Annotated in this window: 39 protein-coding genes, 2 tRNA genes and 2 rRNA genes; 29 read left to right on the top strand and 14 right to left on the bottom strand. The window is 43.8% G+C overall.

Going from position 1 to position 42924, the window contains the following annotated elements; translation table 11 throughout:
* From L4C32_RS12340 to L4C32_RS12320, 5 genes are all read left to right on the top strand, one after another.
* Window positions 1-116 (top strand): 23S ribosomal RNA (locus L4C32_RS12340); the annotation flags it as partial.
* Window positions 117-229: 113 nt separating this feature from the next.
* Window positions 230-345, top strand: a 5S ribosomal RNA gene (gene rrf, locus L4C32_RS12335).
* Between the two features lie 31 nt (window positions 346-376).
* Window positions 377-453, top strand: a tRNA-Asp gene (locus L4C32_RS12330).
* A gap of 12 nt (window positions 454-465) precedes the next feature.
* Window positions 466-542 (top strand) — tRNA-Trp (locus L4C32_RS12325).
* Between the two features lie 327 nt (window positions 543-869).
* Complete coding sequence (locus L4C32_RS12320; protein WP_428197177.1) at window positions 870-2036, top strand: GGDEF domain-containing protein; 1167 nt, start codon at window positions 870-872, stop codon at window positions 2034-2036.
* A gap of 12 nt (window positions 2037-2048) precedes the next feature.
* On the opposite strand, the gene L4C32_RS12315 is transcribed toward L4C32_RS12320, so the two are convergent.
* The 3 genes from L4C32_RS12315 to rdgC form a co-directional block, all read right to left on the bottom strand.
* Entirely contained in the window at window positions 2049-2303 is a 255-nt protein-coding gene (locus L4C32_RS12315; RefSeq protein ID WP_428197176.1) for a YfhL family 4Fe-4S dicluster ferredoxin, read from the bottom strand.
* 3 nt (window positions 2304-2306) lie between these two features.
* Complete coding sequence (trhP, locus tag L4C32_RS12310) at window positions 2307-3689, bottom strand: prephenate-dependent tRNA uridine(34) hydroxylase TrhP (RefSeq protein WP_428197175.1); 1383 nt, start codon at window positions 3687-3689, stop codon at window positions 2307-2309.
* A gap of 168 nt (window positions 3690-3857) precedes the next feature.
* A complete protein-coding gene (rdgC, locus tag L4C32_RS12305) occupies window positions 3858-4775 on the bottom strand; it encodes a recombination-associated protein RdgC (protein ID WP_428197180.1) in 918 nt (305 codons plus the stop codon).
* Between the two features lie 213 nt (window positions 4776-4988).
* On the opposite strand from rdgC, the gene phoB reads away from it, so the two are divergent.
* The 14 genes from phoB to deoD all read left to right on the top strand — a co-directional run bounded on the left by phoB (window position 4989) and on the right by deoD (window position 20660).
* On the top strand, window positions 4989-5678 hold the full coding sequence (phoB, locus tag L4C32_RS12300) for a phosphate regulon transcriptional regulator PhoB (RefSeq protein WP_428197174.1): 690 nt from the start codon (window positions 4989-4991) through the stop codon (window positions 5676-5678).
* Window positions 5679-5710: 32 nt separating this feature from the next.
* Window positions 5711-7021 (top strand): phosphate regulon sensor histidine kinase PhoR, encoded by a 1311-nt coding sequence (gene phoR, locus L4C32_RS12295; RefSeq protein ID WP_428197173.1) that lies wholly within the window; start codon window positions 5711-5713, stop codon window positions 7019-7021.
* Entirely contained in the window at window positions 7018-8031 is a 1014-nt protein-coding gene (locus L4C32_RS12290) for a PstS family phosphate ABC transporter substrate-binding protein (protein WP_428197172.1), read from the top strand. Before phoR ends, L4C32_RS12290 begins: the two co-directional genes overlap by 4 nt.
* A gap of 14 nt (window positions 8032-8045) precedes the next feature.
* The gene (locus tag L4C32_RS12285; RefSeq protein ID WP_428197171.1) at window positions 8046-10286 is read left to right on the top strand and encodes an ABC transporter permease subunit; all 2241 of its coding nucleotides are present in this window, start codon (window positions 8046-8048) and stop codon (window positions 10284-10286) included.
* A 37-nt stretch (window positions 10287-10323) separates the two neighbouring features.
* Window positions 10324-11994 (top strand): phosphate ABC transporter permease PstA, encoded by a 1671-nt coding sequence (gene pstA / locus L4C32_RS12280; RefSeq protein ID WP_428197170.1) that lies wholly within the window; start codon window positions 10324-10326, stop codon window positions 11992-11994.
* A 23-nt stretch (window positions 11995-12017) separates the two neighbouring features.
* On the top strand, window positions 12018-12836 hold the full coding sequence (gene pstB, locus L4C32_RS12275) for a phosphate ABC transporter ATP-binding protein PstB (protein ID WP_428197169.1): 819 nt from the start codon (window positions 12018-12020) through the stop codon (window positions 12834-12836).
* 26 nt (window positions 12837-12862) lie between these two features.
* Complete coding sequence (phoU, locus tag L4C32_RS12270) at window positions 12863-13558, top strand: phosphate signaling complex protein PhoU (RefSeq protein WP_428197168.1); 696 nt, start codon at window positions 12863-12865, stop codon at window positions 13556-13558.
* A gap of 11 nt (window positions 13559-13569) precedes the next feature.
* On the top strand, window positions 13570-14346 hold the full coding sequence (locus L4C32_RS12265) for a TatD family hydrolase (RefSeq protein WP_428197179.1): 777 nt from the start codon (window positions 13570-13572) through the stop codon (window positions 14344-14346).
* Between the two features lie 210 nt (window positions 14347-14556).
* Entirely contained in the window at window positions 14557-15810 is a 1254-nt protein-coding gene (locus L4C32_RS12260) for a NupC/NupG family nucleoside CNT transporter (RefSeq protein WP_428197167.1), read from the top strand.
* Between the two features lie 189 nt (window positions 15811-15999).
* Complete coding sequence (locus tag L4C32_RS12255) at window positions 16000-16170, top strand: XapX domain-containing protein (RefSeq protein WP_428197166.1); 171 nt, start codon at window positions 16000-16002, stop codon at window positions 16168-16170.
* 265 nt (window positions 16171-16435) lie between these two features.
* Window positions 16436-17209 (top strand): deoxyribose-phosphate aldolase, encoded by a 774-nt coding sequence (deoC, locus tag L4C32_RS12250; RefSeq protein WP_428197165.1) that lies wholly within the window; start codon window positions 16436-16438, stop codon window positions 17207-17209.
* A 105-nt stretch (window positions 17210-17314) separates the two neighbouring features.
* Window positions 17315-18646 carry a thymidine phosphorylase gene (deoA, locus tag L4C32_RS12245; RefSeq protein ID WP_428197164.1) on the top strand — a complete coding sequence of 444 codons (1332 nt, stop codon included), beginning with the start codon at window positions 17315-17317 and terminating at the stop codon, window positions 18644-18646.
* A gap of 10 nt (window positions 18647-18656) precedes the next feature.
* Complete coding sequence (locus L4C32_RS12240; RefSeq protein ID WP_428197163.1) at window positions 18657-19877, top strand: phosphopentomutase; 1221 nt, start codon at window positions 18657-18659, stop codon at window positions 19875-19877.
* Between the two features lie 63 nt (window positions 19878-19940).
* The gene (gene deoD / locus L4C32_RS12235; RefSeq protein ID WP_428197162.1) at window positions 19941-20660 is read left to right on the top strand and encodes a purine-nucleoside phosphorylase; all 720 of its coding nucleotides are present in this window, start codon (window positions 19941-19943) and stop codon (window positions 20658-20660) included.
* Between the two features lie 53 nt (window positions 20661-20713).
* On the opposite strand, the gene L4C32_RS12230 is transcribed toward deoD, so the two are convergent.
* The gene (locus tag L4C32_RS12230) at window positions 20714-21310 is read right to left on the bottom strand and encodes a YtjB family periplasmic protein (protein WP_428197161.1); all 597 of its coding nucleotides are present in this window, start codon (window positions 21308-21310) and stop codon (window positions 20714-20716) included.
* 140 nt (window positions 21311-21450) lie between these two features.
* On the opposite strand from L4C32_RS12230, the gene serB reads away from it, so the two are divergent.
* The gene (gene serB, locus L4C32_RS12225; protein ID WP_428197160.1) at window positions 21451-22431 is read left to right on the top strand and encodes a phosphoserine phosphatase; all 981 of its coding nucleotides are present in this window, start codon (window positions 21451-21453) and stop codon (window positions 22429-22431) included.
* 21 nt (window positions 22432-22452) lie between these two features.
* Here the strand turns inward: serB and L4C32_RS12220 are convergent, their stop codons facing one another.
* Window positions 22453-24810: a PilZ domain-containing protein gene (locus tag L4C32_RS12220; protein WP_428197159.1), complete on the bottom strand. Its 2358-nt coding sequence runs from the start codon at window positions 24808-24810 to the stop codon at window positions 22453-22455.
* A 194-nt stretch (window positions 24811-25004) separates the two neighbouring features.
* Here L4C32_RS12220 and radA point away from each other — a divergent pair, with 194 nt between their 5' ends.
* The 3 genes from radA to L4C32_RS12205 all read left to right on the top strand — a co-directional run bounded on the left by radA (window position 25005) and on the right by L4C32_RS12205 (window position 27709).
* Complete coding sequence (radA, locus tag L4C32_RS12215; protein ID WP_428197158.1) at window positions 25005-26381, top strand: DNA repair protein RadA; 1377 nt, start codon at window positions 25005-25007, stop codon at window positions 26379-26381.
* Window positions 26382-26513: 132 nt separating this feature from the next.
* A complete protein-coding gene (locus tag L4C32_RS12210) occupies window positions 26514-27191 on the top strand; it encodes a phosphatase PAP2 family protein (RefSeq protein WP_428197178.1) in 678 nt (225 codons plus the stop codon).
* Window positions 27192-27247: 56 nt separating this feature from the next.
* Window positions 27248-27709, top strand: coding sequence for a methyltransferase family protein (locus L4C32_RS12205; protein WP_428197157.1), 462 nt, complete (start codon window positions 27248-27250; stop codon window positions 27707-27709).
* A 5-nt stretch (window positions 27710-27714) separates the two neighbouring features.
* Here L4C32_RS12205 and L4C32_RS12200 read toward each other — a convergent pair whose 3' ends face one another.
* A complete protein-coding gene (locus L4C32_RS12200; RefSeq protein WP_428197156.1) occupies window positions 27715-28659 on the bottom strand; it encodes a LysR substrate-binding domain-containing protein in 945 nt (314 codons plus the stop codon).
* Between the two features lie 112 nt (window positions 28660-28771).
* Between L4C32_RS12200 and L4C32_RS12195 the strand changes: the two genes are divergently transcribed.
* Together L4C32_RS12195 and fusA are read left to right on the top strand one after the other, a co-directional pair.
* On the top strand, window positions 28772-28981 hold the full coding sequence (locus tag L4C32_RS12195) for a DUF1127 domain-containing protein (RefSeq protein ID WP_428197155.1): 210 nt from the start codon (window positions 28772-28774) through the stop codon (window positions 28979-28981).
* 228 nt (window positions 28982-29209) lie between these two features.
* A complete protein-coding gene (gene fusA / locus L4C32_RS12190) occupies window positions 29210-31294 on the top strand; it encodes an elongation factor G (protein WP_428197154.1) in 2085 nt (694 codons plus the stop codon).
* A 91-nt stretch (window positions 31295-31385) separates the two neighbouring features.
* On the opposite strand, the gene L4C32_RS12185 is transcribed toward fusA, so the two are convergent.
* Genes L4C32_RS12185 through L4C32_RS12175 form a run of 3 tightly spaced genes read right to left on the bottom strand, consistent with a single transcriptional unit; the run spans window position 31386 to window position 32857 of the window.
* Window positions 31386-31772 (bottom strand): rhodanese-like domain-containing protein, encoded by a 387-nt coding sequence (locus tag L4C32_RS12185; RefSeq protein WP_428197153.1) that lies wholly within the window; start codon window positions 31770-31772, stop codon window positions 31386-31388.
* 49 nt (window positions 31773-31821) lie between these two features.
* Complete coding sequence (locus L4C32_RS12180) at window positions 31822-32499, bottom strand: helix-turn-helix transcriptional regulator (RefSeq protein WP_428197152.1); 678 nt, start codon at window positions 32497-32499, stop codon at window positions 31822-31824.
* A gap of 22 nt (window positions 32500-32521) precedes the next feature.
* Window positions 32522-32857 (bottom strand): hypothetical protein, encoded by a 336-nt coding sequence (locus L4C32_RS12175; protein ID WP_428197151.1) that lies wholly within the window; start codon window positions 32855-32857, stop codon window positions 32522-32524.
* Between the two features lie 301 nt (window positions 32858-33158).
* On the opposite strand from L4C32_RS12175, the gene L4C32_RS12170 reads away from it, so the two are divergent.
* The gene (locus L4C32_RS12170; protein WP_428197150.1) at window positions 33159-34487 is read left to right on the top strand and encodes an anaerobic C4-dicarboxylate transporter; all 1329 of its coding nucleotides are present in this window, start codon (window positions 33159-33161) and stop codon (window positions 34485-34487) included.
* A gap of 65 nt (window positions 34488-34552) precedes the next feature.
* Here the strand turns inward: L4C32_RS12170 and L4C32_RS12165 are convergent, their stop codons facing one another.
* The 3 genes from L4C32_RS12165 to L4C32_RS12155 all read right to left on the bottom strand — a co-directional run bounded on the left by L4C32_RS12165 (window position 34553) and on the right by L4C32_RS12155 (window position 37760).
* On the bottom strand, window positions 34553-35779 hold the full coding sequence (locus L4C32_RS12165; RefSeq protein WP_428197149.1) for a quaternary amine ABC transporter ATP-binding protein: 1227 nt from the start codon (window positions 35777-35779) through the stop codon (window positions 34553-34555).
* Complete coding sequence (locus tag L4C32_RS12160) at window positions 35772-36671, bottom strand: ABC transporter permease (protein WP_428197148.1); 900 nt, start codon at window positions 36669-36671, stop codon at window positions 35772-35774. The genes L4C32_RS12165 and L4C32_RS12160 overlap by 8 nt, the downstream gene beginning before the upstream one ends.
* Before the next feature lie 96 nt (window positions 36672-36767).
* Window positions 36768-37760, bottom strand: a complete 993-nt coding sequence (locus L4C32_RS12155) for an ABC transporter substrate-binding protein (RefSeq protein ID WP_428197147.1) — start codon at window positions 37758-37760, stop codon at window positions 36768-36770.
* Window positions 37761-38199: 439 nt separating this feature from the next.
* Between L4C32_RS12155 and L4C32_RS12150 the strand changes: the two genes are divergently transcribed.
* Together L4C32_RS12150 and L4C32_RS12145 are read left to right on the top strand one after the other, a co-directional pair.
* Window positions 38200-39972: an ABC-F family ATP-binding cassette domain-containing protein gene (locus L4C32_RS12150; protein WP_428197146.1), complete on the top strand. Its 1773-nt coding sequence runs from the start codon at window positions 38200-38202 to the stop codon at window positions 39970-39972.
* Complete coding sequence (locus tag L4C32_RS12145) at window positions 39973-40176, top strand: hypothetical protein (protein WP_428197145.1); 204 nt, start codon at window positions 39973-39975, stop codon at window positions 40174-40176. It begins immediately after the preceding gene.
* Here L4C32_RS12145 and L4C32_RS12140 read toward each other — a convergent pair.
* Both L4C32_RS12140 and L4C32_RS12135 read right to left on the bottom strand, forming a co-directional pair.
* Window positions 40173-41495, bottom strand: coding sequence for an ATP-binding protein (locus L4C32_RS12140; RefSeq protein ID WP_428197144.1), 1323 nt, complete (start codon window positions 41493-41495; stop codon window positions 40173-40175). The genes L4C32_RS12145 and L4C32_RS12140 overlap by 4 nt on opposite strands.
* A 242-nt stretch (window positions 41496-41737) precedes the next feature.
* A complete protein-coding gene (locus tag L4C32_RS12135) occupies window positions 41738-42334 on the bottom strand; it encodes a TetR/AcrR family transcriptional regulator (RefSeq protein WP_428197143.1) in 597 nt (198 codons plus the stop codon).
* Window positions 42335-42466: 132 nt separating this feature from the next.
* Here L4C32_RS12135 and L4C32_RS12130 point away from each other — a divergent pair, with 132 nt between their 5' ends.
* The gene (locus tag L4C32_RS12130; protein WP_428197142.1) at window positions 42467-42844 is read left to right on the top strand and encodes a hypothetical protein; all 378 of its coding nucleotides are present in this window, start codon (window positions 42467-42469) and stop codon (window positions 42842-42844) included.
* Window positions 42845-42924: the final 80 nt, after the last annotated feature.

Below are 42924 nucleotides of genomic sequence, written 5' to 3'. Positions count from 1 at the left end.
CTGACGCTTTAAGCGTCCTAAAGGGTTGTTGGAGACTACAACGTTGATAGGCCAGGTGTGTAAGTGCTGCGAGGCATTGAGCTAACTGGTACTAATTGCCCGTGAGGCTTAACCATACAACACCCAAGTGGTTTTGTTCGGATTCAAATAAGATGAGCGCTTAAGTGTGTTTTGAGAAACTTTAAGATTTAGTCAATTGCTAAGAAACTTTCCGAATTGTAAGAATTTGCTTGGCGACCTTAGCGCTGTGGACCCACCTGATTCCTTGCCGAACTCAGAAGTGAAACGCAGTAGCGCCGATGGTAGTGTGGGGTTTCCCCATGTGAGAGTAGGACATCGCCAGGCTTTAAATAGCATAATGCTGAATAGACACTGCGGAGTGGTAGTTCAGTTGGTTAGAATACCGGCCTGTCACGCCGGGGGTCGCGGGTTCGAGTCCCGTCCACTCCGCCATTAAATTGCAACAGGGGTGTAGCTCCAATTGGCAGAGCAGCGGATTCCAAATCCGCGTGTTGGGAGTTCGAATCTCTCCACCCCTGCCATATTTAAAAGACCTGAATCTAACGATTCAGGTTTTTTTTCGTCTGTGATAAAGTTAAGAACCATATTTAAAAGCCCTGAATCTCACGATTCAGGGCTTTTTCGCACATAGGGTATTCGGCTAGGTTAGAACACGAATAAACAGAGAGAATTAGCGTAATTATTAGCAAGGAAGTCGGGGTAACATGAGTATAAATAGTCAGCATATGAAGCCAATACAGTAATAGAATATTGGATTTTGACTGCTATAGAGAGCAAGATCACTTATAATAAGAAATGAATATAACGTGATCTTTGTTCCATTGTTTGATGTGTATTGGAGTGGTAATTTGAGTCGATTCTACAAGACGATTGAAACACGGAAACAGGTATTATCACCGATAATGAAAATGCGTTATCGGCATTTCTATATTCATCAAGTGATCTCCCCTTATTCAAACTATTTAATGTTAGCTGTTTTAGTCTATTTAGCTTTCTCGGTCGTCGATGCTGTTCATTTGGGAGAGTACACAACAGAAGCGATACTTATCCGTTTCACTGTCTCTTTAATTAGCTTGGTTATGTTATTTATAGTAAAGAAAAAGAGTGCTAAATATTTAGAACAGTGCGAATTAATTTTACTGCAATTGGTTAATATCTCGATCGTTTGGTTTGGCGTGCTTGCTATCAATAATGGGGATTATAACTATCAAAGTGGTGTGATCATTGTCATGGTGTATATCGCTGCCTTTTCAAGAATGTCGTTTCCTTTTTCACTCTTTACTTTGTTCGCGTGTTTAGCGGGATATCTGATATGGATCTATCCACCGTTGCTAGAGTTTGATCGTATGCGTGAACTGGATAGGGTGTCGATTATTGGCGGCGTATTTTTGATGAGTCTGTTTGCATGTGTGCGTAGAGAGAGGGAGTGTTTGTCAAACTTTGTCCATTTTGAAAAAGCAAGAAACCGACAATTGCGATTAAGAGCTAATTCAATTAATCTTCGAAATCAAAGTCAGACCGATGCGCTAACAGGACTAAAGAACCGTTATTTCCTCAGTGAATCTGCTATCGGATTTAATCAAGAGCTGAATAAAAATAGACATCCTCATGGCTTTTTAATGATTGATATCGATGACTTTAAAGCTATCAATGACACCTTTGGTCATCGAATGGGGGATCAGGTTATCATAGATGTTGCGACGGTGCTGAGCACTTATACGACTCACAAAGCTGATGTGGCAATTCGTTATGGCGGTGAAGAGTATTTGGTATTGATCAACAAAAGTGATCAGTGTGACTTAGCAAAGATAGCAGAAGAGATTCGTAGTGAGGTTTCAGGGCTTAGCTACCCAGGCTATAAACTGAGTGTGACAGTTTCTATTGGCTGCTACTTATCAACGGATAGAGACCGAGATATAGAGGTGTGTATAGATAATGCAGATGAGGCGTTGTATCAAGCGAAAGCGAGCGGAAAAAACTGTTCAATGCATTGGAAGGAGAAACAGCACCACTAAGGTGCTGCTGGTTTACGCTAGGTTCTGAAGGCGAACAAATTTATCCAGTAGCTGCTCTTCTGATTCAACATTACTCGGATCGGTAATGATGCAGTTATTAATAGGACAAACTGATTGGCAAGTTGGCACATCGTAATGGCCTACACACTCGGTGCATTTATCTGGATTGATCTCATAAATATCATCGCCCATGGTGATCGCCTCGTTAGGGCACTCGGGATCACACATGTCGCAATTAATACATTTAGAGTTAATCAGTAATGCCATCGTTTACTTACCTTGAGGATTGCGCGTATCTTGTCCTTGATGGAAGTTACGCATTAATAACCCGTAGCTTAGATCAACATCTTCTGGAACTGGAATAAATACAAAGTGACCATTACCTTTGGCATCGTCAATCACTTCACTTTTTCGGTTTTCCATCTGCTCTAACGTAAACGTGACATTACCATTAGGTGTCATCATCTCAAGGCTGTCACCCACCATGAACTTGTTCTTCACGTCGACCTCAGCAAGAGCACCACGTCGTTTTCCTGTAAACTCTCCAACAAACTGTTGCGTATCTGAAATAGAGTAGCCGTAATCGTAATTCTGATAGGCATCATGCGTGTGACGACGCAAGAAACCTTCTGTATAGCCACGGTGTGCTAGGCTCTCAAGTGTGCCCATTAAGCTTTGGTCAAAAGGTTTACCTGCGACAGCATCATCAATCGCTTTACGATACACTTGAGCGGTACGTGCACAGTAGTAAAAAGACTTAGTACGACCTTCAATCTTAAGCGAATGAACGCCCATCTTAGTAAGACGTTCAACATGTTGGATAGCACGAAGATCTTTTGAGTTCATGATGTAAGTACCATGCTCATCTTCAAAAGCGGCCATCTTCTCTTCAGGACGATGTGCTTCAGAGAGTAAGACTACTTCATCGGTTGGCTTGCCGAGTCCTAGAGTATTATCTGGACGCGCTTCAGGTTGATGAGTTTGCACCGCTGCGGCATCTTGAATCTCTACAATCTGCCCCGTTTCATCTTCTGTGGCTTTTTCAGCTGAATACTCCCAACGACACGCATTGGTGCAAGTCCCTTGGTTAGGATCTCGTTTATTCATGTATCCAGAGAGCAAGCAGCGACCAGAATAAGCCATGCAAAGAGCGCCGTGCACAAAAATTTCTAACTCGGTTTCAGGGCAGTGTTCTCTGATCTCTTCAATCTCTTCAAGAGAGAGTTCACGAGAAAGAATGACGCGTTCAACACCTTGCGTTGACCAAAACTTCACCGTTGCCCAGTTAACGGCATTTGCTTGAACCGAGAGGTGAATTGCCACATCAGGAAAGTTTTCGCGAACCATCATGATTAAACCAGGATCAGACATAATCAGTGCATCCGGACCCATCTCAACGATAGGTTTTAGATCACGGATGAAGGTCTTTAATTTTGAGTTATGTGGTTGGATGTTACACACCACATACAGTTTTTTGCCTTGAGCGTGTGCTTCATCAATACCGATCTTCAAGTTCTCATGATTAAATTCGTTATTACGAACACGAAGACTGTAACGAGGCTGTCCTGCATAAACGGCATCTGCACCATAAGCAAAAGCGTAACGCATATTTTTAAGGCTTCCCGCGGGGGAGAGGAGTTCTGGTATAAACATGGGGTTCTTCTTTGTCTGATTATAAGTCAGGGTTACGCCACTTAATGGCATAAAAAATGAGGCTGGATTTTACCTTTAAAAGAGTGAGATCGCCAATGATTAAGAGAGATAAAAAAATAGAGCCACATAGGCTCTATTTTTGATATCAGGAAAGGATGAAACGAGGCGTTACTGCTGGTCAGATTTCTCAATGCCACCAATAGCGTCAAACAGATCGGGTAGGAATACCTCTAACTCAGAAGACATTAATGCTAAATCTGCATCAAAACGTGCTGCTTTGTCTTCATGGTCAATATCCTCATTTTGATCCCTTAACTCATCACTAAACTTAAGACGCTTAAGTGATAAATCTTCAGCTAATACCATCTGAATGCGATCTTGCCAATTAATCGCAAGCTTAGTGACCACTTTGTCTGCTTCGATGTGTGCATGAATCTCATCACAAACAAGCTCTTGCTGTTTACAACGAATGACACCGCCACCTTCAAGAATAGAGGTTAGCTCAGCCTCTTCACCCATTTCGTAACCTTTAGGTGTGACACCAGAGCGAACCCATTCGGTTAACGTGAGCTCAACGGCTTTGTCAGCAACGACAGGAACAACAGGAAGAGAGCCCATGGACTTTCTTAATAGCGCAAGCAGATCTTCCGCTTTTTTGTAACTGCTGGCATCAACCAGTACTAATCCTGCTTTTGGCATGATCAGAGCATAAGTTTGGTTATGACGGCTAAAGGCACGAGGAAGAAGATCCATCACAATGTCATCTTTTAAGGCCTCTTTTTCTTTCTTTTTAAGAGGACGTCCTTGTTCTAATTCAGCGGCATCCACTTTGACGGCGAGAGAGTCTTTTATTACAGAAGCCGGTAACATCTTCTCCTCTTTCTTAGCACAGACGAGGATATTGTTCGCTGATACATGAGTCATCATATCGCCATGACGGCCCATTGCGGTTACCCAGCCAAACTTTTGTAGGTCTTGACTACCACATGGAGTAAAACGAAACTCTTCCAGTTGCTTCTCTAACTGTTCAGCTTGTAGATCAATCTCTTTGCTAAAACGGTAAACAAGGCAGTTCTTAAACCACATCATGATAATACATTCCTAGTAAAATAGTTGGCACTTATCATAGGGGATTTTAGTCAGTTTGTCTTGAGCAAAACGGTCAAGGAAAAGTCATGAAAATAGAACCTTGGTGAAAAATCACTCATCAACAGGTGATATTGTTTCAATTCGTCACAAAAGTGTCATACTTAGGTTAGATAATGCTCAAGGTATAGATTAATCAACTAGGTATAGATTATGTCAAGAAGGATTCTAGTCGTTGAGGACGAAGCTCCGATTCGCGAAATGCTCTGCTTTGTTTTAGAACAAAAAGGTTATGAACCGATTGAAGCTGAAGATTATGACTCAGCATTATCAAAAATATGTGAGCCTTACCCAGATCTGATTTTGCTTGATTGGATGCTACCTGGCGGGACAGGTATTAATTTCATTAAGCATCTGAAACGTGAAGAGTTTACACGAAATATCCCGGTTGTGATGCTAACTGCTCGTGGGGAAGAAGAGGATAAAGTGCGCGGCTTAGAAGTTGGTGCCGATGATTACATTACTAAACCTTTTTCGCCAAAAGAGCTTATCGCTCGTTTGAAAGCGGTTATTCGCCGTGTTTCTCCTACTTCAATTGAAGAAGTGATTGATGTTCAAGGGTTAAAGTTAAACCCAGTATCACATCGAGTGACTTCAAATGAAAGGCCATTGGATATGGGGCCTACTGAGTTCAAAATGCTGCATTTCTTCATGACTCACCAAGAGCGAGTTTATAGTCGAGAGCAGTTACTGAACCATGTTTGGGGCACCAATGTCTATGTTGAAGACCGGACAGTTGATGTTCATATACGTCGACTTCGCAAAGCGCTGGAAGCAGAAGATCACGCTAAGTTGATTCAAACTGTGCGCGGTGCGGGTTACCGCTTTTCTACTAAATCATAAACAAGTAATACAGACGTAAGCGGGAGTCATTAATGGTCGATAAATTGTCATGGAAACGATTGATCCTTGAGTCGATGTTTTTTTACATCCCTTGGATTATCGCCGGCTTATTATTCGATCATATGGTGTGGTTTTTATTGGTTGGCACCGTCATTCAACTGTTATGGCATATGCACAACCAGATGAAGGTACTGCGTTGGTTACTCTCTGATAAAAGAGGACTACCCCCTTCCGGAACGGGGAGTTGGCGACCAATTTTTGATGGTATGTATCGGCTTCAGAAACGGCATAGGCGACGTCGAAGTGAGCTGTCAGGTTTGATTCGACGCTTTCGAAATGGTGCAGAGGCGCTTCCTGATGCGGTCATTGTTTTTCGTGCTGAGGGAAATATTGTGTGGTGCAATACCTTAGGACAGTCACTGCTCGGTTTTCGCTGGCCGGATGATTCAGGACAACCAATCAGTAATTTAGTTAGAAACCCTGAATTTATTCACTATTTAAAGAGTCGTGACTTTTCTGCGCCTCTTGAGATGCCTTCACCTTTGAATCTTGAACGAACCTTAGAACTTCGAATTGTACCGTATACCGATGGTGAGCACCTGATGGTGGTCCGAGATATCTCAAAATTAAAGCAGTTAGAAGGAATGAGACAAAATTTCTTGGCCAATGTTTCTCACGAGTTACGCACTCCTATGACCGTATTACAAGGTTACTTGGAGATGTCTAAAGAGCCAGAAATCTTGGTTGGCCCTATGTGGGTGAAAGCACATGGTGTGATGACTGAACAGTTAATGCGCATGAACAGCTTAGTGAAACAGTTACTCACACTCTCTAAGATCGAGGCGGCACCTTCTCATGATCTCAATGAAGTGGTGAACATTCCTTCTATTATAGAGATCCTAGAAAAAGAAGCCGTCGCACTCAGCGGGGCAGATGAGCACGACTTCACCTTTAATGTGGACAAAAGGTTGAAAGTGATGGGTGATGAAGACCAGTTAAGAAGTGCAATCTCAAATTTAGTCTATAACGCGGTGAAACATACACCGGCAAAAGCCAGTATTGTGGTTGATTGGCTTCAAACACCGGAAGGAGCCTGCTTTAAAGTTACAGACAGTGGGCAAGGCATTGCTCCGCAACACATACACCATTTAACCGAACGTTTTTACCGTGTAGACAAAGCGCGTTCTCGAGAAACAGGAGGAAGTGGATTAGGGTTGGCTATTGTCAAACACGCCTTAAGTCATCATGATGCGCACTTGTCGATCAAGAGTGAAGTCAATCGTGGGTCAACCTTCTCCTTTGTATTACCAAAGCGGTTATTGAGTACAGCAGGGTGTGAATGAGTAACATACGAAAAAGAGTCATTCTTTCCATCAAAAATAACGTAGCCTATCGAGCTACGTTGTTGGTTATTGCTGCTTTTTATGTTCAGCCTTTATCAGTATCGTCCGAAGAGACTCTTACCCTACCAAGTTACCAATCTGTTAGTGGCATATCAGGTAACCTGTCATCGGTAGGCTCAGATACTTTAGGCAGCATGATCACTCAATGGGGAGAGCGATTTAAATACCTCTACCCAAGTGTCAATATCCAAATACAAGCCGCTGGTTCGTCTACAGCCCCTCCCGCATTAATAGAGGGGACCGCTCAATTTGGGCCAATGAGTCGATCGATGAAGTCACGTGAAATTGAAGCCTTCGAGCGTCAATATGGTTACAAACCGATGCAAATCCGTGTGGCCTTAGACAGCTTGGGGATCTTTGTACACCGCGATAACCCGATCAAGGGCTTGAATTTTAAGCAACTGGATTCACTCTTCTCTGCCACATTCTGGTGTGGGGCTGTCGAACCGATTGTGAAGTGGGGTGATCTTGGTTTGACGGGGGAATGGAGTGAAAAAAGAGTGCAACTTTTTGGGCGTAACTCGGTGTCCGGTACGTATGGATTTTTTAAGCAGTCAGCACTTTGCAATGGTGACTTTAAAGTGAACGTTAATGAGCAGCCAGGTTCGGCATCGGTGGTGCAGTCTATAGCCTCCTCTTTGAACTCAATTGGATACTCTGGTTCGGGTTATCAATCAACGGGTGTTAAGCTTGTACCCATTGCAAAAAATGGCACTCATTACGTCACCGCATCCAAAGAGAATGCCATTAATGGTAAGTACCCACTATCACGATATCTCTATATTTATGTTAATAAGCCGCCACATGAAGCGTTAAGTCCACTTGAGTCTGAGTTCATACGCTTTATTCTTTCTGCCGATGGTCAATCGGTGGTCGAAAAAGAGGGCTACATTGCACTGCCTGCCACTGTGATTCAAAAAGAGCTACAAAACGTTGGGCTACAGGGATGATGCCGGGAGAAGTGATGAACAGAGATGCAGTCAGAAAGCTAAAGGACACACTGACCCGCTATATGATAACGGCTGGCGGTGTCACTGTGCTGTTGGCGTTGCTACTGATATTTTTCTATCTTCTATATGTCATTACTCCCTTGTTCGAATCGGCAAAAGTGAGCAAAAATGAGACAATCTCAATCTCGTTTTCTGAGCCATCAGTTGCCATTGCTACGGATGAATATGGTGAACTGAGTTACCGATTTGATGCGCAGGGTGGGTTTAAAACGCTTTCGCTGATTCCGGAAAGTAACTCTACTCAAACCGAGCATAAGCCACCCACTTTACTCTCTCTCGGTTTGATTGATGACAGCAAGCATCAAGCAACCAGTTTTAGTCAATCGGTTCCAAGTTCTAATTGGTATGCCTATGGGTTAAGTGATGGGCAAGTTGCTCTGTTTAGACCTAAGTTTATTAGTCCAATCTCCAGTGGCGAAAACCGTCAGCGAGCACAGAGTCGAGTTGAGCTTAAAAAAGGGGTATCCCAAGAGCTTGAGCTACTTGATCTACAAGGCAGTGCGATTATTAAGGTAAGCGCAGCAGTGAGTGAGAAACAAGCCGTGATAGTTGGTCAAACAGCCGATCGCCGTGTTGTTGGATTAATGCTGAATAAAAGTGGTTCTGACTCGAATACGGCTTGGCAGCGCAAGAGCATGACGTTGCCATTAGCGCCAAGTAAAGTAACGGATATCGTAGTGACGCCCAATGGTCGCTTTGCCTACCTGTTGAGTGACACTGAACTTTATGTGATTGAGATCAGTCAGCGCGGTTTTCATGTGCGTGAAATTGTGGATGTGAGTAACGGTAAAGAGGCGCGCTGTGGCACTAGGCTTACCTTGTTAGCAGGTGCTAACTCACTGATGGTCACCCATCAAGATAATACTATTTCACAATGGTTTGATGTGATCAGCACTGGTGAAAGGCGCTTGAAATTAATTCGTACCATTACTGTCAGTGATGACGTTCAAGCAGTGGTCCCTGAATATTATCGTAAAGGTTTTTTTACCTATGATAAAACAGGAGGCATCGAGGCTTTTTTCACCACCAGCGAAAGTCGACTGTTTAGCGAAAAATTAGTGGATAAAACGCCGCACATGATCGCCATCTCACCTCGAGCGGACAAACTCATCGTTGAGACGGAGACAAGCTGGCATATTTTTGATGTCGATAACCAGCACCCAGAAATATCAATCAGTTCGCTATGGAAAAAAGTGTGGTACGAAGGTTACCCTGAAGCTGAGTATGTGTGGCAATCGACGGCAGCTACGGATGATTTTGAGCCTAAATTGAGCTTGATGCCGATCGCATTCGGCACATTAAAAGCTGCGGTTTATGCGATGATCTTCTCGGTACCCATTGCAGTGGCTGCGGCGATATACACGGCGTATTTTATGTCAGCGCCGATGAGAAAATACGTCAAACCGAGTATTGAGATCATGGAGGCGTTGCCGACGGTCATTTTGGGTTTCTTAGCTGGGTTGTGGCTTGCTCCAATTGTGGATAACTACTTGCCTGCAGTGCTCTCTATATTAGTGTTAATGCCATTTGCTATGGTTGCGTTAGGATTTGCGTGGCACTGTTTGCCTAAAGCATTGATCTATCGAGTGCCTAGTGGCTGGCATGCGCTTTTGCTGATCCCCGCTGTGGTTATGATCGGGTATCTTTCATTTTTATTGAGCGATGATATTGAGTTGTGGTTGTTTAATGGTAATGCACGACTGTTCTTAGCAGAACACGGGATCGGGTTTGATCAACGAAATGCCTTAGTAGTTGGATTAGCCATGGGATTTGCGGTGATACCCACTATTTTTTCTATTGCCGAAGATGCGATATTTTCAGTGCCTAAACATCTCTCTGATGGTTCATTTGCTCTAGGTGCGACGGCTTGGCAAACCTTGACTAAAGTTGTGTTACTTACCGCGAGTCCGGGTATCTTCTCTGCCATTATGATGGGATTAGGTCGTGCTGTTGGCGAGACAATGATCGTGCTCATGGCAACGGGGAATACTCCAGTTCTCGATTGGAATATCTTAGAAGGGCTACGAACGTTATCGGCCAATATTGCGATTGAGATGCCAGAATCTGAAGTGGGCAGTTCGCACTATCGAGTGCTGTTCTTGGCAGCATTTATTCTGTTTGTTATTACCTTTATTTTTAATACGATGGCTGAGTTGATAAGGCAGAGGCTGCGTGATAAATACAGCTCATTATAAGGTGAAGAGATGTTGATAATAGGAACCGTCACTCTGTATGTTTAAATGGTATAAGTCAGGCTCCCCTTGGATTTGGTTAACTGCAGGCGCGGTGAGCGTGAGTTTGGTTTCTGTATTAGGGGTACTGTTGTTTATTGGCTGGAAAGGGTTAAGCTTTTTTTGGCCAGCCCCAGTTTATGAGTGGCAAGTGACAACAACCTCTCATAGCGAGCAACGTATCATCGGCGAAGTGTATAATCGTGAAGCCATTCCTATTTCACAGCTGCTTGCGGCGGGTGTCGAGCTTCCACAATCCGCTCAAGGCGAAGACGGCTCTGATTCGATCGATAGACTGCTCATTAAGGTAGGTAACCGAGAAAGAGAGGGGCTGGACTTCATTAATCTATTGGAGTCGTCCATTATTTCCACTCAACTACCGAGTGACGTATTGGTTATTGAACGCTCTAGAAACGGTAACTTTTATGGTGTTCCAGTCGCTTACCACAATGGTGAGAGCACAACGACCACTCCTGAAAAGATAGCGACTCAACTTGCTAGTGGAATGGTTGCTGCGGATGTGATCCGAAGTGAGTTGCAAGATATTCAGTCCAATCAAATAAGCTCGATCAATTGGCAACTGGAGCAACTTCGATTAGAGCGTCGAAAGCTGACAATGAATGGCGAGTTATCAGAAGCGGTGGAAGCGCGTTTGATACTTAACACCGAAGAGCTGCAAAACCAATATCAGCATTTAGAACAGCGTCTCCATGTATTACGAGAGCAAAACAGCTTACAGAGCCTTCAGGTCAAAGAGATGGGGGGCGATATTGTGACCATTCCTGTGGCGACTATTATTGATGCCTGGGCACCCAACCAGATGAGCTGGACGCAAAAGGTTGAGCACTGGTTTAAACAAGTGAAGAAGTTTGTCAGCGACAACCCTAGAGAAGCTAACTCAGAAGGTGGAGTATTTCCAGCCATCTTCGGTACTGTTTTTATGGTACTGTTAATGTCGATTATTGTGACACCGTTAGGCGTGATTGCTGCGATATATCTGCATGAGTACGCAAAGAAAAATGCACTTACTCGTATGATAAGAATCGCGGTTATCAACTTAGCAGGTGTACCTTCGATTGTGTATGGAGTTTTTGGTTTAGGCTTTTTTGTTTATATGGTGGGTGGCAGTGTTGATGAACTGCTCTTCTCATCGGCGCTACCTTCAGCCACGTTTGGCACTCCCGGCATTTTATGGTCATCAATCACGTTGGCGATTTTGACGCTGCCAGTGGTGATTGTTTCTACTGAAGAGGGGCTATCTCGGATTCCGAATTCAGTCCGGCATGGCTCACTGGCCCTGGGAGCGACTCAAGCTGAAACCATTATGAAAATCGTATTACCAATGGCCAGCCCTGCGATTATGACCGGCTTAATCCTAGCGGTAGCAAGAGCTGCTGGCGAAGTTGCACCTCTCATGTTAGTGGGTGTGGTGAAATTGGCACCCGCGTTGCCTGTTGATGGTAACTTCCCTTATGTACACTTAGATCGTAAGTTCATGCATTTAGGGTTTCATATATATGATGTTGGTTTTCAGAGCCCAAATATTGAAGCTGCAAGACCTTTGGTTTATGCCACCTCATTTTTATTAGTCAGTGTCATAATAGGTTTAAACTTAACGGCAATTGGTATTCGTAACTACTTACGTGAAAAGTACCGGTCACTTGAGCAATAAAGTAAGACAGATGTGGAGATGTTATGTATTCAATGTCACTTGAATTGGACGCGGCGCCAGCCTTAGATGTCTCAAATCTAACGGATGGGCAGACGGCGATTAAAATTGATGATTTAAGTCTGAGTTACTACGGTACCCCTGCGTTGAACTCAATCAGCATGGACATTGCGAAAAACCAAGTAACGGCATTTATCGGGCCATCCGGTTGCGGGAAGTCGACGTTACTTCGCAGTATTAATAGAATGAATGAGTTAGTGGATGGAACCCAAACCACGGGAGCCATCTATCTTAATGGCAACAACATCTATAATGAGAGAGAAGATGTTGCTGCACTTCGTCGTCGAGTGGGGATGGTGTTTCAAAGACCAAATCCGTTTCCAAAGTCCATCTATGAAAATATTGTCTACGGTTTACGTTTGCAAGGGCTAAAAGAGCCAAGAGTGCTGGATGAAGCGGTTGAAAAAGCGTTGCGCAGTGCGGCACTGTGGGATGAGGTTAAAGATAGGCTACATGATAATGCCTTTGGGTTATCTGGAGGGCAACAACAGAGATTGGTGATTGCCCGTGCTATTGCGATTGAGCCAGAGATATTACTGCTTGATGAACCCACATCAGCACTGGATCCGACCTCCACCCTAACCATTGAAGAGCTGATTTATGATCTTAAGTCCAAATACACAGTGGTCATTGTGACGCATAACATGCAACAAGCGGCAAGGGTCAGTGATCAAACGGCATTTATTAACCTTGGACAGTTGGTAGAATACAGTGACACCAATACCATTTTTACCGCACCAGAAAAACGACAAACAGAAGATTACATAACGGGCCGTTATGGCTAGATTCAATAAGTAGAAGAGAGGAACGTATGCAGTTGGGTCGACACATTTCTGGGCAGTTTAATATTGAACTCGAGAGTATACGATCTCATGTGTTAGCCATGGGAGGGTTAGTAGAACAGCAGCTGACCCACTCTTTGGAAGCGCTTCATAATCAAGATGTAGACTTGGCTAAGCGAGTGATAAAAGGAGACCACCAAGTTAACAGCATGGAAGTGGCAATTGATGAAACCTGCACTCGAATCATTGCTAAGCGTCAACCTACCGCCAGTGACCTTCGATTAGTGATGGCCATCATCAAAACCATCACGGATCTAGAACGTATTGGTGATGTAGCATGTCAGATAGCAAAAGTTGCCTTAGAAGGGTTCTCTGCGCAACACAAGTCTTTGATCCTGTCACTAGAAGCATTAGGCCATCAATCGGTCAGAATGTTGCACCAGGTTTTAGACGCTTATGCTCGAATGGATGTTGTCGCGGCGACGACCGCGTATAAGCTCGATGATAAATTGGACGCTGAGTATGATGCAGTGATCCGTCAGTTAATGAACTACATGATGGAGGACCCTAATTCGATTCCCCATGTGTTAAAAGTGATGTGGTCAGCGCGCGCCATCGAGCGGGTTGGTGATCGCTGCCAAAATATTTGTGAATACATCATCTACTTTGTAAAAGGAAAAGATGTACGACATATCGGCGATCAGAATATTGATGATCTTATCTAATGTCGAATTCTCTGCGTTTTATTGATACCCATTGTCATCTTGATTTTGATGTCTTTAAAGACAATATTAGCCATCAACTCAGTGTGGCCAAGGCGGCTGGAGTCGATACCATTATTTTACCCGCAGTGGGTGAAAGTAATTGGCTACGGATTGAAGCGCTGGCGAAGCAATACCCTGAAATATATTACGCTTTAGGCTGTCATCCCTTTTTTATGGATCAACACCGCGACGATGTTGTGAGTGTATTGAGTGATAAGCTAGCTCACCGACACTTCCGCTGTGTTGCGATTGGCGAGTGTGGTTTAGATAAGGTGGCGGCAAAAACCCCCGCGCAATGGGAAAAGCAACGGACCCTTTTTAAGGCGCACTGTTCGCTGGCCGTATTGCATAATCTTCCCCTCATTATTCACTCTAGGAATGCTCACTCTGAGGTCATAGAGATACTCAAGCATAAGAAGCCGGCTGCTAAAGGGGTGATTCATGGCTTTTCCGGCAGCTATCAACAGGCGATGCAGTATGTCGAGCTGGGTTTCTATATTGGGGTTGGCGGAACGATTACTTACCCAAGGGCAAATAAAACTCGTAAAACAATCAGCAAGTTACCTCTTAGCGCACTTCTACTTGAAACGGATTCGCCCGATATGCCTACCTATGGACGCCAAGGCGCCCCTAATCATCCTCAATATGTAAGAGAAATATTTGATGAGCTCTGTCTACTTCGCAGTGAAGATGCGCAAACGATTGCCTCACTAATCGTTCAAAATAGCAACTCTCTGTTCAAAATTTGAGATCTTAGCAACCTTCCTCAGTGTGAAAGAATAATCACTCTCACTTCACTTGTGATTACCTTCACACTATGAGTTAAATGTACTGCAATAAAAGTGAAAAAGTGGGTTATGACCATTACTTTCTTATTGACCGCATGAGTATAATAGCCGCTGATAATTGAGAAACATTTTTGTTACACGCCAATATTAACTATAGGGAAGTCATATACCATGAGTCTGGTTATGAGTCTGGTTGGGATGGTTGTTCTGCTTGGATTAGCAGTTCTTCTATCTGATAACCGCAAAGCAATAAATTTACGTACTGTCGGTGGCGCATTTGCCATTCAATTTTTACTAGGTGCATTCGTACTATATGTACCTTGGGGCAAAGATATTTTAGGTGGTGCAAGTAGCGCTGTTCAAAATGTCATCGATTATGGTAACCAAGGTATCGGATTCTTATTCGGTAGCTTAGTGAACTTCTCTGTGGAAGGTATTGGTTTTATCTTCGCATTTAAAGTACTACCTACTGTTATCTTCTTCTCTGCTCTAATTAGTGTTTTTTACTACTTAGGCGTGATGCAAGTTGTTATCAAAGTTCTTGGTGGTGGTTTACAAAAAGTACTGGGTACCTCTCACGCAGAATCTATGTCTGCTACAGCTAATATTTTTGTTGGTCAAACTGAAGCGCCGCTTGTTGTGCGTCCGTTTGTACCAAAAATGACACAGTCTGAGCTGTTTGCAGTAATGTGTGGTGGCCTTGCTTCTGTTGCTGGTGGTGTTCTTGCTGGTTATGCAGCAATGGGTGTTCCACTAGAGTACTTAATCGCGGCATCTTTCATGGCAGCTCCTGGTGGACTTCTGTTCGCTAAGATCATCAAGCCAGAAACGGAAGAGCCAATTAACCAAATGAACGCATCTGATGAAGCTGAAGACGACAAACCTGCAAACGTCATTGATGCAGCAGCTGGCGGCGCGGCTTCTGGTCTGCAACTTGCTCTAAATATTGGCGCAATGCTTCTTGCATTCGTAGGTTTGATTGCTTTAGCTAACGGTCTACTTGGTGGTATCGGCGGCTGGTTCGGTATGGAAAACCTAACACTAGAATTGATTCTAGGTTACCTATTCCAACCTCTTGCATTCCTAATCGGTGTTCCTTGGGCTGACGCAAACATTGCAGGTTCTTTCATCGGTCAGAAACTGATTGTTAATGAATTTGTTGCTTACTTGAACTACGTTCCTTACCTTGGCGATGCAGCTCCTGTTGTTCTTGCTGAGAAAACGAAAGTAATTATCTCGTTTGCTTTATGTGGGTTTGCAAACCTATCTTCAGTAGCAATCCTACTGGGTGGTATTGGTTCAATGGCTCCTACACGTCGTCACGATATCGCTCGTTTCGGTATGAAAGCTGTTGCTGCAGGTACATTATCTAACCTAATGAGTGCAACCATCGCTGGTCTGTTCTTCTCACTAGGTGCTATGTAAGTTCTCTCTGAGAAAATGATATCGACGCCTTAGCGGTTGCTAAGGCGTTTTTTTTTGAGATGCAAACCGTTTGCGTCACACTTATTGCCACAAAAAGTTACAGTTTGTGGATATAATTCACACATATTATAATGAATTCAAAAGTCATAGAGCTGTTTCTTGACTAGCAATACACATAGAGAGTTACCAATGAACGAAGTTCTTTTATCTTTAGCAGCAGGCCTATTTGTTGGAGTCCTGTTCTCTGCCATTAAACTGCCAATCCCAGCGCCACCAGTATTATCTGGAATTATGGGGATTGTTGGGGTTTATTTAGGTAGTGTGGGTTACCACTGGATTGCAGAACGCCTTTTTGCTTAAGGATTTAAACGGGATTAGTTTAAAAAGCAAAAAATGAAAAACAATGATGCCGAGAGTGTCAAACAGTATTAATGATTAATACTGGCGGTCAAAAGGAATTTGATTGGACAAACAGGATCTTCTTTTTGTTCAAGTCTTCAAGGAACCAAGTCCGCTCATCTCACTGTTTGCTGTATAAAACAGTAATTTAAATTAGCTAAGTTGGAGTTTCCATCTTAGAAAACATTTGAAAGATCTTAGTGAATAAGATTAAACGGAGAAATAAATGAGCGATTTAAAAGCAGCAGCACTACGTGCACTTAAGTTAATGGATTTAACTACTCTTAATGATGACGATACCGATCAAAAAGTGATCGATCTTTGTCATAACGCAAAATCAGCGGTAGGTAATACTGCGGCAATCTGTATTTACCCACGTTTTATTCCGATTGCTAAAAAAACGCTTCGCGAACAAGGCACGCCAGATGTGCGCATCGCAACAGTTACTAACTTCCCACACGGTAACGATGACATTGATATCGCCGTTGCAGAAACAAAAGCGGCGATTGCTTACGGTGCTGATGAAGTGGATGTGGTTTTCCCATACCGTGCTTTGATTGCTGGCAATGAAACAGTAGGTTTTGAACTGGTTAAGCAGTGTAAACAAGCGTGTGGTGACACGCTTCTTAAAGTGATCATTGAAACCGGCGAGCTAAAAGAAGAGGCGTTAATTAAACGTGCTTCTGAGCTATCAATTGAAGCGGGCGCTGATTTCATTAAAACCTCAACAGGTAAAGTGCCTGTTAATGCAACACCAGAGTATGCTGAAATCATGCTAAACGTGATTAAAGACATGGGTGTAGCAAAAACCGTTGGCTTTAAACCAGCGGGTGGCGTACGTACTGCGGAAGACGCACAAGCGTACCTTGCTATGGCTGATCGTATTCTAGGTGCTGATTGGGCAGATAACATGCACTACCGTTTTGGTGCATCAAGCTTACTTGCCAATCTTCTAAACACATTGGGTGAAGGCGAAAAAGCAGCAGAGGGCGGCTACTAATCACCGAACCGGTTGAGCAGTAACTGAACATAATAGGGTGGTCTTTTAGGCCACCTATGCTGATTTGATAACGTAACGTTATCTTCCAATGTGGAGAAGTACCCTATGTTTTTACCACAAGAAATTATTCGAAAAAAACGTGATGGCGAAGTACTCAGTGCCGAAGAGATTAACTTTTTTATTCAAGGCGTAGCGAAAGAGACCGTTTCTGAAGGTCAAATTGCCGCGTTTGCTATGGCGACCTACTTTAATGATATGAACATGACTGAACGTACTGCACTTACCTGTGCAATGCGCGATTCTGGCATGGTTTTAGATTGGTCGCACATGAACTTTGATGGCCCTATTGTTGACAAACACTCAACCGGTGGGGTGGGCGATGTCACTTCATTAATGCTTGGACCTATGGTTGCCGCTTGTGGCGGATATGTACCAATGATCTCAGGTCGAGGTTTAGGACATACAGGCGGAACACTGGATAAGTTAGAGTCCATTGCGGGTTATAACATTATGCCAAGCAATGAGCTATTCGGAAAAGTGACCAAAGAAGCGGGTGTGGCGATCATTGGCCAGACTGGTAACTTAGCGCCAGCGGACAAGCGTGTTTATGCGACACGTGACGTTACCGCTACTGTGGATGATATTTCACTGATCACCGCTTCTATTCTATCGAAAAAACTCGCTGCAGGTTTAGACTCTCTAGTGATGGATGTCAAAGTAGGGTCTGGGGCATTTATGCCAACCTATGAGAAATCTGAAGAGTTGGCTGAGTCAATTGTTGCCGTTGCTAATGCAGCAGGAACCAAAACCACAGCGATGTTAACGGACATGAACCAAGTGCTTGCATCAACGGCAGGTAATGCTCTCGAAGTTCGTGAAGCGATACGATTCCTAACGGGTGAATACCGTAATCCAAGATTGTATGAAGTAACCATGTCTTTGTGTGCTGAGATGTTAGTGATCAGCAACCTTGCCAGCGATACCGTAGTGGCAAGAGAAAAACTACAAGCGGTTTTAGATAATGGACGTGCTGCGGAATGTTTCGGAAAAATGGTTGCTGGTTTAGGTGGCCCTAACGACATCATTGAGCAGTATGATACCCATTTAGAGACGGCACAAATTATTAAACCTGTCTATGCTGATGGTAGTGGTTTTGTTTCAGCAATGGACACGCGTAAAATTGGTATGGCTGTGGTTGGTATGGGCGGCGGACGCCGAGTAGCCAGCGACAGCATTGATTATGCAGTCGGCTTTTCTGATGTGATTCGTTTAGGCGAAACATCTGATAGCAGCAGACCGATTGCGGTGATTCATGCCCGTGACGAAGCGCAATGGCAACAAGCCGCTGATGAATTGAAAGCAGCCGTTGTTATTGGCGAACAACAACCTACTTCAACACCTGAGGTTTATCGTCAGGTTCGTTTAGAAGATATCTAGGGAGAAAGGTATGAAACGCGCAATTATTTTAGTTTTAGATTCATTTGGTGTTGGCGCTACCGCCGACGCGGATAAGTTTGGTGATGTTGGCTCTGATACCCTAGGTCATATTGCTCAACACTGTGCTGAAGGCAAAGCTGACAACGCAGACCGAAGCGGACCACTGACCCTACCTAACCTTTCACGTCTTGGTTTAGGTAAGTTAGGGCAAGAGTCGACAGGCAACTTCCCTATTGGCTTAGACGCTGATGCTGAGATCATCGGTGCTTACGGGCATGCGGCTGAGCTCTCTTCGGGCAAAGATACGCCATCTGGACACTGGGAAATCGCCGGTGTACCCGTACTGTTTGATTGGGGGTACTTTACTGACCTAACCAACAGCTTCCCACCTGAGCTACTTGAGAGGATTGTTAAACGTGCAAACCTTCCGGGTTTCTTAGGAAACTGTCACGCTTCAGGTACACAAGTGCTTGATGATTTAGCTGAAGAGCACATGGCAACAGGGAAACCTATCTTCTATACCTCTGGAGATTCGGTGTTCCAAATCGCTTGTCATGAAGAGACTTACGGCCTAGATAACCTATTAGAGCTGTGTCAGATCGTGCGTGAAGAGCTTGAAGACTACAATATTGGTCGAGTGATTGCCCGCCCATTTATTGGTAACAAAGTGGGTGAATTTGAGCGTACCGGTAACCGCCGTGATCTCTCTGTTGAGCCACCGTCAATTACCGTATTACAGAAGCTGGTAGAAGAGAAAAACGGAGAGGTTATCTCTGTCGGTAAGATCTCTGATATCTACGCAGGTTGCGGTATTACTAAAAAGATAAAAGCAACTGGCATTGAAGCACTGTTCGATGCCACTAAAGAAGAGATCACACAAGCAGGTGATAACTCACTGGTCTTTACTAACTTTGTTGATTTCGATTCTGCCTATGGGCACCGTCGTAATGTGGCGGGCTATGCGGCAGCATTAGAGTATTTTGATGGTCGTCTGCCTGAAATCCTCGCAATGCTAAAAGAGGATGATGTGTTGATTTTAACCGCTGACCATGGCTGTGATCCAACGTGGCCTGGTAGCGACCATACTCGTGAACACATCCCTGTGATGGTTTACGGTGAAAAAATCAAAGCTGGCTCGTTAGGTCGCAGAGAATCTTTTGCGGATATCGGACAAAGCTTAGCTGAATATTTTGGTACCTCTAAGATGGACTACGGTCGCTCATTCTTATAGTAACACCAGACAATAGAACTGTTTATTAGAACGTTTAATACTGAATTTAATAAGGAATAAAAAATGGGAACTCCACATATTAATGCTGAAATGGGCGATTTTGCTGACGTAGTACTGATGCCTGGTGATCCACTGCGTGCTAAATATATTGCAGAAACTTTTTTACAAGACGTGAAAGAGGTGTGTAACGTTCGTAGCATGCTTGGTTTTACTGGTACTTACAAAGGTCGTAAAATCTCAGTAATGGGCCACGGAATGGGTATCCCATCTTGCTCAATTTACGCAACAGAGCTTATCAAAGACTTTGGTGTGAAAAAACTGATTCGTGTAGGCAGCTGTGGCGCAGTACGTGATGATATTAAATTGCGTGATGTCGTTATCGGTATGGGAGCAAGTACTGACTCTAAAGTAAACCGTATGCGTTTTAAAGATCATGACTTTGCAGCGATTGCTGATTTTGACATGGTGCGTAACGCACAAGAAGCAGCAAAAGCTAAAGGTATTCCAGTGGTTATTGGTAACATCTTCTCTGCTGAACTGTTCTACACACCTGATCCTGATATGTTTAAAGTGATGGAAAAATACGGCATTGTTGGTGTTGAAATGGAAGCGGCTGGTATCTACGGTGTTGCTGCTGAATACGGCGCAAAAGCACTGACTATCTGTACTGTTTCTGATCACATTAAAACCGGTGAGCAAACGACCGCTGATGAGCGTCAAACTACGTTCAACGACATGATGGAAATTGCACTAGATTCAGTATTGCTAGGCGACGCTGAATAAGTTCACTGCTTAAAAAGTGAAACGAAAAGGAGATGATGATTCATCTCCTTTTTTTATTTCTTCAGGGTAAGGAAAAAGCTGGAGAGTGGTGGAGTACTGGCACGACGTCTAAATAGAAACACAATCGCCATACCACAGAGTAGGCTCATAATTAGCATGCTGTACATCAAACGATCACTTTTACGATAGTGATGATTTGCAAAGGCGGTCAGTTTACTCTTCTCAAAAGTAACTCGTACAAATCCCACCAGGTTATTCTCATGCAGGATAGGTTCTATAAGTTGCTCTCGACCTATGTTAGCCACAGAAAGGGGAGTATGAAGGCCCAATATTTGACTGATAGTCAGAGCATTATTACTGGCTGCTAACTTAATGCCTTCTGCGTTATATACGGTCACATCAAAGATTAAGTTATCTTTAGTTAACTGTTGTGCCAATTTAAGAAGCTTATCTTGCTCTTCGTTGACCACGTAATCACTAGAGCTCAACGCCGCTTGTTTGATTAAAATCCGAGAAAGTGACTGAATTTGTTTGTTTTGAATTTTTTCATTACTCTGGCTTATCAGCGAGCTGTTACTTAAAACTGTAACAAATACTGCTAAAATAGCAGTAACTAGCAGAGCTTTAATTAGGTTTCGCCAAGAAAACATAGTCGGATTCACTTATTGTTGTGGGCAGAGTCGAGAGTAAAAAAGGGCCACTACTAATTTATAATTTGCTAGTATAGTGAGACTTGCTCGCCCAAAATGCAATAGGGCAGCGTTTAGCACACTGATATGGATTTTAGTATATGGACAGTATTCCGTCTCTTTCAATAAGACGACACACCACTCTTTTAACGCATTTCCCAGAAATACTCTCCTACGCCATTCAAGAGAAAAGAGCCGCAGGCTGGATAGTTTTTGCCACGCAGCTAACGGTCGAAAATTTTAATACCATTGATAACTATGTTGGTGAATCGACTCCGATTATGGATTGCTGGAAAGTAGGCCATTATGATGTAGCTGCTATGGCAGGGACCTTAACCGAGGCCCACCGTCATATTCTGATACGACTAGGGATAGATTTTGCTGAAATCCATGCCTTTCCTGACCTGTCGCAACCCGGGTTGTTGTTAATGGATATGGACTCTACCGCCATTCAAATCGAATGTATTGATGAAATTGCCACATTAGCGGGTGTTGGAGAGCAAGTCGCTGAAGTTACCGAGCGTGCTATGCAGGGAGAGTTAGACTTTGCACAGAGCCTACATCAACGCGTTGGTGCATTGGCTGGCGCTGATGAAGCCATTTTAGAGCAAGTTAGAGATAACATCCCATTAATGCCGGAACTAAGAGAGTTGGTGAAAACCATGAAAGCCCTAGGTTGGAAAACGGCTATCGCCTCAGGGGGCTTTACCTATTTCTCTGATCATCTTAAACAGATGCTTGAACTCGATTTTGCTCAATCGAACACGCTAGAAATTGTGGATGGGAAGTTGACTGGTAAAGTGTTAGGAGAGGTTGTCTGCGCGCAAACCAAAGCGGAGATCTTAATTGAGCTAGCGGAGCAGTATGATATTGAAACCGAGAATACGGTGGCCGTGGGAGATGGTGCAAACGATCTCATCATGATGAACGCCGCAGGCCTTGGTATCGCCTATCATGCCAAACCTAAAGTCGAACAGCAGGCGCAAGCAGCCATACGAGTGGCAGGCCTTGGTGGTGTGCTGTGTATCTTATCGGCGTCACTGCTATTGTCTGGAAAACTGAGTTGGCAAAAAAGAGCCTAGCAGAGTAAAAGAGGGCAGAGGTTAACTCTGCTCCAATCGAATCAATACCTCATCAGTAATATCGTAAATCTCCCCGCTGCCAACTAACGAGGTAAATTCATTCTCAACCGACACCGCGTGGTGCATGGAACCTTGAGCCAGCTCGTTGATCTCCTTTTCAATCAATGCCGTGGCTGCAGATTGAATGGTACTGATTGAAATGCGCAGTGCAAAGAACTCCCCAACATCTTTGGCGATCTGGATAAACTGAACACGCTCTTCAATGGAGTCAAAGTCACTGAGCAGTTTTGCTTTTATCGCGGTGACTTGATCATCCATGATTGAGACAGCAACATACATCTCAGTTAAGCAAGGTTTTGATGGAGCACACTTTTTTAGAGAGTCTGAGATCAAATGCTTATTTTTGGAGTTGAAGATATGTTCAGCGGTGAAGATATTGTCGCTACAACGCTTTTTAAACAGCTTATAGATTGGCATAAGCGGAAAGTTACCTGCAATCGCTCTAGGCAATATACGGTATCCATTCTTTTCAATAAAGAAGGGCACACTATCGAGTTTCGATAAGATCATTTTATTCAACGACTCAACAAACTCAACCGACGGGTAGTTCTCATAATCATGAGTGAGCTTGTTAAGGTTATGTTTAATAAGGCGTTGTAAGAAAGCCTCTGTTTTTGATTCGCGATCAGAAATGGAGTTAATCAACTGTACGTTCATTGAGTCTGGAGACAAGCGCTTAATCGTATAAGGGATGCTTGTTAATGCCACACTCTTATGTTGTTTTTGAAACTGTGGAAAACTGATCTTCACTTCTTGATTGTAGTGCAGTGGAACCGGCTTTTGAGTCTGGATATTCAACCCTCGGGCTGAAAAGTCGATGCTGTTCGCTTCAATAGTGCCAAAGTCAGGATGCGAGATCATGATCGGCGTATCATAAAAAAAGCGCGGTTCACAACGGTGACTCTTAAGGTTCAAGATTAACGCTTTTGCTTTGCACTTGTCAGAGAATGGGTGGCGATACTTCTCAAGCTCTTTGGTGGCACTGCCAAAACTGGTTCCTGCCAGAAAATCTTCTTGAGTTTCAGGAAGGCTTATCTCTTGAATGATCCCCATATGGGTTAGATGTTTTTCGTCGTCGTCCATCTCTGGTGCGACGGACTGTAAATGCTCTATATCAGAGCTGTTTAACTCATAAACAGAGAGCTTTAATACTTTCCAATTGTCTCTTTTTGCACCGAAATGCCAGAAGAGTTGTCGCTCTTCATAACTGGCCTCAGGGGTCGCCATTGAGTAGAACAACTTGCGTTTTTTAAACTCATGATAAAAACAGTAGATAAAAGTACGACTAAATTGTAACCCAGGCTTGGTCAGGTTAGACATTCGTTCTTCATTAAGCAGTTGCTTGAGAACAGGTTGATTTTTCTCATCGTGCCAATAGTGCCAGAGCTCCTGATTATTATCAGAAAGCATGGCGTATTTCATTTCGTTGCCAGCAAAGAACAGCGGGAGGTGGGTGCTGTTCTTTAAATAACTATATTCATACGCTTTGGTGCGGGTGGCTAAAATTTTGTCTTGGTTGTCGTGGCGCGCTTTTCGACGAGTTCCCTTCAGCTTGATATCAATCGCTTGATGAATAATCTCAGGATCCGATTCAAGTTTGATTCTTAACCATTTAAAACTGTCACTTTGATTGCAGTCATCAATGCCTATGATGCGGTACTCAAGTTTGTGGTTAAGCGCCGCCAGTCCTGTCTCTTTAGAGAGCGCTGGGAAGCTAATCTCTACAATTTGACCCAACCCATAATCAAATGCAGTAGGCACTTTTATTTTGGCACCTGATGGCGATAAATCACTGCTTATACCATGAATTTCTTGCTTTTTCGGTAAGGTGATCTCAACTTGGGTTGAGATTTGTAATCGATTCTCTTTGCGTGTGAGGTAGTGACCAAAGCGAATGAAATTCACGTCAAAAGATTTGTCCTCTTTTGGTGCTTTCGTTGGGGCAAATTTATTCTGAGCATGCATCACTCTAAAGTTGTTGCGGGTATTGACTAAGTCTTCCCAAACGCCAACGGTGTAGCTGCCATATTTGTTGATGCTTTTATGGTAAGTATTAAACGCCACATCGTCTAGCCAGTGAGAGAAACCATCCATAACATACTCACGGCAGTCACCTTGTACTCGCCCACGAAGATCGATTCGTCGTTTGCAAGGTGCCATGAGTCGTTTTAATTCCATTTTTACCAGTAGGCGCACAGAAGGGTGTTCACCATCAGTCATGTGGGACAGGGTAAGTTCAAAATCATCAGAACCGAAAGCTGGGATCAGCTGTTCAATGATGAATTGGTAATCTTCTTGTGGCATTTTTTCTGATAACATTAGAATTTCTAGTTCTGATTAAGTGATTAAGAATAGTATCGACAGCACCGATAAAATATTGAGTAATAATTCATGTTGGTTTTGAACGGTGTTAATTACGTTATAATAATTTAACATTTGATGCTGTGATCGATATTTTAAAAATCATGATTTATAGAATATCTCATGATAATTGTGGATGGAAATGGTGTGTAATGGCTAAGGTTAAACGTGCGTATGTATGTAACGATTGTGGGGCAGATTTTCCTCGCTGGCAAGGGCAATGTAGCGCTTGCACCGCTTGGAATACCATTACAGAAGTTCGGCTAGCCGCCTCGCCTCAGGTCGCAAGAAATGAGCGTTTCTCAGGGTATGCCGGCACGGCGGAGTCACAAGTACAAAGCCTATCGAGCATTGACCTTGAGGCCGTCCCTAGGTTTAGTAGTGGGTTCAAAGAATTAGATAGAGTTCTGGGGGGTGGTGTAGTGCCTGGCGCTTCGATATTAATCGGCGGTAGCCCAGGTGCAGGTAAAAGTACACTGCTGCTGCAATCGATGTGCTGGTTAGCGAAAAGTATGTCTACGCTTTATATTACCGGTGAAGAGTCACTACAACAGGTTGCTATGCGTGCTGAGCGTCTGGGATTGCCGAAAGATAAATTGCAGATGCTCTCTGAAACTAATGTTGAAAAGATCTGCCAAATTGCCGCGAAACAACAACCAAAAATTATTGTTATTGACTCGATTCAGGTGATGCACGTTGAAGATGTTCAGTCTGCTCCGGGTAGTGTTGCTCAAGTGAGAGAGTCGGCGTCAGCCCTTACGCGATATGCCAAGCAAAACAATGTTGCGATCTTCATGGTTGGCCATGTAACCAAAGATGGCAGCTTGGCAGGACCTAAGGTGTTAGAGCATTGCATCGATTGCTCAGTGATGTTAGATGGCAGTAACGACAGTCGATTCCGGACACTTCGTAGCCATAAAAACCGTTTTGGAGCGGTGAATGAGCTTGGGGTGTTTGCGATGACTGGCCAAGGGTTAAAAGAGGTGAGTAACCCATCTGCTATCTTCTTATCTCGCGGTGAAGAGGAGACTTCTGGCAGCTCAGTGATGGTGGTATGGGAAGGCACACGCCCTCTATTAGTAGAGATTCAAGCGCTGGTGGACTACTCGCAGCTCTCTAATCCACGCCGGGTATCTGTAGGTTTGGATCAAAATCGCCTCTCTATGCTACTGGCGGTTCTGCACAAACACGGTGGGTTGCAAATGGCCGATCAAGATGTGTTTGTGAACGTGGTCGGCGGGGTTAAAGTTGCAGAAACCGGAGCTGATTTAGCCCTGTTAATGGCACTGCTGTCTAGCTTTAAAGATCGAGCACTTCCTCAAAATGTAGTGGTGTTTGGAGAGGTTGGATTAGCTGGAGAGATCAGACCGGTACCGAATGGGCAAGAGCGATTGATGGAAGCGTTTAAGCATGGTTTTAAAAAAGCGATTGTTCCTCATGCCAATATGCCTAAAGGAGGCATTACGGGTATGCAAATTCATGGCGTGAAGAAGCTCTCTGAAGCCATCGATGCGTTTGATGAGTTATAAAGTCGTTGTTGAGTAAAAAGAACAGAACTCTGACATTGCCACGAACTTTCTCTTTATGATAAGTCGGTTTAGGCTGTTGATGTATTAATGATGCTTGATTTCTCTTTAACAAAAAAGGTGGCGGGTTTGAAAGTGCTCGCCCTATTTAGCACCTTACTTCTTATTGTCACCTTCTCATTTCCGATGGCTGTTTTTACTGGTCCAGTGAACCGTTGGGTGGGTTTTGGTTTTCATTGGTTATCAGAGTCTGCGGGTAAGCAACTGTTTCTATTGACAGTCGCTCTGCTCTGCTTACTGCCCTTATGGTTAAGGTGCAGTCGAAAAGAGGCGCTGCAGTTGTGGGTGCAGTTTGGAGTGATACTGCTGTTAAGCTTTGCGATTAAAACAGGCTTAAAACAGGTAACTGAAGTGCCGAGGCCTTATGTGAGTCAGCTACATCAATTGGCGTTGGTTGATTCTGTCAGTGATTTTTATCAACTCGATAATGTCAGTAAACAGTCGACGGTAGACAGTGCTGAAGGTCGTGTCACGGAGTGGCGTTTGATGAGCTGGAGAGATGAAACTAACTACTCCATGCCTTCTGGACACACCATTTTCGTTGCGGTTTGTATTGTTTTTTGGGGCGGTTTTCTTTTTAGTCGAAAAAGATACCTGAGTACTTCGCTGTTGATTCTATGGGGTGTAGGAGTCGGTTATAGTCGAATCTGGATAGGTATGCATTGGCCTCTGGATCTTGTTGTTTCAATGATTTCAGCGGGATTTCTCTATTGCATGCTACCTAATTGGTCTAGAAACAAGAGAGACTGTTGATCCCCAAGAGAAAAGCATTACACTCAAAGCCATAAATGACAATTATGGACCACGTAATGAAATTCCTTGAATTAAAGATCCCCCCGCTCTTATTAGTACTCCTATTTGGTGCCGCAATGTGGCTCGGCGCTAACCTTGTCCCTGCATTAACGTTAGCAGGAACAGTTACCTGGCTCACCCCCACCATTATTGCTGGAATTGGCGGGATTTTTGCTATTTTAGGCGTTAAAGACTTTCGCAGTGCTAAAACGACAGTGAATCCTACGACGCCAAGTGAAGCATCTACACTCGTCACCACTGGCGTTTATAAAGTGAGCCGAAATCCAATGTATGTTGGTTTGTTCTTTCTGCTTTTTGCCTGGGGTATCGTATTGAACAACTGGCTGTCACTCGGCTTTGCCCCACTCTTTGTGCTCTACATGAATCGATTTCAAATTTCGGTTGAAGAGAAAGCGCTGTTAACGTTGTTTGGTAGCGACTATGAGACGTTTACTCAAAATGTGAAACGTTGGCTATAAATCGATTAGTTCTCCGCCTTGATCACTCGGTTATCAGGCGATGCTTGGGTTTGGCTTGATGACCAAAAGTCAGACATCTGCTGTTTAATCCACCTCTGAAAAGCTTGGTTTTTCTCCCGTTTGAAATAGGGATCTGGTGCGCAAAGGTAGTAACTGAAAGTGGGTTGAACCGCGATGTTACCAATTTTGACTAAGGTCCCTTGCTCAATATAGCGCCACGCTAAACTGTGGCGCATCAATGCCACTCCCTGAACCGCTAGCGCACCGTCTAAAACAAAATGCGAGCCCTCATATTGCAATGATGATGTGGAGTCTTTGAGCTCTATCCCAGTAAGTGAGAGCCAATATTTCCAGTTCATGTCGGGCCTTGCGTCCTCAATCAAATTTACGCTAATCAAATCATGCAAGTCATTGATGTTGTGTCTCTCTTTATAAATAGGGTGACAGACAGGGTAGAGGTGATCGTCCATGAGCCATTGGCTGGTGATATCGGGATACTCGCCTTTGCCATAGCGAATACAGATATCAACACTCTCTTTTTTAAAATCGACCAACTTATTATCGGGCTGTAAAAACAGAGATAAAGAGGGGTGTTCGGCGCTGAACTCACCAATTCTTGGTACTAGCCAGTGCTGAGCAAGGGAGGGAAGTACCGAAATGGAAAGCCGGTTTGGATTTTGGTCTTGATTTACCTGCCTCACCCCATCTTGCAGTGCGCCAAAACCGATATCAGCTTGACGAAATAGAGTGTGCCCCTGTTGAGTCAGCGTTACTTTTCTATGCTGTCTTTCAAAAAGTTGCACGCCGAGCCACTCTTCCAGTTGCCTTATTTGCTGACTGACGGCAGCCGAAGAGACAGATAGCTGATGGGCTGCATCTTTAAAACTGCCCGTATCGGCTGCTTTATAGAAGCAGTAGAGTCCTTGTAGTGGGGGTAATCGCTCTTTCACGTAAGCTCTCCTTAACTCAATGTCTGTTTATATCGTTTGTCACAATAGCAGTGGTTGGCTAATTTATACACAAGAGATTTAATCGACAAAGCAGACAGCATAGGAGTTAGTTATGAGTACACTTATCATTCAGTCAACAAGAAAATGGTTTCCATTTAATAAAGAGTTAGTAAAGAATATCTTAACTTCTGTGTCGGTTTGGAAACGTAACAGAACGAGCCGAGCTAAGCTATCGAATTTGCCTGATTACATTTTAGACGATATCGGTTTGACGAAGCAGCAGGCAAAAAAAGAAGTGGAAAAATATTTTTGGCAAAAATAGAAACTGATCTTTTGCTCTTTTTGGTCTAAATTAGAGAGTATTGCAGAATAAGGTTAACGATATTTTACGTTAATCTTTTTTTGTATCTGCATGAAATATAATGAAATAAATGTCATTTCATGAACTTTGCTTTAAATTTGCATTGCATTTGTTGAGCTAGCAGTTTATGTCCTGATACTTTGTGATATACTCCCCCCGTTTTTTGAACCTAATTGATAGAGTAATATAATGGCAGACTTAGCAAAATACAGAAACATTGGTATTTTCGCGCACGTTGATGCGGGTAAAACCACCACAACTGAGCGTATCCTAAAATTAACTGGCCAGATCCACAAAACTGGTGAAGTTCATGATGGTGAATCGACTACTGACTTCATGGAACAGGAAGCTGAGCGCGGTATTACTATCCAATCAGCAGCTGTAAGTTGTTTCTGGAAAGACCACCGTTTTAACGTTATCGATACTCCTGGACACGTTGACTTCACAGTTGAAGTTTACCGTTCACTTAAAGTACTTGATGGCGGCATTGGCGTATTCTGTGGTTCTGGTGGTGTTGAACCACAATCAGAAACTAACTGGCGTTACGCGAACGAATCAGAAGTTGCACGTGTCATCTTCGTAAACAAATTAGACCGTATGGGTGCTGATTTTTACCGTGTAGTTAAGCAGACTCAAGACGTTCTAGCTGCTAACCCACTTGTAATGGTTCTTCCAATCGGCATCGAAGAAGATTTCGTTGGTGTTGTAGACCTTCTAACTCGTAAAGCATACGTTTGGGATGACACAGGTCTTCCTGAAAACTTCGAAGTAAGCGATGTTCCTGCGGACATGGTTGACAAAGTAGAAGAGTACCGCGAAATGTTGATCGAAACTGCTGTTGAGCAAGATGACGATCTAATGGAAGCTTACATGGAAGGTGAAGAGCCTTCTATTGAAGACATTAAACGTTGTATCCGTAAGGGTACTCGTACTATGGACTTCTTCCCAACATACTGTGGTTCAGCATTCAAAAACAAAGGTATTCAGCTTGTTCTGGATGCGGTTGTTGATTACCTACCTTCTCCAACTGAAGTTGATCCTCAACCTCTTATGGATGAAGAAGGCGAAGAGACTGGCGAACACGCAATTGTTTCTACTGAAGAGACTTTCAAAGCGTTAGCATTCAAAATCATGGATGACCGTTTTGGCGCACTAACTTTCGTACGTATTTACTCAGGAACGTTGAACAAGGGTGACACCATCCTTAACTCGTTCACTGGTAAAACAGAGCGTGTTGGCCGTATGGTTGAGATGCAAGCGGATGAGCGTAAAGAGCTTTCTAGTGCACAAGCTGGTGATATCATCGCTATCGTGGGCATGAAGAACGTACAGACTGGTCACACTCTATGTGATCCTAAGCACGCTGTTACTCTTGAGCCAATGGTTTTCCCTGTACCAGTAATCTCAATCGCAGTTACGCCTAAAGATAAAGGCGGTTCTGAGAAAATGGGTATCGCGATCGGTAAAATGGTTGCAGAAGATCCATCTTTCCAAGTTGAAACTGACGAAGAGACTGGCGAAACAATTCTTAAAGGTATGGGTGAACTTCACCTAGACATTAAGGTTGATATCCTTAAGCGTACTTACGGTGTTGATCTACATGTTGGTCAACCTCAGGTTGCTTACCGTGAAACTATCACTCAAGCAATTGAAGATAGCTACACGCATAAGAAACAGTCTGGTGGTTCTGGTCAGTTCGGTAAAATTGATTACCGTATCAAGCCTGGTGAAGTGGGTACTGGTTTCACGTTCAGCTCTTCTGTTGTGGGCGGTAACGTTCCTAAAGAATTCTGGCCTGCAATCGAGAAAGGTTTCCGCGGCATGATGGACACTGGTGTTCTAGCTGGTTTCCCTGTTCTTGACGTTGAAGTTGAGCTGTTTGATGGTGGTTTCCACGCAGTCGATTCATCTGCAGTAGCATTTGAAATTGCAGCGAAAGGCGCATTCCGTCAATCTATGCCTAAAGCTGGCGCACAGCTGCTTGAGCCAATCATGCACGTAGATGCGTTCACTCCAGACGATCACGTTGGTGATGTTATCGGTGACCTTAACCGTCGTCGTGGCATGATCAAAGATCAGATGGCTGGTGTTACTGGTGTTCGTATTAAAGCTGACGTTCCTCTTTCAGAGATGTTCGGTTACATCGGTTCACTACGTACAATGACTTCAGGTCGTGGTCAGTTCTCTATGGAGTTCTCACACTACGCACCTTGTCCAAACAGTGTTGCTGAGCAAGTAATTGCTGACGTTAAAGCGGCGAACGAGAAGAAGTAATTCTTATCTAACGCGCTTTAATTGAAAAGCCCCGGTCGTGCAAACGACCGGGGCTTTTTTTATCTCTTTAAACAGCAATCATAATTAAGGGTTATTGAGCAATAATCGGGAAATTGTTTTTGTTCCAAGCAATCATATGGCCTGTTAAATCATACAGCTGAGTAAATCCCTCACTCTCTAAAGTGTCAGTCGCCACTTCTGCACGGCGTCCTGAACGGCAATAAACGACAACCTCTTTTTGTTTAAATTGTGAAATTTCATCGATACGTTGAGGCAGTTGATCAAAAGGAATATTGATCGCCCCTTCAATATGGCCAGACTGAAATTCGGCCGGTGTTCTTACATCCAATAAAATAGGAGCGCGATTCTCTTTTAGAGCATCAACTAAGGTTAACGCTTGATATGGTTTGGCTTGAGAGTAAACGGCCATACTAAAAATAGTGAGCAGTAAAACAGAAAAAGTGCGAAATAACTTCATCTTTATCCCTTACAAATGAATGAGTAAAGAGAAGTATAACCGCAACGGGCTATTTATATTGAGATAAGTAATGCTTTAATGATTTTATTTCGGAGGTCTGAAAAGAGATATTAAGAGGTTGCAGTTCAGTAATTCTATCCACCCTGAAGCTACGGTACTCATCTCTGAGTTCGCACCACGCGACAAGTGTCCACTGTTTTCCCCAGAACACCAAACCCAATGGCGATACCTTTCGTTGAGACTGCTCTTTGTTCTCTTTTTGGTACTCTATATAGACTTGGCGGTTGGCATCAATCGCTTGCCGAATTAGGCCATTTTTCATTGAGGTATCTGAGTTATTATGAAAATCAGGCACGATAAGGGGCAGGTCTTCAATCCGTTTTTTGAGGTGATCCGGCAGAATAGACTGGATTTTTCTTGAGGCGCTGTCACTCGCTTTGGCAAGATCATTATCAGACCAAGCTTTAACCATTCTCATACCGAGTTCAAGAGCGACAATTTCGTCTTCTGTAAACATAAGCGGAGGCAAGTGAGAGCCAGCTTTAAGCAGATACCCAACTCCAGCTTCCCCATCAATAGGGACTCCAGAGAGTATCAAGGATTGAATGTCTCTATAAATGGTTCGTTCACTCACTTCCATCGATGTAGCTAGCTCTTTGGCGGTGACCGCAAAGCGACGAGATCGTAAAAACGTTAGAAGTTCGAACAGTCGTTCCGATTTACTCACATTCAATCCTTGAAGTGTTAGGTTAGCTTGTCGCTTGGCTTAGTCCATTACAGTCAAAGCATATCTTCACATCATTATGCTGCATTTTTACCGTTTCAGCATTGATAATTGACATGAGATCTTTGGTCAACTCACTCGCACAGAATGCTTCACCTGCATTTTGTGCTTCTTCTTTACTTTGCCAGTAAACAATGTCACTCCAAGTATTGCTCTCTTCATTTTTGCATACCGAGCGATATAAGAAGCCAGGAAGCTGTTTTACAAACTGCTGGCTCTTCTCAACAGCTGCCGTCATATCTTGATCTGTTACACCTGAATTTAACTCAAAAGTGACAAGTTCAACCACGGGATTATTCATTTAGTTCTCCTTAATATTCATTTAATTGTGATGTCGGAAATGAGTATATGAGGGAGAGTTGTCAGAAGGTGTCAGTAGAGGTAGTGGTTAAATTTATAATAAGATTTGAAATTACCGACTGTTTATATATTAAGTTTGAAACTAATCACATATTTAAATTTTGATACGAAACAATTTTGATATTGGTCAAATATTGAACGATAAATGCAAATAAAAACAACGAGAGGGGTATGTTAATCCTAAAGGGGTATTTCATGTGTGCAGTTAGTACTGGGTGCCCGTTACTTCAAGGAGGCAAAAGATGATTGAATTTTATATCCACATGCTGTTATTGCTTATTGTAATTTTTGTTGGTATCCGTCACGGAGGCATCGCATTTGGTCTGCTCGGTGGCTTAGGTGTGTCGGTATTGGCGTTTGGATTTGGTGTCGCTCCAGGAAAGCCACCAATCAGCGTGATGTTGATTATTTTAGCGGTTGTAGCCGCTTCAGCCACACTAGAAGCGACGGGCGGTCTGAAGCTCTTGGTGAAATACGCAGAAAAACTGTTACGAAAACACCCCAATCAAATCGTATTTCTTGGTCCACTTTGTACTTACTTCTTAACCGTATTGGTCGGTACAGGCCATTCAGTTTATCCATTGCTTCCAGTGATCTACGATGTCTCTTATAAAAAAGGGATTCGTCCAGAGCGACCAATGGCTATGGCGACAGTGGCATCGCAAATGGGGATCACCGCCAGTCCAATCGCCGCCGCTGCCGCCGTGGTGATGGCAACAGCCGTTGATAACCAGTTAGACATTCGCTTGATCAATGTATTGAGTGTCACGATTCCAGCAACACTAACCGGTCTATTAGTGGCTTGTACGTGGAGCTTGAAGCGCGGTAAAGACCTCGACCAAGATGAAGAGTTCCAAAAGCGTTGTGAAGATGTTGAGTTCCGTAATGAGCTGGTTGATATGAGTGAACCAACAGAAGAGGGGTCAAAAGAGGAGTCAACAGCGAGAAAGGGATTAACCGTATTCGTGTTGGGTATCGCCTCGGTTATTTTTGTCGCCATGTTTGGTAAAGAGCTTAACCTACTGCCAGATGGTGTAAAAATGTCAGTAGCGATTCAGTTCTTAATGCTATCTGTTGGTGCAATTATTCTGCTTACCACCAATATTCAGCCGAAAAAAATCGTGACCAGTAATGTATTTATCGCGGGAATGACCGCGGTGATTATCATCTTCGGTATCGCATGGATGAGTGACACCATCATTAGTCACCATAAACCCCTGCTGATTTCATTGGTAAGCGACATTGTAAAAGTACATCCGTGGTCATTTGCGATAGCCATGTTTGTGGCGTCGATCTTTTTGAAGAGTCAAGCCGCGGTATTAACCATCATGTTACCGTTAGGTTTTGCCCTTAACATTCCACCTGCAGTATTAATTGGGGTATTACCTGCCTGTTATGCGTACTTCTTCTTTCCATTTTACCCAAGTGATTTAGCGGCGATAACGTTTGACCGTTCAGGTACCACCAGAATTGGTAAGTATGTGCTTAATCACAGCTTTATCATTCCAGGGTTTATTGGCGTAACAACCGCCACTACTGTCGGTTATTTTATTTCGCTAGCGATTAATTAATCGTAAAATAAGCATAAAAAAGGGAGACTACATGTAGTCTCCCTTCTCGTTATGTCGTATATCGACTAAGACGCTTTATCTACGTTGTTTACTGGCTGGTCATCACTGTCATTGGTTTCTGTGAAAATGTCAGCCACCGCACTACGAGCTAGCTTACCTTTAAGGTTACCCTCTTCATCTACTACTGGCAGTGAATAGTCACAACACATGGTGTCGGTTAAGACTGCTTCAATTGCAGCATCGGGTAGAATTGAAGGAGCCTCTTCATAAATGTCATCACTGAAGCTGTTTACTGAGGTATCTTCAACCGCATCTTCAAGGCTCTCTTGGGTCAGAATACCTTGATAACCCTCATCAGTGACATGGTAAGCGTAGTCATTTTTGATGGTCTTCATCTGCACTAACGCTTCTTCAATCGTTTCAGCAGTAATCCGGTAGATAGGCGGCTGCATGACGGTTTCAACGGTCAAGGCGCGCGCACGGTTTACATCTTTCACGAAGGCTTCAACATAATCGTCTGCTGGGTTAAGCAGTATCTCATGAGGTGTTCCTTGTTGAACCAGTTCGCCATCTTTTAAGATAGCAATTCGGTCGCCCAATCGCAGCGCTTCATCCAAGTCGTGAGTGATAAAAATAATGGTTTTATGCAGCTCTTCTTGCAGTGTGATTAACTGATCTTGCATCTCACTACGGATCAGTGGATCCAGAGCAGAGAAAGCTTCATCCATCAATAAAATTTCAGCATCGGTACAGAGTGCGCGAGACAAACCGACACGCTGCTGCTGACCACCTGAAAGCTGAGCTGGGTACTGTTGGTCATAACCTTGCAGGCCAACGATATCCATCCACTTTCTAGCTGTTGCTAATCGTTCAGACTTCTTAATCCCTTGAATTTCAAGACCATAAGCGATGTTTTCAATGATAGTACGGTGTGGCATCAAACCAAAACGTTGAAACACCATCGACATCTTATGGCGTCTAAACTGCTCAAGCTCTTTGGTATTTAGGCTCATTACATCAATGCCCTCAACCATGATTTTCCCCTCAGTTGGGTCGATCAAACGGTTGAAGTGACGAATTAACGTTGACTTACCAGAGCCAGAAAGACCCATGATGACAAAGATCTCGCCTTTGTTTATCTCAAGATTAATGTCTTTAAGGCCAACGGTGTGACCCGTTTTCGCTAAGATGTCGTCTTTACTAACCCCTGATTTAACTTCCGACATTACTGAATTCGGCTTTTGACCAAATACCTTGTATAAACCACTTATTTCAATCAAAGGTTTAGTCATGTTTCATATCTCCCAAGTGGGCATTAGTACGTTTAGCATAAGCTTGTGAAGCTCTATCAAATAAGATGGCTAACGCAACGATGGCAAACCCATTGAGTAGTCCAAGTGTGAAGTATTGATTGGTGATGGATTTAAGAACCGGTTGCCCTAATCCTTTCACACCGATCATTGAAGCGATAACCACCATAGAGAGCGCCATCATAATGGTTTGGTTGATGCCAGCCATGATAGTTGGCATCGCAAGTGGCAGCTGAACGCCCCACAAACGCTGTTTATTATTAGCACCAAAAGCAGTGGCAGCTTCGAGAACTTCTTTGTCCACCAAGCGAATACCTAGGTTGGTAAGACGAATAACAGGAGGGATCGCGTAGATAACTACAGCAATAAGCCCTGGGATCTTACCGATACCAAGCAGCATTACCACTGGAATTAGATAAACAAAAGCGGGCATGGTTTGCATGATATCGAGCATTGGCGTCACGATCGATTGCACTCGGTTGGATCGCGCCATAGCAATACCAATAGGGATGCCAAGCAAAATAGAGACGATGGTACAGACGGTGATGATGCTTAAGGTTCTCATGGTATCTTCCCACATGCCAAAGTAACCGATAAGCAGCATTGAGGCGACACAACCTAGGGAGAGTTTCCAAGAGCGACTCGCGGCATACACCAAGCCAGTACAGATAGCCAGAATGATAAACCAGGGCGTTGAGAGTAACAGTTTTTCAAACCAAACAAGAAAAGAGAGAAGGGGATCGAAGAGAGATTCAATCATCTCACCATATTCACGAGAAAACTCGCGGTAAGCCCCATCAAGGGTCTTTTTAATGGTGCGAAGATCAGCACGTTCCATTTCTGGAAAGCGGGTTAGCCAATTATTATTGGGCATGTTATATCCTTTTATACCGGAACCATAATTGGTTCCGGCGTACTACTAAAAACGGTACATCCAGTAACGTTGCAAGAGTAAACTTTGCAATAAATCTTAAAGTGCCGCTTCGATCTTTTTCGCTACGTCCGCTGAAACCCATGGGTGCCAGATATCAGGATTTTCGCTTAAAAAGTGAATCATCGCTTCTTCACCATCTGCTTGATTATCTTCCATCCAAGCGAGTAGTGAGTTCATCTTAGCGTTAGTAAAACCACGTTGGTTTAAATAAGCATAGACAACAGGAACACGTGTTGCGAAGTTTTCAGTAGTGATGGTGTGGACAGGTGATGGTGGGTACATGCTTACTGTCGGGTTATCACACTCTTCTTGAGTCAAACAGGTAAGGAACTCTTTCTCGTTAACACCGCTGCCAAAGTCCACTTTGACCATGTTGTATTTACCTAATACCGCCGTTGGTGCCCAGTAGTAACCAAACCACGCTTCTTTACGCTCGTAAGCTTTAGCGATAGCACCGGATAGACCCGCACTTGAGCCAGGGTCAACCATAGTAAAGCCAGCATCGTCTAAGTTAAGCGCGTTAAAAAGGTGACCAGAGCTGATCTGGCAATTCCAACCTGCTGGGCAAGTATAGAATGCAGAGGTCTCTGGATCTTCAGGGTGTTTAAACAGTTTTGCATTTTTAATCACACCTTCAATGGTGGCCATTTCAGGGTATTGTTCAACCAAGTAAGCTGGAACCCAGAATCCCTCTTCGCCGCCGTCAGTTAACGATTTCCCTGCATAACGCAGACGTTTATCATCCACCCCTTTTTGCAGAGCATCTTTCATGCTGTTGCTCCAAAACTCAGGAGCGATATCCGGTTGTGCTTTTTCAATCATTGAGGTGCCAGTTGGCATGGTGTCACCAGGAATCAATTCTGCATCACAGCCAAACCCATGCTCTAGGATAAACCGGTCAACATTGGCGATAAGACTGGCGGAGCTCCAATTCATATCGGCGATGGTGACTTTGCCACATTCGCTTGCGTTCGCATTTTGGGTAAAAGCAGTAACTAATAACAGTAGTGCACCTATCTTAAATTTCATATTAACATCCTTTTTTATAATATCGAGTTATAGGATAGTTGATAAGTGCATCAATATTCAAATTGATTGCGCGATTATGTTGTTTATAAATCAAATAAAGGGTGAAATGTCGGCCTAGGCATCTAGCATAAAATATCGTGCAACAGGAGGGACTTTGAGCAATTATTTTGCTTGTCGAGTCTTTTTAAGTTATGTTTTATATTCATTTCAATTGGATACTATAAAGGAGGATTATTATGAACGTATGCGACTACAACTTTGCGCATATTTTATGGAACGCGAATAACTCAAGTTTTAATACTATCGTGCTGCGATAACCTAAGCTTGAGAGAAACTGTTTGATTCCATTCTAGAGACCCTTTCACTCTAGCTTACTGGTTGTTGTCAGCGAACATGACAATGATGGCGTATCTACACGCCTAAACCTTGAGTAAGCACAATGAGCACACTACTATCAGCACAATCTATCTCTTATGACATCACTTCAGGCCCACTGTTTGAAGGCTTATCGTTCACCTTAAAAAGAGGCGATCGCATTGGTTTAATTGGCGACAATGGCTGCGGAAAAAGTACGCTACTAAAACTGCTAAATGGTGAGCTGACAGATTACACCGGAGCGGTTTCACGCGCTCTACAAAGTAAAATGGCTCGTATCGAGCAACAACTCCCCGACAAACTGCATAATAAAACGATGCTTGAAGCATTAACTGAACAACTGCCAGCAGAAGTGAGCGGTGACGAGAGCTGGCGAGCCGAAGTCCTGTTAACCACTATGGGGTTTGATGAGCACGACTGGCACCTTGTAGCGGGGGATCTCAGCGGCGGGCAACATACTCGTTTGCTATTGGCTCGTGCACTCATTCAACAGCCAGACATCCTGCTGCTTGATGAACCGAGTAACCACTTGGATCTTCCTACTCTGCTCTGGTTAGAGCAGTTTCTGCTGCAGTGGCAGGGCACCTTTGTGCTGGTATCACATGATCAGCGTCTGCTGGATCGTGTGACTAACTGCACTTGGATAATGCGTGATAAATCACTGCAATTTTTTCGTCTCGCGTGCAGCGATGCCAGGCAGGCGTTAAAAGAGAAAGACAGCAGTGATGAACTTCGCCACAACGCCGAGCAAAAAGAGATCCAACGTATTGAAAAAAGCGCCAGTCGATTGGCCATTTGGGGACGTGACTTCGATAATGAAAAGTTAGCACGTAAAGCCAGAAACATGGAAAAACGTGCAGACGCGTTGAAAGAGTCGCAAACTCAGTTGGCGTCTCTTCCTCCATGGACCTTAACCTTAACGGGTGAAGCGATGGCCGCCAATCGACTGTTAGCACTTGAAGAGGTCGCGGTCACTCCAGCTCCAGAAGCGCCCATACTGTTTGAGGTGCTTACACAGCAAATTAAAAGTGGCGATAGGGTTGCCATTATGGGGCGTAACGGTAGCGGAAAATCGTCACTACTGCGCATGCTCTGGAACCACTACCAAGATGAAGAGATAACTCACGGCGTCTCGCAACCGATCGCGTTTCATCAACAAGTTAGGCTAGGTTATTACGATCAAAGTTTGCAACAGCTTAATGATGAAGAGTCACTTCTGGATGCGATCTATGGGTTTTATCCGCACTCTCAAGAGTCGAGGAAGATGGCGTTGATCAGCGCGGGGTTCTCTTACGAACGGCATAACCAACCGGTGAAAGAGCTCAGTGGTGGAGAGCGGTCACGGTTACTGTTTGTTGGGTTATCACTAGCCAACTACCACTTTTTGATGTTAGATGAACCGACCAACCACCTCGATATGTTGGGTAAAGAGCAGTTAGCCAAAACGCTGAACCATTTCGATGGCGGCCTGTTGCTGGTTAGCCATGATCGAGAGCTGATTGAAAAGACATGCAATCGGTTTTGGTACGTTGATGGTGACAGATTGGAAGAGATGTACACCATAGATCGCGTGCACAAGGCGATGCTGTCTGAGCAACACCAAGAAGAGGCAGTGATTGAGCGTCGACGCGATGAGGTAGATTCCAAGTATGGAATTTCAGACATCATCTTTGAGCCAATGATTGCTGAGGATCCTCAAGATGCGTTACTGCTGCGGTTGATTGAACTTGAAACCCTGTTAAGTGACGATCTGACTCGCAAGAAAAAACATCAAAAACCGGAGTTACAGCAAGAGTGGCAGGGTGAGATTGACGTGATAAACACTCAGCTTGCTTAAGTGAGTCGCTGCCGTTACCTATTTAGGGGAGCGGTAGTGGCTTATACTCATAAAAGGCCTTACCCCCTCACTTATATCGAGTTAGTGGATGATAATGACTTACCACGTTTTCATGCATTGGGGGTGACCGCCGATCAGATCGCCGACACCGAGATCCTGATGACGCTGTTAAAAGGCGAGGTGGTGTTTGATGGGACTCACTAAGTGAGGTTAAGATGAACGAGTAGGTATTCGGTGTAATAAAGTGGAATAACGATGTTCTTCTTCTCTGTAGCCGATGAGCCTTGAGTACCGGTTAGTTTTATCGTTTTATACGGGTTGCATTTGGTTATGTAAGATTGCAGTGATTTTGCGCGAGTTCGTTTTCCGCTTTTTACTTCAATGGGAATCACTCTGCCAAGATCGTCTGCCGTAATAAACTCTATCTCTGCTCTTGCGTCACCCCATGAAAAGCTAGGTTCAATACCCATTGCTGCAAACTCTTGTTGGACATAGTTCTCAGCAACATAGCCTTTATACTCGTACCCTTGTTGCTTTATCTCTTTATAATTTGTGCCTAGCATATGATTGAGAAGCCCTGTATCAAAAAAGAATAATTTAACCGCATTTTCTTTTTGGTAAGCCGCCAAAGGCGAACGCGGTTGCCCTTCGATAGGGTGGTTTTTCAGAGTGAGTCGACACTTATGAAGCCAGTTAATGGCGGTTTCAAAATCAGCATAACGTGATTTTCTCTCGTGTACGCCTTTAAACTTAAAACGTTTCACTGAGTCGTCGTAGACTGAAGATAGCTGGGAAGGGATATTTCTGAAAACAGACTCGATAAGCTGAGCGTTCACCTTTCCAGAGTATTTCCCGAAATCGCGTAAGTAGCCTGAGAGTAAGTTTTTATGGACATTCGACACCGATTCGATCCGCTCGATTATGCTTATATCGGTTTGTTCAAACCAAGAGTTCACCGCTTCAGGCATTCCACCTACAAAATAGTAATCTGTCAGCTTTTCAAATAGTTTGGTGTGGGCGGAAGCTGAGTTGATTTGTTGCGTATAAGCTTTGATTAACACTTGCTCATTTGATGCCCACAGGAACTCTTTAAAGGTGAGTGGTCGCAAATTATGCTGCTCAACCTTGCCAACAGGGAAGGCTGTGAGCAGACCGATATTCGATCCGCTCGCAGCAACATAGGCAGTAGGTGCTTTTTCTGCAAAGTATTTCAGAGCAGTGACTGCTCTTGGGCACTCTCCAATTTCGTCAAGAATCAGCAGATCGGTTTCTACAGTGAACACTTTTCCAGTGAGAAGCTCTATATTAGCGATAACATCTTCAGGGTTCAGAGAGGCTGAAAAAGCGTCTGCGAGCTCTGGGCTTTCTAAAAAATCAACTCTGAGTACATTGTCAAACGTACTTCCTAATAGCTCTTGAAGCAGGTAGGTTTTCCCTGTCTGTCGAGCGCCATCAATCAGTAACGGTTTTCTTAGCGCTCTCTCTTTCCAAGCGACTAATTTATCTAACAATACTCTTTTCATTAAAATACCAATCCGCTGTAATATGGAGGCGCTCTACACTTTAATGCGCGTTAAAGTGTGCATTTCTACTTTTTTACGCGCATAAAAGTGTAGCATTGATTAGTGGGTATAGCGAATCCCCTTTGAACGAATTCGGTTTACGTTCAGGCTCATTAAGTGGTGCAATACGTAGCGAAACAGCACTTTTTTAATGCCTGAAAGGTTGCTGGCCTGCTGTGAATCATGCGCTCTGTTTTTAGCGATTAAATGCCACTCTCTTGCGCATCACCGTTAATGGGTGCCAACACTAGGGTTAATAACTGCAGCAGGTCACGTTGCGGTTTGACGGAATCTTGTGTTGAAAGTTGCTGCAGTCCAATCAGGGAGCTGTAGATCAAATTCGCATGTTGCATTGCTAAATCCTTTGGTTGTCCGGCTGCCACCAATAAGCGGCTGACAAACTCTAATCGAGTCGCATCTACCCGTAGGACTACCGCTTCAACCTCTTCAGACGTTCTCGCCCACTCGCGGATTGCCGCTTCTGCGCCATCTCCTCCGTAAGGCGTACTGATGTCGGTGTCGGTGGACATGATCAGCAAGTTGCGCAATTGCTGTTTGGGGTCGTGATCACTGGCCAATACATACTCAATCACACCTTGGGTCGCCGACTCTTGCCAGTGTTCCAACATACTCACTTTCAATGCATTGATGTTTTTAAAATGCCAGTAAAAAGAGCCTTTGCTGACATTGAGGTCGCGCGCGATCGACTCGGCCTTGATGCCAGGCAGTCCCCGCTGGGTAAGTGCTCGAAAACCAGCCTGTACCCAATCTATTTTGGTTAATCTTGTCGTTGTATTCATTCATCAACCATACGGAAGCGTATTGTGTTTATCAAGAACATCTTATAGTATCTAAAGCCATACGCTACCGTATGGTTTGAGCGTGTTGAAAAATTACGAATAATCAATGAATGAATAAATGGAAATCAAAATATGAATAAGTGGATTTTTAGCGCGGGTATTTTATCTATATTTACATGTGTGGTGCATGTTTTTGGTGGAGGGCCTGAAGTGCATGTTCCCGTACTCAACAGCACATTAAGCATTGAACTAAAGGCGATCATCTCAGTGCTATGGCATTGGACAACGGCGGTACTCATTATTAATGGCGTGGCGCTGATGTGGGCAGCAAAACGAGCAGAGCAACAAAAGGTCGTGACCATTTTGGTTGGCATGCAGTACGTGGCATTTGCTGGCATGTTCATTTTCTACAGCCTTTACCTATTAGGTTCAGCAATGAGTATGCCGCAATGGACGTTGTTTTTAGTGATTGTTTTGGTGTCGGTGGTGGGGTTGAGGAAGAGGGCGTAATATCATATCTAATTGCAAAAAATCAATTGAGATTGAAAGAAGGTTCATAATAAAAACCTAGATTTAATCAAGGTATTAAC

It is taken from the genome of Aliivibrio kagoshimensis (assembly GCF_050337105.1).
Taxonomy (GTDB): Bacteria; Pseudomonadota; Gammaproteobacteria; order Enterobacterales; family Vibrionaceae; genus Aliivibrio_A; species Aliivibrio_A kagoshimensis.
The sequence above is the reverse complement of the archived record's forward strand: the minus strand, read 5'-3'. Positions and strand labels throughout refer to the sequence as shown.

Coding starts and splice junctions, on each gene's coding strand:
- deoD (WP_428197162.1), top strand. CDS start 19,941: ATGGGAACTCCACATATTAATGCTGAAATGGGCGATTTTGCTGACGTA.
- L4C32_RS12135 (WP_428197143.1), bottom strand. CDS start 42,334: ATGAATACAACGACAAGATTAACCAAAATAGATTGGGTACAGGCTGGT.
- deoA (WP_428197164.1), top strand. CDS start 17,315: ATGTTTTTACCACAAGAAATTATTCGAAAAAAACGTGATGGCGAAGTA.
- L4C32_RS12155 (WP_428197147.1), bottom strand. CDS start 37,760: ATGAAATTTAAGATAGGTGCACTACTGTTATTAGTTACTGCTTTTACC.
- L4C32_RS12195 (WP_428197155.1), top strand. CDS start 28,772: ATGAGTACACTTATCATTCAGTCAACAAGAAAATGGTTTCCATTTAAT.
- L4C32_RS12185 (WP_428197153.1), bottom strand. CDS start 31,772: ATGAAGTTATTTCGCACTTTTTCTGTTTTACTGCTCACTATTTTTAGT.
- pstA (WP_428197170.1), top strand. CDS start 10,324: ATGTTTAAATGGTATAAGTCAGGCTCCCCTTGGATTTGGTTAACTGCA.
- fusA (WP_428197154.1), top strand. CDS start 29,210: ATGGCAGACTTAGCAAAATACAGAAACATTGGTATTTTCGCGCACGTT.
- L4C32_RS12230 (WP_428197161.1), bottom strand. CDS start 21,310: ATGTTTTCTTGGCGAAACCTAATTAAAGCTCTGCTAGTTACTGCTATT.
- trhP (WP_428197175.1), bottom strand. CDS start 3,689: ATGTTTATACCAGAACTCCTCTCCCCCGCGGGAAGCCTTAAAAATATG.
- L4C32_RS12165 (WP_428197149.1), bottom strand. CDS start 35,779: ATGACTAAACCTTTGATTGAAATAAGTGGTTTATACAAGGTATTTGGT.
- L4C32_RS12140 (WP_428197144.1), bottom strand. CDS start 41,495: ATGAAAAGAGTATTGTTAGATAAATTAGTCGCTTGGAAAGAGAGAGCG.
- L4C32_RS12260 (WP_428197167.1), top strand. CDS start 14,557: ATGAGTCTGGTTATGAGTCTGGTTGGGATGGTTGTTCTGCTTGGATTA.
- L4C32_RS12170 (WP_428197150.1), top strand. CDS start 33,159: ATGATTGAATTTTATATCCACATGCTGTTATTGCTTATTGTAATTTTT.
- radA (WP_428197158.1), top strand. CDS start 25,005: ATGGCTAAGGTTAAACGTGCGTATGTATGTAACGATTGTGGGGCAGAT.
- deoC (WP_428197165.1), top strand. CDS start 16,436: ATGAGCGATTTAAAAGCAGCAGCACTACGTGCACTTAAGTTAATGGAT.
- L4C32_RS12285 (WP_428197171.1), top strand. CDS start 8,046: ATGAACAGAGATGCAGTCAGAAAGCTAAAGGACACACTGACCCGCTAT.
- L4C32_RS12255 (WP_428197166.1), top strand. CDS start 16,000: ATGAACGAAGTTCTTTTATCTTTAGCAGCAGGCCTATTTGTTGGAGTC.
- L4C32_RS12150 (WP_428197146.1), top strand. CDS start 38,200: ATGAGCACACTACTATCAGCACAATCTATCTCTTATGACATCACTTCA.
- L4C32_RS12220 (WP_428197159.1), bottom strand. CDS start 24,810: ATGTTATCAGAAAAAATGCCACAAGAAGATTACCAATTCATCATTGAA.
- rdgC (WP_428197180.1), bottom strand. CDS start 4,775: ATGTGGTTTAAGAACTGCCTTGTTTACCGTTTTAGCAAAGAGATTGAT.
- phoR (WP_428197173.1), top strand. CDS start 5,711: ATGGTCGATAAATTGTCATGGAAACGATTGATCCTTGAGTCGATGTTT.
- phoU (WP_428197168.1), top strand. CDS start 12,863: ATGCAGTTGGGTCGACACATTTCTGGGCAGTTTAATATTGAACTCGAG.
- L4C32_RS12290 (WP_428197172.1), top strand. CDS start 7,018: ATGAGTAACATACGAAAAAGAGTCATTCTTTCCATCAAAAATAACGTA.
- phoB (WP_428197174.1), top strand. CDS start 4,989: ATGTCAAGAAGGATTCTAGTCGTTGAGGACGAAGCTCCGATTCGCGAA.
- L4C32_RS12240 (WP_428197163.1), top strand. CDS start 18,657: ATGAAACGCGCAATTATTTTAGTTTTAGATTCATTTGGTGTTGGCGCT.
- serB (WP_428197160.1), top strand. CDS start 21,451: ATGGACAGTATTCCGTCTCTTTCAATAAGACGACACACCACTCTTTTA.
- L4C32_RS12315 (WP_428197176.1), bottom strand. CDS start 2,303: ATGGCATTACTGATTAACTCTAAATGTATTAATTGCGACATGTGTGAT.
- pstB (WP_428197169.1), top strand. CDS start 12,018: ATGTATTCAATGTCACTTGAATTGGACGCGGCGCCAGCCTTAGATGTC.
- L4C32_RS12175 (WP_428197151.1), bottom strand. CDS start 32,857: ATGAATAATCCCGTGGTTGAACTTGTCACTTTTGAGTTAAATTCAGGT.
- L4C32_RS12205 (WP_428197157.1), top strand. CDS start 27,248: ATGAAATTCCTTGAATTAAAGATCCCCCCGCTCTTATTAGTACTCCTA.
- L4C32_RS12130 (WP_428197142.1), top strand. CDS start 42,467: ATGAATAAGTGGATTTTTAGCGCGGGTATTTTATCTATATTTACATGT.
- L4C32_RS12160 (WP_428197148.1), bottom strand. CDS start 36,671: ATGCCCAATAATAATTGGCTAACCCGCTTTCCAGAAATGGAACGTGCT.